At 66.0% G+C, this 56,328-nt stretch carries 53 protein-coding genes and 1 pseudogene (2 of these 54 only partly in view); 27 read left to right on the plus strand and 27 right to left on the minus strand.

Annotated features, from left to right (window positions below):
- Positions 1-435: the 3' portion of a DUF2786 domain-containing protein gene (locus WJU17_RS00560; protein WP_346325400.1), read on the plus strand. Its footprint begins 282 nt before the window's first position; the window shows 435 of its 717 coding nt (coding positions 283-717); its start codon lies off the left edge, out of view; its stop codon occupies positions 433-435.
- 60 nt (positions 436-495) lie between these two features.
- Here the strand turns inward: WJU17_RS00560 and WJU17_RS00565 are convergent, their stop codons facing one another.
- Positions 496-966: a MucR family transcriptional regulator gene (locus WJU17_RS00565; RefSeq protein ID WP_346325401.1), complete on the minus strand. Its 471-nt coding sequence runs from the start codon at positions 964-966 to the stop codon at positions 496-498.
- 324 nt (positions 967-1,290) lie between these two features.
- Here WJU17_RS00565 and WJU17_RS00570 point away from each other — a divergent pair, with 324 nt between their 5' ends.
- Entirely contained in the window at positions 1,291-1,674 is a 384-nt protein-coding gene (locus tag WJU17_RS00570; RefSeq protein WP_346325402.1) for a hypothetical protein, read from the plus strand.
- Positions 1,675-1,684: 10 nt separating this feature from the next.
- Here the strand turns inward: WJU17_RS00570 and WJU17_RS00575 are convergent, their stop codons facing one another.
- Positions 1,685-2,203 (minus strand): hypothetical protein, encoded by a 519-nt coding sequence (locus WJU17_RS00575; RefSeq protein WP_346325403.1) that lies wholly within the window; start codon positions 2,201-2,203, stop codon positions 1,685-1,687.
- A 1-nt stretch (position 2,204) separates the two neighbouring features.
- A complete protein-coding gene (locus tag WJU17_RS00580) occupies positions 2,205-2,963 on the minus strand; it encodes a hypothetical protein (protein ID WP_346325404.1) in 759 nt (252 codons plus the stop codon).
- A gap of 141 nt (positions 2,964-3,104) precedes the next feature.
- Between WJU17_RS00580 and WJU17_RS00585 the strand changes: the two genes are divergently transcribed.
- On the plus strand, positions 3,105-3,587 hold the full coding sequence (locus WJU17_RS00585) for a hypothetical protein (protein WP_346325405.1): 483 nt from the start codon (positions 3,105-3,107) through the stop codon (positions 3,585-3,587).
- Positions 3,588-3,598: 11 nt separating this feature from the next.
- Here WJU17_RS00585 and WJU17_RS00590 read toward each other — a convergent pair whose 3' ends face one another.
- On the minus strand, positions 3,599-4,729 hold the full coding sequence (locus tag WJU17_RS00590) for a hypothetical protein (protein WP_346325406.1): 1,131 nt from the start codon (positions 4,727-4,729) through the stop codon (positions 3,599-3,601).
- 110 nt (positions 4,730-4,839) lie between these two features.
- On the opposite strand from WJU17_RS00590, the gene WJU17_RS00595 reads away from it, so the two are divergent.
- The 10 genes and pseudogenes from WJU17_RS00595 (at position 4,840) to WJU17_RS00640 (ending at position 18,365) form a co-directional block, all read left to right on the plus strand.
- Complete coding sequence (locus WJU17_RS00595) at positions 4,840-5,403, plus strand: OmpA family protein (RefSeq protein ID WP_346325407.1); 564 nt, start codon at positions 4,840-4,842, stop codon at positions 5,401-5,403.
- A gap of 98 nt (positions 5,404-5,501) precedes the next feature.
- A complete protein-coding gene (locus WJU17_RS00600) occupies positions 5,502-6,434 on the plus strand; it encodes a DUF808 domain-containing protein (protein ID WP_346325408.1) in 933 nt (310 codons plus the stop codon).
- A 47-nt stretch (positions 6,435-6,481) separates the two neighbouring features.
- A complete protein-coding gene (locus WJU17_RS00605) occupies positions 6,482-6,826 on the plus strand; it encodes a hypothetical protein (protein WP_346325409.1) in 345 nt (114 codons plus the stop codon).
- A 65-nt stretch (positions 6,827-6,891) separates the two neighbouring features.
- Positions 6,892-8,139 (plus strand): TolC family protein, encoded by a 1,248-nt coding sequence (locus tag WJU17_RS00610; RefSeq protein WP_346325410.1) that lies wholly within the window; start codon positions 6,892-6,894, stop codon positions 8,137-8,139.
- Position 8,140: 1 nt separating this feature from the next.
- Positions 8,141-9,391: an efflux RND transporter periplasmic adaptor subunit gene (locus WJU17_RS00615; RefSeq protein ID WP_346325411.1), complete on the plus strand. Its 1,251-nt coding sequence runs from the start codon at positions 8,141-8,143 to the stop codon at positions 9,389-9,391.
- 22 nt (positions 9,392-9,413) lie between these two features.
- A complete protein-coding gene (locus tag WJU17_RS00620; RefSeq protein WP_346327364.1) occupies positions 9,414-12,548 on the plus strand; it encodes a CusA/CzcA family heavy metal efflux RND transporter in 3,135 nt (1,044 codons plus the stop codon).
- A 340-nt stretch (positions 12,549-12,888) separates the two neighbouring features.
- The gene (locus WJU17_RS00625; protein WP_346325412.1) at positions 12,889-14,538 is read left to right on the plus strand and encodes a ShlB/FhaC/HecB family hemolysin secretion/activation protein; all 1,650 of its coding nucleotides are present in this window, start codon (positions 12,889-12,891) and stop codon (positions 14,536-14,538) included.
- Positions 14,539-14,728: 190 nt separating this feature from the next.
- Positions 14,729-16,570, plus strand: a pseudogene (locus tag WJU17_RS00630) (filamentous hemagglutinin N-terminal domain-containing protein); the annotation flags it as partial.
- Between the two features lie 14 nt (positions 16,571-16,584).
- The gene (locus WJU17_RS00635; RefSeq protein WP_346327436.1) at positions 16,585-17,562 is read left to right on the plus strand and encodes a hypothetical protein; all 978 of its coding nucleotides are present in this window, start codon (positions 16,585-16,587) and stop codon (positions 17,560-17,562) included.
- 284 nt (positions 17,563-17,846) lie between these two features.
- The gene (locus WJU17_RS00640) at positions 17,847-18,365 is read left to right on the plus strand and encodes a hypothetical protein (protein ID WP_346325413.1); all 519 of its coding nucleotides are present in this window, start codon (positions 17,847-17,849) and stop codon (positions 18,363-18,365) included.
- A gap of 16 nt (positions 18,366-18,381) precedes the next feature.
- Here the strand turns inward: WJU17_RS00640 and WJU17_RS00645 are convergent, their stop codons facing one another.
- From WJU17_RS00645 to WJU17_RS00660, 4 genes are read right to left on the minus strand one after another with little or no spacing between them, the layout of a single operon-like run.
- The gene (locus WJU17_RS00645) at positions 18,382-20,031 is read right to left on the minus strand and encodes a DUF6065 family protein (RefSeq protein WP_346325414.1); all 1,650 of its coding nucleotides are present in this window, start codon (positions 20,029-20,031) and stop codon (positions 18,382-18,384) included.
- Between the two features lie 13 nt (positions 20,032-20,044).
- Entirely contained in the window at positions 20,045-20,647 is a 603-nt protein-coding gene (locus tag WJU17_RS00650) for a class I SAM-dependent methyltransferase (RefSeq protein WP_346325415.1), read from the minus strand.
- Positions 20,648-20,707: 60 nt separating this feature from the next.
- Positions 20,708-22,021 carry a copper oxidase gene (locus WJU17_RS00655; RefSeq protein ID WP_346325416.1) on the minus strand — a complete coding sequence of 438 codons (1,314 nt, stop codon included), beginning with the start codon at positions 22,019-22,021 and terminating at the stop codon, positions 20,708-20,710.
- A gap of 43 nt (positions 22,022-22,064) precedes the next feature.
- The gene (locus WJU17_RS00660; protein WP_346325417.1) at positions 22,065-23,396 is read right to left on the minus strand and encodes a TolC family protein; all 1,332 of its coding nucleotides are present in this window, start codon (positions 23,394-23,396) and stop codon (positions 22,065-22,067) included.
- Positions 23,397-24,160: 764 nt separating this feature from the next.
- Between WJU17_RS00660 and WJU17_RS00665 the strand changes: the two genes are divergently transcribed.
- Positions 24,161-25,114 (plus strand): metal-dependent hydrolase, encoded by a 954-nt coding sequence (locus WJU17_RS00665; protein ID WP_346325418.1) that lies wholly within the window; start codon positions 24,161-24,163, stop codon positions 25,112-25,114.
- Here WJU17_RS00665 and WJU17_RS00670 read toward each other — a convergent pair.
- Positions 25,086-25,451, minus strand: a complete 366-nt coding sequence (locus WJU17_RS00670; protein ID WP_346325419.1) for a hypothetical protein — start codon at positions 25,449-25,451, stop codon at positions 25,086-25,088. The two genes, WJU17_RS00665 and WJU17_RS00670, sit on opposite strands and share 29 nt — an antisense overlap.
- Before the next feature lie 33 nt (positions 25,452-25,484).
- Complete coding sequence (locus WJU17_RS00675; protein ID WP_346325420.1) at positions 25,485-26,423, minus strand: NAD(P)-binding protein; 939 nt, start codon at positions 26,421-26,423, stop codon at positions 25,485-25,487.
- A 195-nt stretch (positions 26,424-26,618) separates the two neighbouring features.
- Here WJU17_RS00675 and WJU17_RS00680 point away from each other — a divergent pair, with 195 nt between their 5' ends.
- A complete protein-coding gene (locus WJU17_RS00680; RefSeq protein WP_346325421.1) occupies positions 26,619-27,908 on the plus strand; it encodes an aromatic ring-hydroxylating dioxygenase subunit alpha in 1,290 nt (429 codons plus the stop codon).
- A gap of 12 nt (positions 27,909-27,920) precedes the next feature.
- Here the strand turns inward: WJU17_RS00680 and WJU17_RS00685 are convergent, their stop codons facing one another.
- Positions 27,921-28,553, minus strand: coding sequence for a hypothetical protein (locus WJU17_RS00685; RefSeq protein WP_346325422.1), 633 nt, complete (start codon positions 28,551-28,553; stop codon positions 27,921-27,923).
- Positions 28,554-28,696: 143 nt separating this feature from the next.
- Here WJU17_RS00685 and WJU17_RS00690 point away from each other — a divergent pair, with 143 nt between their 5' ends.
- A complete protein-coding gene (locus tag WJU17_RS00690) occupies positions 28,697-29,692 on the plus strand; it encodes a D-2-hydroxyacid dehydrogenase family protein (RefSeq protein ID WP_346325423.1) in 996 nt (331 codons plus the stop codon).
- Here WJU17_RS00690 and WJU17_RS00695 read toward each other — a convergent pair.
- Positions 29,689-30,915: a TIGR03862 family flavoprotein gene (locus WJU17_RS00695; protein WP_346325424.1), complete on the minus strand. Its 1,227-nt coding sequence runs from the start codon at positions 30,913-30,915 to the stop codon at positions 29,689-29,691. The genes WJU17_RS00690 and WJU17_RS00695 overlap by 4 nt on opposite strands.
- Before the next feature lie 169 nt (positions 30,916-31,084).
- On the opposite strand from WJU17_RS00695, the gene WJU17_RS00700 reads away from it, so the two are divergent.
- Positions 31,085-31,879, plus strand: a complete 795-nt coding sequence (locus WJU17_RS00700) for an SDR family oxidoreductase (protein ID WP_346325425.1) — start codon at positions 31,085-31,087, stop codon at positions 31,877-31,879.
- Between the two features lie 13 nt (positions 31,880-31,892).
- Positions 31,893-33,068, plus strand: coding sequence for an aromatic ring-hydroxylating dioxygenase subunit alpha (locus WJU17_RS00705; protein ID WP_346325426.1), 1,176 nt, complete (start codon positions 31,893-31,895; stop codon positions 33,066-33,068).
- Positions 33,069-33,126: 58 nt separating this feature from the next.
- On the opposite strand, the gene WJU17_RS00710 is transcribed toward WJU17_RS00705, so the two are convergent.
- The 4 genes from WJU17_RS00710 to WJU17_RS00725 all read right to left on the minus strand — a co-directional run bounded on the left by WJU17_RS00710 (position 33,127) and on the right by WJU17_RS00725 (position 37,026).
- Positions 33,127-33,723 (minus strand): pyridoxamine 5'-phosphate oxidase family protein, encoded by a 597-nt coding sequence (locus tag WJU17_RS00710; RefSeq protein WP_346325427.1) that lies wholly within the window; start codon positions 33,721-33,723, stop codon positions 33,127-33,129.
- Between the two features lie 122 nt (positions 33,724-33,845).
- Complete coding sequence (locus WJU17_RS00715) at positions 33,846-35,432, minus strand: AMP-binding protein (RefSeq protein ID WP_346325428.1); 1,587 nt, start codon at positions 35,430-35,432, stop codon at positions 33,846-33,848.
- 13 nt (positions 35,433-35,445) lie between these two features.
- Complete coding sequence (locus WJU17_RS00720) at positions 35,446-36,033, minus strand: VOC family protein (protein ID WP_346325429.1); 588 nt, start codon at positions 36,031-36,033, stop codon at positions 35,446-35,448.
- A 36-nt stretch (positions 36,034-36,069) separates the two neighbouring features.
- Positions 36,070-37,026 (minus strand): NAD(P)-dependent oxidoreductase, encoded by a 957-nt coding sequence (locus WJU17_RS00725; RefSeq protein ID WP_346325430.1) that lies wholly within the window; start codon positions 37,024-37,026, stop codon positions 36,070-36,072.
- A 130-nt stretch (positions 37,027-37,156) separates the two neighbouring features.
- On the opposite strand from WJU17_RS00725, the gene WJU17_RS00730 reads away from it, so the two are divergent.
- The 4 genes from WJU17_RS00730 (at position 37,157) to WJU17_RS00745 (ending at position 40,388) form a co-directional block, all read left to right on the plus strand.
- Entirely contained in the window at positions 37,157-38,356 is a 1,200-nt protein-coding gene (locus WJU17_RS00730) for an acyl-CoA dehydrogenase family protein (protein ID WP_346325431.1), read from the plus strand.
- 83 nt (positions 38,357-38,439) lie between these two features.
- Entirely contained in the window at positions 38,440-38,691 is a 252-nt protein-coding gene (locus WJU17_RS00735; RefSeq protein WP_346325432.1) for a type II toxin-antitoxin system ParD family antitoxin, read from the plus strand.
- Positions 38,672-38,995 (plus strand): type II toxin-antitoxin system RelE/ParE family toxin, encoded by a 324-nt coding sequence (locus WJU17_RS00740; protein ID WP_346325433.1) that lies wholly within the window; start codon positions 38,672-38,674, stop codon positions 38,993-38,995. Before WJU17_RS00735 ends, WJU17_RS00740 begins: the two co-directional genes overlap by 20 nt.
- Positions 38,996-39,071: 76 nt before the next feature.
- Positions 39,072-40,388, plus strand: coding sequence for an Hsp70 family protein (locus WJU17_RS00745; protein ID WP_346325434.1), 1,317 nt, complete (start codon positions 39,072-39,074; stop codon positions 40,386-40,388).
- 11 nt (positions 40,389-40,399) lie between these two features.
- Here WJU17_RS00745 and WJU17_RS00750 read toward each other — a convergent pair whose 3' ends face one another.
- From WJU17_RS00750 to WJU17_RS00795, 10 genes are read right to left on the minus strand one after another with little or no spacing between them, the layout of a single operon-like run.
- Positions 40,400-41,551, minus strand: a complete 1,152-nt coding sequence (locus WJU17_RS00750) for a SpoIIE family protein phosphatase (RefSeq protein WP_346325435.1) — start codon at positions 41,549-41,551, stop codon at positions 40,400-40,402.
- Positions 41,548-42,570, minus strand: coding sequence for a chemotaxis-specific protein-glutamate methyltransferase CheB (cheB, locus tag WJU17_RS00755; protein ID WP_346325436.1), 1,023 nt, complete (start codon positions 42,568-42,570; stop codon positions 41,548-41,550). Before cheB ends, WJU17_RS00750 begins: the two co-directional genes overlap by 4 nt.
- Before the next feature lie 8 nt (positions 42,571-42,578).
- Positions 42,579-44,897: a hybrid sensor histidine kinase/response regulator gene (locus WJU17_RS00760; RefSeq protein ID WP_346325437.1), complete on the minus strand. Its 2,319-nt coding sequence runs from the start codon at positions 44,895-44,897 to the stop codon at positions 42,579-42,581.
- Positions 44,894-45,541: a chemotaxis protein CheW gene (locus tag WJU17_RS00765; RefSeq protein WP_346325438.1), complete on the minus strand. Its 648-nt coding sequence runs from the start codon at positions 45,539-45,541 to the stop codon at positions 44,894-44,896. The genes WJU17_RS00760 and WJU17_RS00765 overlap by 4 nt, the downstream gene beginning before the upstream one ends.
- Entirely contained in the window at positions 45,538-46,704 is a 1,167-nt protein-coding gene (locus WJU17_RS00770) for a CheR family methyltransferase (protein WP_346325439.1), read from the minus strand. The genes WJU17_RS00765 and WJU17_RS00770 overlap by 4 nt, the downstream gene beginning before the upstream one ends.
- Complete coding sequence (locus WJU17_RS00775; RefSeq protein WP_346325440.1) at positions 46,701-47,156, minus strand: chemotaxis protein CheW; 456 nt, start codon at positions 47,154-47,156, stop codon at positions 46,701-46,703. The genes WJU17_RS00770 and WJU17_RS00775 overlap by 4 nt, the downstream gene beginning before the upstream one ends.
- 5 nt (positions 47,157-47,161) lie before the next feature.
- On the minus strand, positions 47,162-49,270 hold the full coding sequence (locus tag WJU17_RS00780; protein WP_346325441.1) for a methyl-accepting chemotaxis protein: 2,109 nt from the start codon (positions 49,268-49,270) through the stop codon (positions 47,162-47,164).
- A 7-nt stretch (positions 49,271-49,277) separates the two neighbouring features.
- Positions 49,278-49,721: an ATP-binding protein gene (locus tag WJU17_RS00785; protein ID WP_346325442.1), complete on the minus strand. Its 444-nt coding sequence runs from the start codon at positions 49,719-49,721 to the stop codon at positions 49,278-49,280.
- Positions 49,718-51,331, minus strand: a complete 1,614-nt coding sequence (locus WJU17_RS00790; protein ID WP_346325443.1) for a Na/Pi symporter — start codon at positions 51,329-51,331, stop codon at positions 49,718-49,720. Before WJU17_RS00790 ends, WJU17_RS00785 begins: the two co-directional genes overlap by 4 nt.
- Positions 51,328-52,032 carry a hypothetical protein gene (locus WJU17_RS00795; RefSeq protein ID WP_346325444.1) on the minus strand — a complete coding sequence of 235 codons (705 nt, stop codon included), beginning with the start codon at positions 52,030-52,032 and terminating at the stop codon, positions 51,328-51,330. The genes WJU17_RS00790 and WJU17_RS00795 overlap by 4 nt, the downstream gene beginning before the upstream one ends.
- Positions 52,033-52,386: 354 nt before the next feature.
- Between WJU17_RS00795 and WJU17_RS00800 the strand changes: the two genes are divergently transcribed.
- The 3 genes from WJU17_RS00800 (at position 52,387) to WJU17_RS00810 (ending at position 53,903) form a co-directional block, all read left to right on the plus strand.
- Positions 52,387-53,040: a GPP34 family phosphoprotein gene (locus WJU17_RS00800; protein WP_346325445.1), complete on the plus strand. Its 654-nt coding sequence runs from the start codon at positions 52,387-52,389 to the stop codon at positions 53,038-53,040.
- 38 nt (positions 53,041-53,078) lie between these two features.
- The gene (locus WJU17_RS00805) at positions 53,079-53,402 is read left to right on the plus strand and encodes an STAS domain-containing protein (protein ID WP_346325446.1); all 324 of its coding nucleotides are present in this window, start codon (positions 53,079-53,081) and stop codon (positions 53,400-53,402) included.
- Between the two features lie 120 nt (positions 53,403-53,522).
- Complete coding sequence (locus WJU17_RS00810; RefSeq protein ID WP_346325447.1) at positions 53,523-53,903, plus strand: DUF6481 family protein; 381 nt, start codon at positions 53,523-53,525, stop codon at positions 53,901-53,903.
- Positions 53,904-53,967: 64 nt separating this feature from the next.
- Here WJU17_RS00810 and WJU17_RS00815 read toward each other — a convergent pair whose 3' ends face one another.
- The gene (locus WJU17_RS00815; RefSeq protein ID WP_346325448.1) at positions 53,968-54,156 is read right to left on the minus strand and encodes a CsbD family protein; all 189 of its coding nucleotides are present in this window, start codon (positions 54,154-54,156) and stop codon (positions 53,968-53,970) included.
- A gap of 172 nt (positions 54,157-54,328) precedes the next feature.
- Here WJU17_RS00815 and WJU17_RS00820 point away from each other — a divergent pair, with 172 nt between their 5' ends.
- Both WJU17_RS00820 and WJU17_RS00825 read left to right on the plus strand, forming a co-directional pair.
- Positions 54,329-55,546, plus strand: coding sequence for a putative DNA modification/repair radical SAM protein (locus tag WJU17_RS00820; protein ID WP_346325449.1), 1,218 nt, complete (start codon positions 54,329-54,331; stop codon positions 55,544-55,546).
- A gap of 2 nt (positions 55,547-55,548) precedes the next feature.
- On the plus strand, positions 55,549-56,328 hold the 5' portion of the coding sequence (locus WJU17_RS00825; protein WP_346325450.1) for a UdgX family uracil-DNA binding protein. It continues 633 nt past the right edge of the window; only the first 780 of its 1,413 coding nucleotides appear in the window; it begins with the start codon at positions 55,549-55,551; the stop codon falls past the right edge of the window.

Genomic DNA, 56,328 nt, shown 5'->3' on the forward strand with positions numbered 1-56,328 from the left:
GAGAAGAACCACGCCGGCCAGGCACGCTACGTCTTCTTCGGCCTGCGCTCGGACATCGAAGTGGCGCACTATCTGGCGGATCTCATCGACACCGCCGTGCGCACCGAACTGGGCCGTTACAAGACCACGCGGGCCTATCAGGCCCTCCGGCATCAGGAACGGTCCATGGCCAATACGTCATTTGCCCTGGGGATGGTCTCGTCCATCGCCGGGAAACTCGTGGCGATGAAGGCGGATCGCGATGACGTCAACCGGGGCGCCGGGCGCGATCTCGTACCGGTGAAATTCTCGATCATCGACGAAGAACTCGCCAGGTTGAATCTGGGTTTGCGCCAGCGTCCCGCGAGGACGCGAATGGTCTCGCCGGCGGCCTACGAGGCTGGCAATCTCGCGGGTGCGTCGCTGACCATCAACCCCGGTCTTCGAAAGACGTGACGGACGGGTCCGGCGCTGCCGGACCCGTCGTCCTATATCTGCCGAGGTAGCGGACGTCGCTTATTCGGCGGTCACTTTGCGCGGACGGCCGGCGCGCTTCTTGGTCGTATCGGGTACCCGGGTCCGTCCGAGGCCGATCTTGAGCGCCAGTTCCTTGCGCTGTGCCGCATAGGCTGGCGCGACCATGGGATAATCGGCGGGAAGGTTCCAGCGCGCGCGGTACTGCTCGGGCGACATGTCGTAGGCGGTCCGCAGATGCCGCTTCAGCATCTTCAGCTTCTTTCCGTCCTCGAGGCAGATGATGTATTCGGGGGTGATGGATTTGCGAATGGACACCGCCGGCACCAGTTCAGCCACCGGCGCGGCCTCCGTTTCATTTCCCAGCCCGTCCAGCGTCGCGTAGACCTGCTGGATCAGGTTCGGCAGATCTGCCGTCGATACACTGTTCTTGCTCAGATGGGCGGAGACGATATCGGTTGTCAGGGCGAGCAGACCCAGGCGATCCACTGATGTATCGGCGTCGGAAGTCATACGGTTCTCGTTCTTTTTCAAATGATGGGCTAGATGGCAGGCTATATATGAAGAAGGATGAGCGGATATTCAATTATTTTCAGTAATATAGTTTGGATCTGGTCATATATCCCGTCGAAAGGGCAATATTCGACGAAATGGATAGAATCGCCCTCGGATTCTTCAGCGTCGTACAGCCGGACGAGTGGCGAGTGTTGCATCCCGCTGCGCTCGTTTCTTTCGGCACGGGTGCCTACATGAACAGGAGCGGCCGGTGCGGACCGGCAGCGGTTTCAGGCCGGACCGAATATCTCGGAGCGTGGCGATGGAAAGGGTCGGAGCGATATGATGACTGCGGTGGCTGGGTTTCTCGTTGGCATGCTTGCGCAGGCACCGGCTCCATTTGTCGCTGACTCGGCCGCCGGCGCGCCCGGCCGGCTGCATATCGGAGACACCGGCATTCGCTGTGTCCGGATGCCCTGTCCCAGCCGCGGTGTCTATCAACCGGGTGAGAACGGACATGCGGTACGCGGCCAACTTCTCTACGCCGACCCTGACGGCGTGAAGGGGCCGCCGCCGATGATGGGCGACGAAAAACTTCTTATCGCCATCCGGGAGGCCTGGGACGACCACAGGTGCCTCGCCGTCGATGGACGCCTGATCGGTGGGGAAGATGATCGTCCGGTATTGCGTGTGGACCGGATCGCCGGAGCTTGCGGGCCGGAATGATGCCGGCGCGTCACTGGCCGAACAGGGTGCGCCACCAGCCGCGTTTGCTCCGCGCCGCCACGTCCTTGCCCTCTGGCGCGGCGGATCGGGCGCCATCCACGCCCTGCCGCCATGCATCGAGATAATCGCTGAACCGCGTGTCGTTGAGCTTACCGCCAAGACGGTAGGGCGGCGCATAAGAGAACTCGAAATTGTAGCGCCCGTCCGCTTCGACCCTGACTTGAACTGCGGACCAGGATTGCCTCCCCGGAGTGTGCACGGCGTCGGCCAGATCGGCGAATGCCTGCTTCGTCTCTGGTGACAGGCGAAAGGCGATCTTTTCCAGGGAAGCGCCAGGCCTGCGCGCCAGGGCGAAGGAGATACTGCTGCTGCGACCGCTATCGTGATCCAGTTCAAAGTCGACGAACAGATGAACCCATTCTCTGTCGCCCCAGCCGCCATCCGTCGTCCCGCTCACATCGCCCGCCACGGCGCGGACAATGGATGCCTGAATATCCGCTTGTGACTGTTTGTCGTGCGGGGCGGTCATGTCAGCGATCCACGAAGCCTTCGGCGGTGACGATCTTGCTGCGGAGGTCGTTGTTCGAGATTTTCTTCATGTCACCATGCACGGCGTCGGACAATTCGCGCATCTGTTCGGGGAATGGTGCCCGGACATAGGCTTCCTCGAGCCAGAGACCGGCGGTAATCAGCCGCAACTCGGCGGCCTCCTGACGTTCTTTGTCACCCTGTCGTTCCAGCGGATTACCCCGTAGCAGGGTCGTCGCCTGGCGCAGGATCGCCGCGTTTTCGTCTGGTGAGAGTTTTTTGCCGTTGGCGATTTCCCATGCCACGCCGAACATCAGCGCCGTGGCCCCGGCAACCGTATCTCGGGGAAGGCCGCGCGCCTCCAGCTCCCGTTTATAAACCTCGCTCGCCTTGCCTGACCTGACGAACTCTGCAGGGTCGGCGATGGCGAAGCGGATGGAAAAGTTGGTCGCCAGATTGTCCGCGAGCGCGGCCTCGACGCGTCCTCTGCGGCTGCTTGATGAGGAGTATGGAATACCGGCCCGGGGATCTTCAGCGCCGGCCGCCGCTATCGGCGCGTTCGCGGTCTCGCCGAAGCCTTCGGCGAACAAGCGGTCGATGGAGCTCGTGTCTACCACGGTCTCGGCGCTTTCCTGCGCGGCGCCCTCGGGTTCGGAACACGCGGCGAACGCCACCAGCATGAGCGGCAGGAGCGCCAGGCGCCTCGTCCCGCATGTCCTCATCCTGTTACGCATCTTCATCCGTTGCAGCGCCCATGCCATCAAGGGACCAAAACCCCATCTTACGAGAAGAAAAGGATAAATTATGTTTCATTACAAACAGATTGTTTCATAGGCCGTTCTGGAAGTGGAGCCCGGCGGGCACCATGTCCAGCACTGGGGGCGAGAAAAAAGGAGCGCCATATGCGCACTGTGATCCTTGCCTGTACGGCAATCTTGCTGATGGGGGGTGCATCGCCTGTCAGCGCGCAGATGGTCGATCTGCCGATCTGGAGTAACGGTATTCTCGGCCAGCAGGCGCTGAGGAATACGTACGAGAACTATAACGAGACTCACGGCGTGGACGACGGGTCCAGCGCCGCTTCTGCGGCGTGCTCCGCCGATGCGTTGCCGGCGGCCGAGCGAAAGCGCATGGAGGCCGAGTACGTGAAACGGGCGCGGAACGACGGCAAGGCCAGTGCCGATGCCTGGGTTCGCGAGCAGGGCAAGCGCTTTCGCCTCAAGCTTGTCGCCGATGGCGCCTGTCCGGCGCCCTCCGACAAAGGGCAAACCGCATCCGCCACCGAGGCGCCGGAGGGCAAGGAGGGGTGCCGGATGGAAATGAGGCCGATCGCGAATGTGAGCGGTGGCGGCATGAGCATGGCGCAGGTGCCGGTCTGCGACTGATCCGCGAGGTGTCATGAGCCCTTGCGCCCGGGCAGCGGGGGCAGGGCGACGGAGCCCCGTTCATCGCGAATGCCGCGAACGACCGCCAGATCCGATGCGGTATCCCGGGTCATGTCATAGCGCATGCTCACGGCCATATCGGTCCCGCACGGGCCTTCTCCGGCCTTATGCTCGCTGCAGGCCAGAACATAGGTGTGGATGACGTCGAGCCGCCGGGGATCGAGCTGGAGACTCCATGTCAGCGGATATTCGGGGACATGTCCTCCATGGGGATCGTCGGCCAGCGCCCGTTGGGCAATCTCGGCGAGCCGCCGATCCAGGGCGCTGGCCGAAATGTAGTGGGGATAGAGGCGCAGGGCCGCGGAGTCGGCGCGGACGTCTTCGGCCTTCAGCCCCACCAGGTAACTTACATCCTTCTGGCGCTTGGCGGACAAGCGGGCCTCGAAGGTCAGCGGCGACGGCGCCTCCGCAGGAACATTTCCGGAAGGCAACAAGATCCTCAGCGCCACGGAGCGGAGTTGAGGCGACGCCTGTGCGGGAAGCGCCTGGCGAAATGCCGCGATGCAGGGCGTCAGCCTGTCGAGCCCAGTCTGCTGCGCCTCGGCGTCCAGATCGAGTTCGATGACCGCCGTGAAGGCGGTCGTGATCGCGTCACTGTGCAGGCCCAGGACCGGAACGCCGCATTGGCGAAACCCCTGATCGAGTGCCTTCAGCTTGATCCCGGCGGCCACGCCGTTGACATAGGCGCGCTTGAGCCTCTCCTCGCAGGCGCTCGCCGGAGTGCAGTCGGCCGGGTCCCTGTCGATGCCAAAACGAATGCGCGTGACCGGATCTCCCTTGATCGCCAGCACGATGTCGTAGTGGTCCTTTTGAAGATGAGCATCCTGCAACTCCAGCTGGCCGGGATAGTTGACCTCCGCCAGCGCGAGCGCGGCCTTGATCGAGCCGTCGCGGTCGCCGCATCCCGACAATGCGCCCAGCGCGAGGCAGCCCATGCTCCAGCCGGCGAACCGCATCCATGCCCGCATTCCCTGCGTCCCTTTGCCTGCGATGGTCATCGTGAACAGGTAAGGTCGGTCGGCGTCTGTTTCACGCAATGACAGATGCGACGGGCGCGGTAAGGAGTCGTTGCGGTAGCGCAAATATAACGGAAGCGCACCCAGCGAACATGCGGCAGGCCTCAAAGATGCCCTAGATAAGCCCAAAAGTCAGGCAATGTCCCTGGTCACTAATAGTGGAGGAAGGGACAGACATGTCTGGTATCAAAGTCTTGTGCGGTGTGCTTGGCAGCGTGGTTCTGCTCGGTGGTTGTGCCACCAAGGAATATGTCAACGAACAGGTTGGCGCCGTGCAGACCCAGGTCTCTGCGCAGCAGCAACAGATTTCCGCCCTCGACGCCCGCACTACGGCGGTCGAGCAGGCCGCGCGGGACGCCTTGCAGCGCGCCAACGCGGCCCATCAGCTCGCGGAAGGCAAGTTCGCCTATTCGGTCGTGATGTCGGCGGATATCGGCCCGTTCAAGCTGGGCGGCTCCAGGCTGACCGACGAGTTCAAGGCCCAGCTCGGCGAGCTGGCGGGAAAGCTGAAGGCTGAAAATCGCAACGCCTTCCTCGAGATTCAGGGCTACACCGACGAATCGGGTAGCAGGGCTGGTAACTACCGCCTCGGTCTGGATCGTGCCGAGGCGGTTCGCCGCTACCTGAGCCAGCAGGGCGTCGCGTTGAACCGCATGTCGAGCATCTCCTATGGACAGGATGTCCAGACCTCCGGTAGCGCGCGGGAAAACCGCCGCGTCGTCGTCGTCGTCCTGGAGTAAAGCTCCCGTCTGGCGCCGCGCCGTGGCCGTCCCTATGATGAGACGTCGCGCCGTCTCCGGGCGACGTCTCCGGTCATCATCAGGAAAAGCGGTCAATCATGGCTTCTGGGTTCGCGGCGCTGCTGGATGACATCGCCGCGATCGCCAAGCTGGCCGCCGCTTCCGTCGATGACGTCGCGGGCGCGGCGGGCAAGGCCGGCTCCAAGGCCGTCGGCGTCGTCGTCGACGATACGGCGGTGACGCCGGGCTACGCGGTCGGCTTCACGCCCGATCGCGAATTGCCCATCGTCTGGAAGATCGCTCTGGGCTCCCTGCGCAACAAGCTCTTCTTCCTGCTCCCTGGCGCCATGGCGCTCAGCGCGTTCGCGCCGTGGGCGGTCACGCCCGTCTTGATGCTGGGCGGCACCTATCTCTGCTTCGAGGCCACCGAAAAGATCGTCGAGGCCCTGTCTCATCACGAAGACGGCCCCGCCCTCGACACTCTGGCGCTCAGTTCCGCCGAGCTTGAAAAGCAGAAGGTCGCGGGCGCCATCCGGACCGACCTCATTCTCTCGGCCGAAATCATGGCCATCGCCCTCGCGACCGTGGCCGACCGGCCATTGGCCATCCAGGCGGCGGCCCTCGCGGTGGTCGGAGTCATGCTGACCGCCGTCGTCTATGGCGTGGTCGGCCTCATCGTGAAGATGGACGATATCGGACTGCACTTCGCCCGGCGGTCCCAGCCCCTGGTGAAACGGGTCGGCCACGTCCTGCTCAAGGCCATGCCGCCGCTGCTCGACGGACTGACCATCGTCGGCACCGCCGCCATGCTCTGGGTCGGCGGCGGCATCATCGTCCATGGCCTCGCGTCCTTCCATCTCGACACCATTCCGGCCCTTGTCGAAAGCGCCTCTCACTGGGCCGGCGCGGTGCCGGCCGTCGGCGTGGTTACCGGCTGGCTCGCCTTCGCCGTCGGCTCGGCCCTTGTCGGCCTCGTGATCGGCGGCGCGATCGTCGCCGCTCTGCACCTGTGGAAGCGTCTGCGCGCCTAGCCAAGCTTTCGTTGCGCGCCGCGCGGCCGTTATGGCATGGTGCCGCCATGGCCCGTTCCATCGTGTTCGCCGTGGTATTCTCGCTGCTCGCCCTCCGCTTCATGGATGTGGCGGCGCACGATCCCATGCTCAGTCACGGTCACGTCCATAACGTCGAACTGGCGCATGCGGTCGGTCACCTCGACCATGCCGAAAAGCCGGCGGACAAACCGGATGCGGCCGACGACCTGCACGCCTCCCTCCATCACGCCACCCATCTCGCCGATCACATGCAGCGCGTCCAGGGCCTGAGCCTCGACGTCTCCCGCCTCGCGGACGGCGTGCCCATCGGCCGCAGCGTCCTGGCCCAGGGCCAGACGCCTGTTCCGCCGCGCCGTCCGCCTCTCGCCTGATCCTTTCCTGACCCCGTGACGCGCCGTTCCGCGGCGCTGTGTTCCGTTATGGAAAAGGATCATCCATGCGCGCGATTGTCGCGACATTGCTCGCCGGCTTGGCCGCCGGGCTTGCCTCTCCGGCCTGTGCCCAGCCCGCCCCGCCGCTACTCACCCTCGAGGACGCGGTCTCCCGCGCCCTCTCGGCCTCGCCGTTGCTGAACGCCCGCGACGCCGCCATTGCCGGTTCGCTGGCGTCCGTGGATCAGGCCGGCGTCAGGCCCAACCCTGAACTGACCGTCGAGATCGAGAACGTCACCGGCACCGGCCCATACGCCGACCTGGGCGCGGCGGAGACCACCCTCACATACGCCCAGCCGCTCGAGCGCGGCAGCAAGCGCCGTGCCCGCGTGGCGCTGGCCCGAAGCGACCGCGAGATCGCCGAGCTCGAGCGTCTCCGCGCCACCGCCGACATCGGCTTCGAGGTCCAGTCGGCCTGGGTCGACATCATGGCCGCTCAGGCCAGTGTCGCCGATGCTGAAGCGGCGCTGCGCCTGGCCGAGGACATGGCGGCCATCGTCCAGCGCCGCGTCAGGGCGGCGCGCGATCCGCTGGTCGCCGGTCTCAAGGCGGACAACAAGGTCGCTGATGCGCGCGCCCGTCTCGATCAGGCACGCCGGTCGCTGGCTGCTGCCCAGGACGTCCTGGCGGCGTTGATCGGCGGCGACAGCCCCGTTGTCTTGATCGATCCTGCCGTCTTCCGCCAAATGCCCGTGCCGGTGCCTGACGACGCCTCGCCCGATCTTTCGGTGGCGAAGGCGCGGATCGACCGGGCCGAGCGCGCCTATCTGGTCGAGAAGACCAGAGCGAAGCAGGACCCGACCATCGGCATCGGCCTGCGCCGGTTCGAGGATAGCGGCGATGTCGCCGGCCTCGTCTCGTTCTCCATGCCGCTCGCCTTCTTCGACCGGAACCGGGGCAATATCGACCGCGCCATGGCCGAGCGCCAGGAAGCGGAATGGACGCTCGCCGAGGCGCGCCGCACGCATCAGGCGGCCCTGCGCCGCGCCCTTGCCGAACGGGACTCGGCACGCGCCGAAGTGACGGTCCTGCGCGACGAGCTGATCCCGCGCGCGCAAGCCGCCGTCCGCAGCGCACGCGACGGTTATGACCGGGGCGCCTTCGCCTACCTGGAGGTCGCCGACACCCAGCAATCTCTGGTCGATCTCTCGTCCCGCGAAACCGCCGCTCTCAGGAATTTTCATCAGTCCCAGGCCCGCATCGATCGGCTAGCCGGGCGTTGGACCGCGCTGGACGCGGCGAAGGTGTACTGACATGTCTTCACGTTCACCCAAAACCATCGGTCTGGGCCTCGCCCTCATGCTCGCGCTCGCCGCCTGCGGCGACGGTGAAGCCGGCAAGGACCATGCGCATGGCGCCGAGACCGGCCATGCCGATGAGGCCGAACGGGGCCCCCACAACGGACGCCTCCTGCGAGATGGCGACTTTGCCCTCGAGGTGACCATTTTCGAGACCGGTGCCGAGCCCCGGTTCAGACTCTACGCGTACAAGGACGGCAAGCCCGTCGCGCCGTCCGGCGTCGGCGCGCTCATCGCCGTGTCGCGGCTCGGCGGCGACGTTGACCGGTTCCGGTTCCGTCCCGAAGACGGCTATCTGGCGGCGGACGGCACCGTCAAGGAGCCTCACTCCTTCGATGTGACGGTGACCGCGACCTATGCGGGCGAGCAGCATGCGTGGCGCTACGAGTCCTACGAAGGCCGTACGGTGATCGATGATGACATGGCTCGGCAATCGGGCATCGTCACGGAGAAAGCCGGACCGGCGTCCATCGCGACCACGGTCGAGATTCTCGGCCGCGTCGCGTTCGCGCCGGGTGCCGAGGCCAGCGTCAAGGCGCGCTTTCCCGGCAAAATCCTGTCATTGACCCGGCAGGCCGGCGACAGCGTCAAGGCCGGCGAGGTTCTCGCGCGCGTCGAAAGCAATGAAAGCCTACAGACCTACTCGGTCACGGCACCCATCGGCGGGCTCATCGTCGAGCGCGCCGCCACCGTCGGTGACATGGCGGGCGGCGACGCGCTCTACCGCATCGGCGATCCCGGTAGATTGGTAGCCGATTTCCACGTCTTCGACCGCGACATGGCGCGCATCCGTCCCGGCATGGAGGTGGACATCTCTCCGGTCAGCGGCGGATCCGCCGTCCGGTCGACAATCGCCAGCTTCCTGCCCGTGACCGACATTTCCAGCCAGTCCGTGCTCGCCCGCGCGCCTATCTCAGGTGAAGGACGCTGGATCCCTGGCATGTCCGTGCGCGGCCGGGTTATCGTCGAGGAAAGTCCGGTGCCGCTGGCGGTCCGCACCGCCGCGATCCAGCGCTTTCGCGATTTCGAAGTCGTGTTCGCCAGGGTCGGGAACACCTACGAGGTGCGCATGCTGGAGCTCGGCCGGCGCACGCCCGAATGGACCGAGGTGCTCGGCGGTCTCGCGCCGGGTCAGGACTACGTCACCGGGAACAGCTACCTGATCAAGGCGGACATCGAGAAATCGGGGGCCTCCCATGACCATTGATGCCGCTACGCCGCCCGCCGGCATCCTCGGCCGGATCGTCTTTCTGTCCATCGCCCATCGCTGGCTCGTGCTCGCTCTCGTGCTGGCCACGGCCATCCTGGGTGCCTGGAATTTTTCCCGCCTGCCCATCGACGCCGTGCCGGACATCACCAACGTCCAGGTCCAGATCAATACGGAAGCGCCCGGATATTCGCCGCTCGAGGCCGAGCAGCGCATCACCTACCCGGTGGAAACCGCCATCGCGGGTTTGCCCGGCCTCGATTACACCCGTTCAATCTCCCGCTATGGCCTTTCCCAGGTCACCGTGGTGTTCAAGGACGGCACCGACATCTATTTCGCCCGCCAGCTCGTCAACGAGCGGCTTCAGGCGGTGAAGGGTCAGCTCCCCGAGGGCATTGAGCCTGTCCCCGGGCCGATCACGACGGGTCTGGGCGAGATCTACATGTACACGGTCGAGCCAAGGGAGGGCGCGCGCAAGCCCGATGGAACGGAATGGACGTCGACGGATCTGCGGACCATTCAGGACTGGGTCGTGCGGCCGCAGCTTCGGAATATTCCCGGCGTGACGGAGATCAACACCATCGGTGGCTACAAGAAGGAATATCACGTCACGCCCTGGCCGGACCGGCTGGCGGCCTACGATCTCGCCGTGTCGGACGTGGTCAGCGCTCTCGAGCGCAACAACGCCAATGTGGGGGCGGGCTATATCGAGCGCAACGGCCAGCAGATCCTGATCCGCGTACCGGGGCAGGCATCGACCGAGGCCGAGCTGGGGGCAATGGTCGTCGCGCGCCGCGAGGGATATCCCATCCGCGTCTCCGACGTGGCCGATGTCGGCCTCGGGCGGGAGCTTAGGACCGGCGCGGCGACGGAAGATGGCCGTGAAGTGGTCCTCGGCACGGTCTTCATGCTGGTGGGCGAGAACAGTCGGGAAGTTGCCCGCGCGGTCGCGGCCCGAATCGAGATCGTCAATGGCAGCCTGCCCGCCGGGTTGGTCGCAAAGCCGGTCTACGACCGCACGACCTTGGTCGACAGGACCATCGCGACCGTCCAGAAAAACCTCCTCGAAGGAGCGGTGCTGGTCATCGTCATCCTGTTCCTGATGTTGGGCAACATCCGCGCCGCGCTCATCACGGCTGCCATTATCCCGCTCTCCATGCTGCTCGCGGTGACCGGCATGGTGCAGCAGCGCGTCTCGGGCAATCTGATGAGCCTGGGGGCACTGGATTTCGGCCTGATCGTCGATGGCGCGGTCATCATCGTCGAGAACTGCCTGCGCCGTTTCGGCGAGGAACAGCGCCGTCTCGGCCGGTTGCTGAGCGATGCGGAACGGCATCGTCTCGCGGCGGAGGCGACGGCCGAGGTCGCCAGGCCCAGCCTGTTCGGCATCTTTATCATCACTGTCGTCTACATTCCCGTTTTCACCCTGACCGGCGTGGAGGGGAAGATGTTCCACCCCATGGCCTTCACCGTCGTCGCCGCGCTGCTCGCGGCCATGGTGCTGTCGCTGACCTTCGTGCCCGCGGCCATCGCCCTGTTCGTCCGGGGCCGTGTCGCCGAAACCGAAAGCCGGGTGATGCGCGGCGCGGGAAGGGGATATCGTCCGCTCCTCGACTTCGCCCTTGCTCGCCGCTCCGTCGTGGTGGGGGCGGCGGTGGTACTGGTTGCCGTCAGCGCCTTCGCCGCCTCGCGTCTCGGCTCGGAATTCCTGCCCAATCTGGACGAGGGTGATGTGGCCCTGCATGCCTTGCGCATTCCCGGCACGGGTCTCGATCAGGCGATCGGTATGCAGGCCACCCTCGAGCGGCGCCTGAAGGAGTTTCCCGAGGTCGCGTTCAGCTTCGCCAAGATCGGGACCGCCGAGGTGGCGACCGACCCCATGCCGCCCAGTGTGGCGGACACCTTTGTCATTCTGAAGGACCGGGCCGACTGGCCTGATCCGCGTAAACCTCGGGATGTGCTGGTGGCCGAGATGGAAAAGGCCGTGCTCGCCGTGCCGGGTAACAATTACGAGTTCACCCAGCCCATCCAGATGCGCTTCAACGAACTCATCGCGGGGGTTCGTTCCGATCTGGCCGTGAAGGTGTACGGCGACGATCTCGGCCAGCTCGTCGAGATCGGCGAGCGCATCGAGGCGCTCGTCTCGGCCGTGCCAGGGGCGCGTGACACCAGGACCGAACAGGTGACCGGCCTGCCCATGCTGCAGATCCTGCCGGACCGTGAGGCGCTCGCGCGATACGGCCTGGACATCCAGGATGTCCAGCGCGTGGTCGGCACGGCGCTCGGCGGCACGGTGACGGGACAGATGTTCGAGGGAGACAGGCGTTTCGATATCGTCGTCCGTCTGCCCGAAGCCATCAGGACGGACATGGACCGGATCGCACGGTTGCCCGTATCCCTGCCGGCCAGCCGGCCCGGCGGGGGACCAGGCTTCGTGCCTTTGTCCGAAGTGGCCACCATTGGCCTTATCGAGGGACCCAACCAGATCAGCCGCGAGAACGGCAAGCGGAGGATCGTCGTGACCGCCAATGTCCGCGACCGTGACCTCGGTTCCTTCGTCGAGGATGTTCGCGACAAGGTCGGGCAGGGCCTGACTCTGCCGCCCGGGTACTGGGTGGATTACGGCGGTACGTTCGAACAGTTGATCTCGGCCTCCCAGCGTCTGCAACTCGTGGTCCCACTCTCCCTGGCGCTGATCTTCGGGATGCTGTTCCTGCTGTTTGGTTCGGTGCGGGATGCGGCCGTGGTGTTTTCGGGCGTGCCGCTGGCACTGACGGGCGGTGTGGCGGCGCTCTGGCTTCGCGACCTGCCTTTGTCCATATCGGCGGGCGTTGGCTTCATCGCCCTGTCGGGCGTCGCCGTTCTCAACGGAGTCGTGATGATCTCGTTCATCCGCAAGTTGCGGGACGACGGGCTCGGGATCGACGACGCCATCAGGAAGGGCGCGCTCACGCGGCTGCGTCCGGTGCTGATGACCGCCCTGGTCGCCAGCCTCGGCTTCATCCCCATGGCATTCAATGTAGGGGCCGGCAGCGAGGTGCAGCGGCCGCTGGCAACCGTGGTGATCGGCGGCATCGTGTCGTCCACCATCCTCACCTTGCTGGTCCTGCCCGCTCTTTACAGCCTGACGTACCGGAGGCGGTTGCACACCCGTTGAACCAGCAGCCGGAGAGTCCTTGTCCAGCGGCGCTGCCCAGGGACTCTCCAGACCTGAGGTTATTCTTCACCCTCGCCTGAAGGCGGCATTCGGAAATATATATCTAATTTTAAGTAAACTTGAAATTATTAGAGGGATGTAATAATTCCTATGGTTTCCGCCATATTCCCCTAGATAAAGCATTTATTGAAGTTAATCCGAAATTATTCATAAAATAAAACGTATTTAAATACTTGGTTGTGGTATTGAGGAATACGGGTCGGCTTATGCTTTTTAAAAATAGAAAAAGGGCCGGCGGCGATAAATATTTTTGAGGATTTCCATGTTTGATAAGGCGTTAATGGCGGCCATCTTTGTGATGGCGAGCCAGTCGGCGGTCGCCCAGCAGCTTCCCAGCGCGGGCAGCCAGTTCCAGCAGATTCCGCAACCTCTCTCCCGCGAAAAACTGATCCCCGAACTTCGGATCGATCGCGACGAACTGACGCCGCCGGCGGACACCGGAGGCGCGGAAATCAGGGTGAACGCCCTTCGCGTCAGCGGCGCGACACGCTTTTCCGAAGCGGAGCTGATCGTGGCCACCGGCTTCACCGCCGCGCGGGATATGAGCCTGTCCGACTTACGGGTCCTCGCCGGCGCGATCACGGCCTACTACAATGAGCGCGGCTACTTCGTGGCCCAGGCCTACATCCCCGCCCAGGATATTGGATCGGGCACCGTCACCATCGCCGTGATCGAAGGTCAGTACGGCGCTATTACCCTCGACAATCAGAGCAACCTCTCCGACAGCACCGCCCGCAGTGCGATGCCATCGGTGAAAACCGGCGACATCGTCGCCGCGGCTCCGCTCGAGCGCGGCTTGCTGCTGCTCTCCGACATTCCCGGCGTGCGGGTCAAATCGACCCTGTCGCCCGGTTCCCTCGTTGGAACGTCCGACCTGACCGTCGGGCTGACCCCGGGCCGCCTCGTCACCGGCAGCATCGAGGCCGACAATGCCGGCAGCCGCTACACCGGTAACGAACGCATCGGCGGCTTGGTCAGCCTGAACAACCCGCTGGGTTGGGGCGATGTCGCAAGTTTCCGCGTCCTGACCTCCGGCGATGGGCTGCGCTTCTTTCGAGGCTCGTATCAGGGCCGCGTCGGGAACGTGACGGTCGGTGTTGCCTATGGCAACCTTCACTACGAACTGGGTAAGGAATTCAAGCCGCTGGACGCCCGCGGCTCCGCCGATGTGTTCAGCCTCTATGCCAGCTATCCGCTGATCCGATCCTACGATCACAATCTCCACATCGTCGGCAGCGCCGACGCCAAATCGTTCCGTGACAAGGTCGGTCCTTTGCCGCTTGTCTCGGACAAGCGAGTCCAAGTCGTAATGATCGGCCTCAACGGCGATCTCCAGGACGGCTTTCTCGGCGGCGGCGCGACCTATTATGCGGTGAACGTGTTCCTGGGCCATCTGGACATCAGGACGCCCGCCGTGCTGGCCATCGACCAGCTGACCGCCCGGGCCGATGGCCAGTATTACAAGCTGGCCTTCAACCTCGCGCGTTCCCAGAACGTCGCCGGTCCGCTGTCGCTCTACGCGTCGGTGCGGGGCCAGATCGCCTCGAAGAATCTGGACAGTTCGGAAAAGATGGAATTGGGCGGCGCCTACGCCGTGCGAGCCTATCCTGAAGGCGAGGGCTACGGAGACGAAGGTTTCGTTGCCACCATCGAGGCACGCGTGCTCCTGCCCCGGTTCTGGGACGGCATGCCGGGGCAGATGCAGCTTGCCCTCTTCGCCGATACGGGCCGGGTTACCATCGATCATACGCCCTGGTTCGTCGGCGACAATCACCGAAGCCTGAGCACGGCCGGTATCGGCTTCACCTGGGCAGCCGACGACAATTTCGTCCTGCGGGCATCCTATGCCCACCGGATCGGTGGCGAACCAGCCCTGTCGGCCCCGGATAAGTCCGACCGCGTGTGGATTCACCTCGCCAAGTTCTTCTGACGACCGCGCCCGGCCTCTTGGGCGCCCCGCTTCTATTTGCAGGACATTTTTGATGAATAGCCTCTTCGGAACGATCGACCCCGAACAGCCGGTGGCCTCCATCGCCGCGCCTGTCGGGCCGCACAGCAAACGATCGCTTTACCTCTCGACCGCACTGGTCGGATGCGCCGGTCTCGCCGGTTCGCTGGTCATGCTGCTCGGCTCCTCCGCCTTTGCCTTGCCGTCGGGCGGCAATGTGGCCGCTGGCGCCGCCACCATTGTCGGGGGGCCCGGCACCGTCACCGTGCAGCAGTCGAGCCAGAACGCGGTGATCAACTGGCAGAGTTTCAGCATCGCCCGGGGCGAAGCCGTGGTGTTCGCCCAGCCGGGCAGCACTTCGGTGGCGCTCAACCGTGTCACCGGCGCGGACCCGTCGACCATCATGGGGAACCTGTCAGCCAACGGCAAAGTCTTCCTCATCAACCCCAACGGCGTGCTGTTCGGCATCGGGGCGCAGGTCGATGTCGGCGGGCTGGTGGCCTCCACGCTCGATATCAGCGACGCCGATTTCATGGCCGGACGCCATGAGTTCTCCGGCAAGGGCGGCACCGTGCGCAATGAGGGCGTGATCAATGCCGATGGTGGCTACGTCGCGCTGCTGGGCTCCACCGTAACGAACGAAGGCCTGATCGTCGCGAAACTGGGCACCGTCGCGCTCGTCGCGGGTGAGGCGGTCACTCTCGACGTCGCCGCGAACGGGCTGCTCAACGTCACGGTGGACAAGGGCGCCGTCAACGCGCTGATCGAGAATGGCGGCATTATCCGCGCCGATGGCGGCAAGGTCATCATGACCGCGCAGGCCGCTGGCCAGTTGCTCAAGACGGTGGTCAACAACACCGGCATCGTCCAGGCGCGCAGCATCGGCACCCGCAACGGCACCATCCTGCTGCTTGGCGGCATGGACGATGGCGTCATGAACGTCAGCGGCACCCTCGATGCCAGCGCGCCGGACGGCGGCAATGGCGGCTTCATCGAGACCTCGGCGGCAAATGTCGTGATCGCCGATGATGTGACGGTGACGACCTTGGCGCCGGATGGCGTGACAGGCACCTGGCTGATCGACCCGCAGGATTTCACCGTTGGCCTTGGCGGCAACATCACGGGCGCCGTGCTGTCGACCCTCCTGAACACCAACAGCGTCGTCATCAGCACCGTGCCGGGTGGCGATGTTGTCGTTCCGGGAACGCCGGACACGACGAACCTCAACACCAACATTTCCGGCAATGGCGATATTCACATCAACCAGGCGATCGCATGGACGGGCGGCGCCAATACCACCACCCTGACCCTGAACGCCGAGCGCGACGTCAACGTCAATGCCGCGATCACGGCCACCAACGGCAATCTGGTGATCTGCTGCGGGCGTGACGTTAACGTGAACGCCGCCATCACCACGACCAATGGCAGCGTGCTCATCAATGCCGGGAACGACATCAACCTGAACGCCACGGCGGCGCTGACCACTACTGATGGCAACGTCATGCTGTGCGCGGGCGCCGATCTGAACATTGCGGGCGCCATCGTCCTGACGCGCGGCGCCGCCATAACGTCGCAAAGTCTCGGTCTTCCACAAGGTCTCGTGCTGACCGCGGGCTACAAGGCGGGCAAGCCTGGCGCGGAAGGCGGCACGGTGATTTTCGCGCCGCTCAGCCCGGCCGTTGTCGTCACCGGGCCCAACGCGCCCGTCACCATCAACTACAATCCGGCGTCCTACACCGCGCCGACGGTCTATTCCGGCAACTTCACGCTCAGCTCCGGCGCGACATTGACCCAGCGCATGCTTGTCTTCCCGGATGGCGACAAGATATTCGACGGCACGACCGCAACGACCCTGAGCTCGTTCAAGGGAACCGAGATCACCGGGTTGCCGACGGGCGTGACGCTGGTCGCTGGACCGGGCGCCACGGCAGTTTTCGATACAGCCGAGGCAGGGACCGATATCGGCATTACTTATAGTGGCTACACCCTGGCGGGCGACGGCGCCGACAACTACACGCTGGCCGCCGATTGCTGCACGCTGACGTTCCGGACCACGGGCACCATCGCGGCCCTGCCGACGCCGACGCCGACACCCACGCCGACACCGACACCGACACCGACGCCGACACCCACGCCGACGCCTACACCTACGCCGACGCCGACACCCACGCCGACACCGACACCCACGCCTACGCCCACGCCTACGCCCACGCCTACGCCGACACCGACACCGACACCTACGCCTACGCCTACGCCTACGCCTACGCCTACGCCTACGCCCACGCCGACGCCGACGCCGACGCCCACACCGACGCCGACGCCGACGCCGACACCTACGCCGACGCCGACACCTACGCCTACGCCTACGCCCACGCCGACGCCGACGCCGACACCTACGCCTACGCCTACGCCGACACCTACGCCTACGCCGACACCTACGCCTACGCCTACGCCGACGCCTACGCCGACGCCGACGCCGACGCCCACACCGACGCCTACGCCTACGCCGACGCCCACGCCGACACCGACACCGACACCGACACCGACGCCTACGCCGACGCCCACGCCGACACCGACACCGACGCCTACGCCGACGCCCACACCGACGCCTACGCCGACGCCGACGCCTACGCCTACGCCTACGCCTACGCCTACGCCGACGCCCACGCCCACGCCCACGCCCACGCCCACGCCCACGCCGACGCCCACGCCGACGCCGACACCGACACCGACACCGACACCGACGCCTACGCCTACGCCTACGCCTACGCCGACACCTACGCCGACACCTACGCCGACACCTACGCCGACACCTACGCCGACACCGACGCCTACACCGACACCGACGCCTACGCCTACGCCGACACCTACGCCGACGCCTACGCCCACGCCCACGCCGACACCGACACCGACACCGGTGCTGCCAATCGTCGTATTGCCGGTATCCGGGTTCCCGTTCTTCGTGTCGGAGACGCCCGAGGGCCCGTTGCTCGTGGTGCGCGATGAAGGCGTGAACATGCCGCCCGAGATGGTCGAGCCGAGGCCGGTCCCGCCCGCGCCCCAAGTGGTTCCGCCAGCGCCACCGATCGCGCCGACGCCCTACGTGCCGCCTGCGTATCCGCCCAAGCAGGATCGGAACTAGCTCCATGCCCGGTCGAGGGGGCGCCCAGCGGTTCGGGATGCGTGTTCCGCTGGTTGCAGGCGTGCTGCTATCCTTGTGGGGCTCCGGCCCCGCATGGTCGCAGGCAGCAGCGAAGGGGCCTGGCTCTCTGTCCAACGATGTTCGGACGATGACGGAATGGGTGCTGCGCGCCGGCGACAATGCCAGCTTGCCCTTTGTCATCATCGACAAGCGCGACGCCGTGGTGCTGGTCTATGATGGTACTGGCGGCCTGCTTGGGGTCACGCCCGCGCTGTTGGGGCTTGCGCCGGGTGACGACATCACGCCGGGCATCGGCGACAGGCCGCTCTCGAAAATCAAGCCAGAGGAGCGGATTACGCCCGCCGGCCGCTTCGTGGCGTCCATGGGTCGGAATATCAAGGGCAGCAATATTCTATGGGTGGACTACGACGCGGCCGTTTCGCTGCATGCGGTGGTTCCCGGCACGCCACAGGAAAAACGTCGCGAACGACTGACGAGCGACACGCCACTCGACAACCGGATTTCCTTTGGTTGCATCAATGTCCCGGCGACCTTCTTCCAGAAGGTGGTGTCGCCGACGTTCTCTGGCGCTGGCGGGATCGTCTACATCCTGCCGGAACACAGGCCACTCGCTTCCGTCTTCGCCATGGGCCAGCCCGCGCCCTGAACAGGGCGCTTGTGGCTCAGCCGCCGGGATAGGTCGTGTACCCGTCGTTCGCCCACCGGAAATTGGTGTAGGTGACGGTCACGCTGAAATCCACCGACTTGACCTGATGCCACCAGGCCAGCGGCACGAACAGGATCTCACCCGGCTCCAGCACCACGTCATAGACGCGCGATCCCGGCAGTCGCGGGTAGCGCTCGGCATCCAGCCCCGGGTCTTCCAGGTCGGCGATGTCGCTGAAAACGTGCCGGTCGTTGTAGAGCCTCCCGACCTCGGAGGCGGGCAGCACCTTCAGCTTTTTCCGGCCGACCACCTGGGCGATGAAGTTGTTGGTCAGGTCATGATGCAGCGGCGTCACCGTTCCGGCCGGCCCGATCCACATCATCCCGGCTGACGGATCCTCGGTGAGGAACTTGCCCAGCGTGCCCATGTCCTCGGCCAGCGGCGCCAGCGCCTGCCGGTTGCTCGCCGAGTTGTAGGCCGTGAGGTAGGAGTCGTTGCCGCCCTTTTCGATCCCGGCGATGAAGGCATCGAACGGACCCTGGCGCCGGTGCAGGTCCTTCTCCCGCTCGAAACCGGCGTTCCCGGTCCGGCCGCCCTGATATTCCACGGTCGCCGCGCCGATCTTTTCCTTCAGATACTCGGGCGTCCACCGGGTCAGCGCCGGCCAGTCCGCCATCTCGCCGACCAGAATGACCGGGCGGCCCACGGCGTAATAGTGCTCCAGAAATTCCTCGGCGCTCAGATTCTCGCGCCGATCCAGAACCGCCGCGGTCGGTGCCAGAGCACGCTGGCGCTCCAGTGTCTCCAACAGCCATTCCCGCTTGGCCAGCGCCAGCTTCAGGGCGGCGATCTCTTCCGCCGGTGCCGCCGAAACGGCGCTATCGGGGCGCGGCGCGTCTTCGGCGGGCGCCGCCGGGACCTGCGGCGCGGCGGACCGGTCGAACGGCTTCAGCCGGAGCTTGGTGCGGTGGTCGTCCACCAGCGAGTTACCGTTCACGTCGACGCCGCGATAGTAGTGCTTCTGCCAGCGGTCGGCCGGCGCCTGCGGCGGGTCGCGCTGGATCTTGGCATGGAACGCATCGCGCGCGGCGCTCCAGGCATGGAACCGCGCCGCCGTCTCCGGATCGGCGTCCAGCGGCGCGAAGGCCGGCTCGAAGCTCTCGATCGCGCCGCGCTCGACAGGAAACAGGAAGCAGATCGGCTCCAGGGCGTCGAAATGCACCCACTGGCCGGACCGGGTGAAGCGCCAGTTCATGGTGAAGGTGAAGGGCGACCAGTCGGTCTCGACGATGCCCGTGAGCGGCGCGATCCCGTCCTTGGCCCGGTTCGGCGACCCGCCCACCCACAGGCTCCAGCCCGGCGGGGTGCGGATGATCGCCTCGATATGGAAGGTGATGATGCCTTGCCCGAACAGGGCGACCGGCGCCCGCTGCGGATCGGCGCCCGGCTCCAGCCGGATCGTCACCGCGTCCGGCGCCGTCCCGCCATTCCAGACCGCGTCGAACCCGCACGGGCTCAGCACTTCCCAGCCATGGGCGTTGGCGATGTTCAGCGGCAGGCAGCGATAGGCGAAGGACTCAGGCGTCGCGTCCATCCAGGCCCGCGTCGCGGGCGCCGGACGGATCAGCGGCGCCCAGCCCGGATGCAGATAGGCGGTAAGCTCCATGGCTCGTTTCCCTCTACGGCCGCCTCAGCATCCAGATCCGGCGTTCGACCGTGAACGGAATTTCGTGTTCCTTGGCGAAGTCGTCAACCGTCCACAACACGTCGGGATGAGTCCGGGCGCAATCGTCGCCGCACAGGATGCCGCCGGGTTTCAGGCGTGGATACCAGTGCGTCACGTCGGCATGGAACATGGGGTTGTGATGCACCCCATCGAGGAACACCAGGTCGAGGCTTTCTTCCGGCCAGTCGAGGAAATCGGCCGGGCTGTGGCCTCGAATTGCGGTGATATTGTGGCAATCCTGTGTGTAAAAGTCGAAGTTCTCGCGCGTGCCCCAGCTTCCCTGGTGTCGCGTGGTCTTGCCAAAATCGTCGCCGGAGGTGTCGCCGTCACCGGTCCGGGTGGGCGGCGAGTAGGGATGCTCCACCGGGTCCCAGATGTCGATGCAGGTCACGGAAACCGTGGGTTCGACGGTCTTCGACCAGCACCAGGACGACCGGCCGCAGAACGGCCCGACCTCGACCATGGCGCCGCCCGCGGGAATGGTGCGGGCCAGCCGCTCGAGTATTTTCAACTCGGGTTCGGGCATCCACCCGGGAATATCCAGATTGTAAGGCATATGGCCGATGCTCGCACCGAAACCCCGCCGCGGCAAGGCGCCATTCGCCCCGGGGGCCGATCATCCCTGCATATCGTCGCCGCGCCGGACGGGGGCGCCGAAATCCGGGTCGTCGCTGACCCTGTGGGCGGTCGTGCCGGCGGGCGCGCGGTACCAGCCGGGATCGCCATAGTCGCCGGGCGCCAGGTCGTCGCGCACCTTGATCACCGTGAACATGCCGCCCATCTCCAGCGGGCCGTGCGGCCCGTCGCCGCTCATCATGGCCATGGTGTTGACGGGGCCCTTCATGCCCATGGCGACATGTGCGCCGTGCTCGGCCATGCCGTCCTTTCCCATGGCCATGTAGCCGGGCAGCACCTTGCGGATGTCCGCCTCCACGCCCGACTGGTCGACGCCCAGCGCGTTGGGGATGTCGTGTCCCATCGGGCCCATGGTGTGGTGCGACATGTGGCAGTGCAGCGCCCAGTCGCCGGGAATGGCGACGAATTCCAGATCCCGCATCTGGCCGACGCCGACGATCTCCGTGACTTCCGAGCGCCAAGCAGCACGCGGCCATCGCCCGCCATCGCCACCGGTGACCTGGAATTGGACCCCGTGCATGTGGACGGGATGGTTCCACATGGAGAGGTTGCCGACCCGGATGCGCACGCGCTCGCCGGTCCGCGCCACGATCGGATCGATGGCGGGAAACGCCTTGCTGTTGAAGGTCCACAGGTCGAATTCCTGCATGATCGACGGATCGGGCCGCCACGTGCCGGGGTGCAGTGCCCAGTTGTGCAGCAGGAAGGCATAGTCCCGGTCGATCCGCTCGCGCTCGCCGCCTCTGGGGTGGATGATGAACAGGCCCATCATGCCCAGGGCCAGCTGCACCATCTCGTCGGCATGCGGATGGTACATGTGAGTGCCGTGCTGTTTCAGCGTGAATTCGTAGGCGAAGGTTTCCCCGGGCTTGATATGGGGCTGCGACAGGCCGCCGACGCCGTCCATGCCGCTGGGCAGATAGAGCCCGTGCCAGTGCACGGAAGTGTGCTCGTTCAGCCGGTTGGTGACCAGGATGCGGACCCGGTCGCCTTCGACGGCCTCGATGGTCGGGCCGGGCGTGGAGCCGTTATAGCCCCAGCATTTCGCGCGGCTTCCGGGGCCGAACTCATGATCGACCTCCTCGGCGACGAGATGGAATTCCTTGACGCCCCCTACCATGCGATAGGGCAGGGTCCAGCCATTGAGAGTGCGGACCGGCGTGTAGGGCGCGCCGCGACCGGCGGTGGGCTGTTGGTCCTCGGCGGCGATGGCCTGCCGTCCGGCAAGCCCCGCCGTCATGGTGGCGAGGGAGCCGAGGCCAAGGGCGGAGAGAAGCGTGCGGCGCGTAACCATTCAAGGAGCCTTTCCGGAGACGGAGGGAACGGGCATTGGTGTCTCAGTGATGATGCGAGTGATCGGCCGCCGGCGTTTCGCCGGGGGCCCGAACGGGCGGGGCAACGGCCTCGCCGCCGATCAGGGCGGTGCTCGGAAGCTGGGTGCCGACGAGGCGGCCGAGCGCCGCGCGCGCGGTCCAGTAGTCCCGGACGGATTCGAGATATCCCTGATAGGCCCTGTACTCCTCCTGTTTCAGCCGGATCAGGTCGAAGATCCCGCTCAGCATGTAGTTCACGCGCTCCTGCATGCGGGCGACCGCGTTCTCGCGCAGCGGCACCATGCGGGTGCGGAACTCCTCGACCGTCGCGCGGGCGGCGGCGAGCCGGTGATGCGCCAGGTCGATCTGGTTGCTGGCCTCGATCTCCATGGCCCGCAGACGCACCTCCGCCGTTTCATGCCGTGCCTCGGCCCGCAGCACGCCGGCCTGGTTCTGATGGAACAGCGGGATCGCTAAGGACAGGGTCGGGCCGGTGAGGCGCGTGCCATCGGTCTCCCGTTCCCGCTCGATGCCCAGTTCAAGCTCGCCCAGATAGCGGAAACGCCGGGTCATGTCGGCGCCGGAGCGCGCCAGTTCCACGTCCTTGCGCGCCGCCGCGAGGTCCAGCCGGTGGGCGGCGGCCAGCGTCTGGAGGGCGGGCAGGGCGTCATCCTCCGGCGGCGGCAGGGGCAACCGGTCCGGCACCTGCCACTCGCCGTCGGCGGCGGTGACGCCGAGCAGCGTGGCGAGCGCGTTTCGTGCTTCGGCGACCTCGTGGCGGGCCGCGATCAGCTCGAGCTCGGCCTGCGAGGCCTCGGCGCGCTGCAGGCTTAGGGCGAGTTCGTCGATGTTTCCGGCATCGTAATAGCGCTGCGCCAGATCGGCGGACGCGCGGGCCGCCTGCAGGATCGCGCTCCGCATCTCGGCGATCTGCCGGGCGCCGACCAGGGCGTAATAAGCCGCCTCCACCTCGCTGGCGAGACTCAGGATTTCCGCCCCGACCAGCGCCTTGGCGCTCTCGAATTCGCCTTCCGCGATGCGGCTCCTGGCCGGCATCATCAGCATGTTGGTGAAGTTCTGTGCGAGGCCAATGGTGAGCTGATTGGCGGCGCCCGCCGTGCTCGGGTCGAGGACGGACAGCGACAATGTGGGATTGCTCAGACGGCCCGCCTCGTAGATGTCCGCGCCCGCGAACCCCAGCTGGGCATATCCAAGCCGAAGGCGCGGGTTGCGCGCCAGCGCCACCTGCACCGCCTCGCTGGCCGAGAGTGTCCGGCCCGCCACGGCGGGTATGTCGCCATGGGCCGGCAGCGCGGGACCCCCGCGCGCGCTGACGAGCGCCTGTACGTCGGGCATCCCCCGATCTTCGCGGACGGACGCGCAGGCGCCCAGGAGGCTGGCCGTGGCCAGCAACACCCAGAGTCTGTTGGAAGGCAATGCGATCTCCATCGAGTCCTGAACGGATGATGGGCCGTCGGATGAAGGTGAAAGCGGGAAATTGGACGGCTGTGATCAGCCGACGCCCCGCGTCGCCGTGAACGGCTCACGCATCCGGCTACCCGGTTCTGATCGGTCAGGCAGTACGGGGAGGTCGCAACGGCAGTGACGGCTCGCGCTGCATGATGGCCGTCATATCGCGGCCCGGCCGCGTGGAGCGCCGCAAGTTGGCTTCCGCCGAAGGCAGGGCGGCGCCGAGCACGGGACCGAAGACGCTGGTGCTGACGCAGGCGCCAGGGCAGGTGCCGCAATTGCAGCCGGCGTCGTCGGCATCGTCGGCGTGTCCGCCATGTTGGTCGGGGGCAACGTCATGATGCCCGTGCATCGCGTGAGCGTCGTGCTCCCGCGCCGCTTCTGATGAGGCTGCTCGTTCCGACTGGCAATGGGAGAGGCCGAGCGCCCATGCGGAAGAGGACACGGACAGGGCCAGTGCCACCAGCAGGAACAGGAACGTGCGGACGCCTCTCATGGCCTCAGTATCGACCCGGGCGGCAGGGCGGCACAAGGGCGTATCTTAGAGGATTCGGAACACCTTGGTAGTATACGGGCCGGCTGGAGAGAGTTCTTTGGCTCCTTCCAAGATTTCCCTGCTACGCTTCTCGCCAAGCAACTGACGGTGATTCATGGATAATCTGGCGCATACCCTGGCGGGCGCGGCTCTCGGTCAGGCCGGCCTCAAGAAAAAGACCGGACTGGGCATGGCCACCCTGATGATCGCCGCCAATCTGCCGGATCTCGACGTTCTGGGTTTGCTGGTCGGGGAGAATCTGGCCTGGCGGCGCGGCTGGACGCACGGTCCCATCGCTCTGCTGATCCTGCCGGTTCTTCTGGCGCTCGCCATGTTGGCGTTCGATCGCTGGCAGGCGCGGCGGGGACGCCGGCCCGAGGCGCGCCTGCCGGTCAGGTTCGGCTGGCTGCTGGCGCTGGCCTATATCGGCATCCTGTCGCATCCGTTGCTGGATTTTCTCAACACCTATGGCGTGCGCTGCCTGATGCCGTTCTCGGAACAATGGTTTTACGGTGATGCGCTGTTCATCATCGACATCTGGATGTGGAGCGCCTTTGCGCTCGGTATCTGGCTGTCGCGGCGCCGGGAACGCCGCAATCTGCCGCATCAATCACGTCCGGCGGTGGCCGCGCTGGGCATCGTCACCGTCTACTGCATCGCGATGGGAACGGCGAGCGTCGCCGCCGAACGGTTCGCCGCCCGCGATATCGCCGAGCGCGGGCTCGGCACGCCGACGGTCGTGGTCGCCAGCCCGGTGCCGGTCAATCCCTTCCGCCGCGACATCATTTTCGGAACCGGCACGGCATACGGCTTCGGCGCGCTGCGCTGGTCGCCGCAGCCGTCGTTGGAGCTGGAGCCGGGCCTGGTGCCGATGAACATGGACGATCCCGCCATCCCGCGCGCGGCGGCGCAGAGCAAGAAAGTCGCCGACTTCCTCTACTGGTCGCGCCTGCCTTTCGCCGAGGTGGAACGTCTTCCGGGCGAGACACGCGTGACCATTGGTGACGCGCGCTACAACAAACGGCCCGGGGACGGGCGCTTCACGGTGCGTGAGACGCTGACCGATTGAGGGAGAGAGCCGCCGCGAGTGCCCAGACTCCGCCCAGCAGGCCGATCCCGAGCGCCACCGAATAGAACACGGCGCTCTCCTTTGGCGGGCCGAACAGCAAATGATCGAGAGTCGGCACCAGCAGGGTGAGCATCATCCCGCAGAACAGACCCCACGCCGCGGCGAGCGGTGCCGTGCCGCGCCGGGGCGCGATCACAGCCGCCCACAGCAGGGCGGCCCCGATCAGCAGCTCGTCGAATGCCAGAGGAAGGAAACGGGCGTCGCCCCACCAGCGCGCGACTTCGCCGCCTGCCAGAAGCAGGGCGACGATGATAGTGGCGATGCGAAGCGGCTTCATGATGCTCTCTCGATGATTCCGGGGCGGGGCAGCTTAGGCGCTAACGGCCTCATGCGCCAGAATCCGCGCCGCCAGCGCGCGTCCGGACAGCCATGCGCCCTGCACGTCGCCGCCGCCCAGCCAGTCTCCGCAGGCGCCAATGCGGTCGGCGCCGTTCCACAGGAAATCACCGTCCGCGCTCAACGGCTGCGCGTAGCGCCAACGGTGCGCTTCCAGAATGACAGGCGCAGGAAGAGCGGCTGCCGCGATGACGCGAAAGGCCTCGAGCAAGGCGGTGGCGACCGACCCGGCCTCATCTTCGATGTGGAGACGTGACCACTCGGCGGACGCTTGGATTACCCAGCTTTCAGGACCCGAGCGTCCGGGCTTCGCACTGTTACGCACCGCTGTGGCGACGATACCGTCATGCCGGATCAGATCGGTGGCGACCTCGAGCGGCTCGGCGAACGCCGCCATGACGCTCCAGCATGGCGCCGACGGTGTCCGCGCCGCGCGCGTGGCGATGGCCGGTTCCGCCGTGGCCAGCAGAATGGCCGCCTGCTCCGCCGGCACGGCCACGACCACGCTATCGTAGACGCCCGCGCCGCCGATGTGCCAACCATCATCCCGGCGGGACAGGGTGTCGATCCGGGTTGCCCAGCGCACGTCCAGATCGCATGCCATGAGTTTCAGTGGCGCGTTCATCGACGGCGCGCCGATAAAGGCCGACTCGCCCGCCGCCGGCCAGGACGCGGCGCAACCCAGCGCGATCCAGTCATTCACCTGTGCGGCGAAGGCGGGATCGCTGGCCTCGAAGAACGGTGCGCCATGATCGAAGCCGGCTTCGCCGAGGGAGGCCGCGATACGGCGGGTCGACATCCGGCCGCCGGGGCCTCGCCCCTTGTCGAACAGGGAAACGGCGGCCCCTGTCGCCTGCAGCTGTACGCCGCAGGCCAGCCCGGCCATGCCCGCGCCGATGATGGCGATCCGCATTCTGGTCTCCTCGAGGAACGGCCGGGGGCCGGTGTGGACGTCGCGGCCTCTTTACGCGGTAGGTCCGGTGATGGATGCTGTTTTGGGCGGTAAGCATGATGACAAGTTTGCTTGCCAAAATTCTTACGCGTTCTAATATCGGTAAGAACATGGCGCGAGGGGCGGCGCCCGGCTGGCTCAACGGGGAGACGAGCGATGGATGATCCGAAGTCGATTGAGAACCTGAAGGCGCGCATGGCGTGGGAACAGGGCAGGGACGGACCGCCGAAAGGCTTCCCGGCACTGCCGCCGCTGCCGCCGGGTCGCTATACCAGCCAGGAATTCTTCGAACTCGAGAAACAGCATCTCTGGTCCAAGGTCTGGCTCTATGCGGCGCATGAAAGCCAGTTGCCGGACGTGGGCTCGTATCTGTTGCTCGATATTCCCGACGCGCCGATCTTCCTGATCCGCGACAAGGATCGCAAGATCCGCGCCTTCTACAATGTCTGCTCCCATCGCGGCGCGCCCTTGGTGCGCGAGAAGTGCGGCAAGCAGTCGCTGCTCCGCTGCATCTATCACCAGTGGACCTACGACACGAAGGGACGCCTGATCGCGGTCATGGACGAGCGCGACTTCCCCGAGCCCTTCGACAAGTCCACGCTCGGCCTGCAGGAAGTGCGCTGCGAAATGTGGGGGCCGTGGGTCTTCGTCAACGAAGACCAGCAGGCGCAGCCGCTGCTCGACTGGCTGGGCATGATCGCCGACGAGTTCCAGCAGTTCGAAATCGATCAGCTGCGTCCGGCCGAGATCAAATCCTATGAGCTCGAGTGCAACTGGAAGCTCACCATGGACGCGTTCCTCGAGGTCTATCACATCAAGGGAATCCATCCGCAGACGGTGGGCGAGGCGCTCGACCATCGCGGCGCGGTCATGGGGCTACTGCCCGGCGGCCACACGCGCATGACCTGTCCCACCAATGCCCCGCCCGAGGACCAGCGCAAGCTGCGCGGCTATGGCGACGGCAAGGTGGTGACCATGCCGTCGGTGCCAGCCGGCGAGATCGCCCGTAACTATCACGTCTCGCACAACATCTTCCCCAACATCATCACGCCCGTCGGTGAAACCGCGCGCCAATTCCTGATGTTCTGGCCGATCTCGAAGACCCGCACCCGTGTCGACGTGGTGCATTTCGGACGCGACTGGGGCGATGCACCGCGCCCGGCGGGCTGGGACCCGCTTCTGGCGTTCTGGGATATCGTCATGGCCGAGGATCTGCAGTTCCTCGAATGGCAGCAGAAGGCGGTGCTGTCACCCGGCTTCAAGGGCTATCGGCTGAGCTACATGGAGCGGCGCATCTATTACGCGCATGAATCCATCGACCGGGTGATCGGGATCGAGAACATCCCCGAGCATCTGCGCGTGGTGCCGTTGATGGAGCCGTACGAGGAAAAGCCCTGGCACCATTCGGCCGAGCCGCTCGACATGCAGGCAGACGCGGCCGAATAGACTCGGCCGCGCCTAATCGGGGAAGTTCTGGCGCCGCAGGGCGACAATCCGGCGCTGCGCGTCGGGGCGCGACTGCGCCTCGAACAGGGCATCGACACCTGGAGTCACAACCCGGTCCTGCTCTTCCGGCGCGTCCGTGCGCAGGAACTCGAGAAAGCTGGGCTGGCCGGCGTTGAAATCGACGAGCCGCCACCAGTGTCCCATGGCCTGGCAGCGCCGGGGATTGGCCTCGTCGACAAGGCTCAGCCGCCCGTCATCCGTCAGATCGTGCAGCAGATCGAGGATCACCGTGCGCTGGGCGCCGTCCTGGGCGCTGATCACCACCGTCTCCGGCGTCACCGACGCGACGGCGCCGGGCGCGGGTACACTGGTGGCTGTCGTGGACGTATCGAGCAACACCACGCCCATCGCGGCGAGCAGGCCGTCATCCGTCTCCTCGTCCAGAACGGCGACGGAAAGCAGGCGCCATTCCAGGGTCGAGCCGGGATGTTCCCCGCCGTGGCGACGGGACCGCTCCAGCAGCGCCGCCAAGGCAGCGTTCAGCGACTGGCGCGAAACGAACGCCACGCTGCGCTCCCTGACAGCGGCGGGCGCCGCGTCCGGCGCAGCATGGGAAAGGCGTTCGTTGACGGTGAGCAAAAGCATGGTTGCGTGTCCTCCTGCGCGGCAAGGCCGCGCGACGTTACACGCACGGCGGGGCCGATCAACGTGCCGCGAATGGATGTTCCTGATGGCCGGCGCGAAGGCTACATTGGCCGCGCGGACGGGTGCAATACAGGGAGTATGACATGTTGAAGGTCGCGATCCTCGATGATTACGCGCGCGTCGCGCTCACTTGCGCCGATTGGTCCGCGCTGGACGGTATCGCCGAGATCACCGTTTTCGACCGACACCTTTCCGAGGACGAAGCCGCCGTGCTGTTGCAGCCGTTCCATGTGCTGTGCACGGTCCGCGAGCGCATGGCCCTGCCGCGCAGCCTGTTCGAGCGGCTGCCCAACCTTCGGCTCGTCACCATCATCGGCATGAGCCTTGCCAATCTGGACATGCAGGCGGCGACCGATCAGGGCGTCGTCGTGGTGCATTCGGACTTTTCCAGCCCGGCATTCGCCAGCGCGCAGAACGCGACGCCCGAGCTGACCTGGGGGCTGATGATCGCCGTGGTACGGCGCATCGCCCATGAGGATCAGCGCATGCGCGCCGGCGGATGGCAGTCAACCGCCGGCATCATCCTGGCGGGACGCACGCTGGCGCTGCTGGGTCTGGGCCGGGTGGGCAAGCGCATGGCGGCCTATGGGCGCGCCTTCGACATGCGCGTCATTGCCTGGAGCCAGAACATGACGGCCGAGGCGGCGGACGACGCCGGCGCAGAACTTGTCTCGAAGGAAGAGCTGTTTCGCCAGGCGGATGTCCTGTCGGTCCATGTCCAGCTCAGCGAACGCACGCGCGGCCTGGTCGGGGCGGCTGACCTGGCGCGCATGAAGCCGGAGGCCTATCTGATCAACACCTCGCGCGGGCCCATCGTGGACGAGGCCGCGCTGATCGAGGTGCTGCGAAACAGGCGTATCGCCGGTGCCGGGCTCGACGTGTTCGACCAGGAGCCGCCGCCCGCCGAACATCCGCTGCGCTCGCTCGACAACGTGACGCTCACGCCGCATCTGGGCTACGTCACGACCGAGACGCTGCACGCCTTCTATGCCGACATGCCCGAGGCGATCGCCGCCTTTGCCCGCGGCGCGCCGATACGGGTGGTGAATCGGGACGTGCTGGCTCGAACGGGCGATTAACGCCCGAGGCGTCGCAGAACGCCATGGGCGGCGGCGATACCGGTCGCGAAACAGGCCTGGAGCAGATAGCCGCCGGTGGGCGCCTCCCAGTCGAGCATCTCGCCCGCGACGAAGACTCCGGGAATGTCGCGCAGCATCAGCGCTTCATCCAGCGCCGCGAGGGACACGCCGCCGGCCGTCGAGATAGCGCGGTCGATGGGCTGGGCAGCGGTCAGGGTGATCGGCGACGACTTGATCAGGCTTGCCAGGGCGCCGGGCGCTGTCGGCAGGTCGATGCCATGCGCCTCGCGCAGCAGATTGATGGCGACGGGCGGCAGGCTCAGCGTCTTGCGCAGCAGATTGGCCGTGGACTGGCCGCGCGGTGCCTTGTGCAGCCTGTCGGCGATGCTGGCCCGCGACATGTCAGGGCGCAAATCGATCTCCAGCACGGCCTTGCCATCCCGGTCGATGGCCTCGCGCGCGGCGGCGCCGATCGCATAGATCACGCCGCCTTCGATGCCGTAACTGGTCACCAGCGCTTCGCCGCGCGCTGTCCGGCCGTCGCAGGTCACGGCGATGTTCTTCAGCGGCGTCCCCGCGAACCGGTCGTCGAAGATGTCGCTCCAGGCGACGTCGAAGCCGCAATTGGCGGGCCGCAGCGGCGCGATATCGACGCCGCGCGACGACAGGATGTCAACCCACGCACCGTTCGAGCCCAGCCTGGGCCAGCTGGCCCCGCCCAGCGCCAGAATGGTCGCGTCGGCGGCGATGGCCACTTCACCGTCCTCGGTGCGGAAGGTCAGCCGGCCGTCCGTGGTCCAGCCTCCCCAGTCGTGGCGCGGCGCCAAGGTCACGCCGAGACCTGCCAGCCGCCCCAGCCAGGCGCGCAGCAGCGGCGATGCCTTGAGCGAACGGGGGAAGATTCGGCCGCTCGATCCGATGAAGGTGTCCTGTCCCAGTCCTTGCGCCCAGGCGACAAGCGAGGAAGGCGGGAAGGCTTCCAGCAGCGGCTGGAGCCACGGCGCCGCGCTGCCGTATCGAACGGCGAACGCCGCGAAGTCTTCCGAATGGGTCAGGTTTAGCCCGCCGCGCCCGGCCATCAGCAGCTTGCGGCCCGCCGATGGCATCCGGTCGTAGAGGGTGACCTTGATCCCCGCCGCCGCCAGCGTCTCCGCCGCGATCAGCCCGGCCGGGCCCGCGCCGATGATGGCGACGGATGGCTTTATCGCGGGCGTATTTTTCATGTCGGTTCCGTCTTGCATGGCGCTCTAATGCCATATTCCACGCTCAAGCGGGATGCTTTCTTGGGGGCTGGGATCGAGGTGCGCCTGTACGGCGGCGCGAAACGCCCTGCGGCTTGCCGCTCGCTTCGGCGCGTGCCAGTTTGGCCCCCTATCCAGCGGGAGAATCCACATGAGTCGTTTAGCGGGCAAGGCCGCCCTGATCCTGGGCGCGGCGGGCAAGGACAATCTGGGGCAGGTGATGGCGCGAGCCTTCGCGCGCGAGGGTGCGCGGGTCATGATCGCCGGCCGCAGCGAGGCGCCGCTCGCCGAGCTGGCCGAGGAAATGGGCTGCGACTACGCGCTGTGCGACATCACCAGCCGCCGGGACGTGGAAGCGCTGGTGGAGCGGACCAAGGAGCGTCTGGGCCGCATCGACGTGGCGGTGCAGGCGACCGGCTGGGGCCTGATCGCGCCCTTCCTCGAGACCTCCGAGGAGGATCTCGACCGGATCACGACGCTGCAGTTCAAGGGACCGTTCCAGTTCTTCCAGGCGCTGGTGCGGGCCATGGACCACGGCGGCTCGATCATCAACATCTCGTCGGCCACGGCCACCATCATGCTCGATGACCACGCCGCCTACATGGGCACCAAGGCCGGCATCGATCACGTCATCCGCTGTATCGCCAACGAGTTCGGGGCGCGCGGCATTCGCGCCAATTCCATCTCGCCCGGCCTGATGGTGACGCCCATGACGCAGCATGCGGCACACACGCCGGGGGTGATCGACGCCTTTACCAAGGAATATCCGCTGGGCCGCATCGGCACCTCCGAGGACATCGCCGAGGCGGCGATCTGGCTGGCGTCCGATGCCTGCTTCATGACCGGCGAGAACCTGCAGGTGAATGGCGGCTTGACGCTGCGGCGCAATCCGACCCGCGCCGAGATCGGCGCCCATGTGGTCAAGGCGACGAAGAGCGCGGCGTAGGAGGAGAGAGCTGATGGGAATCAAGGAGGAATACAGCCGCGCCGGCGCGCGCCTGCTCGCGCATGTGGACAATGGCACGACCGATTGGGCGCCGAGCGTGCGCCGCGTGCCGGTTGACGATTATCTCAACGCCGAACGCTGGGAAGCGGAAATGGAGGCCATCTTCCGCCGTCAGCCGCTTCTTCTCGCCCTCGGCATCGAGCTGCCGGAGAACGGCAGCTACAAGACCATGGAGATCGCCGGCCGTCCGGTGCTCTTGAGCCGCGGCAAGGACGGGCAGGTCCGCGCGTTCCTGAACGTATGTTCGCACCGGCAGGCCATCGTCATGCCCGAGGCCCGCGGCAAGGCGAGCCGATTCACCTGTCCGTACCATGGCTGGACATTCAATGCGGAAGGCAAGCTGATCGGCCTGGCCGACAGGCAGAAGTTCGGCGAGGTCGATACGGCCGAGCTGGGCCTCGTCGCGCTGCCCTGCACCGAGAAGGCGGGCATGATCTTCGCCAGCCTGTCGCCCGATGCCGAGTTCGATCTCGACACGTTCCTCGCGGGCTTTCTGGCCGATATGGAATGGCTCGGCCTGGAGAACTGGTATTATCACGCGACCAACGAGATCCGGGGCGCGTGCTGGAAGGTGGTCACGGACGGGTTTCTCGAAGGCTATCACTTCGCGACCGCGCATCCCGAGACGATCAACGCCAACACCAAGTCGAACATCATGACCTTCGACTTCTTCGGGCCGCATCAGCGGGTCGGCTTCGCGCGCCAGAACATTCAGGAGATGCGGGGCACGCCGGAAGACGAGATGTGGCGCAGCGAGGGCGTGCATTTCAGCTTCGTGCGGTTCGTGTTCCCGAACGTGGCGTTCTCGCTCAGCCGGAAGGGTGGCGGCACCTGGACGCAGATCATCCCGGGCACGACGTCCGGGGAAACCGTCGCGTATCAGCACATCATCTTCCCGAAGGCGCCGCAGACGGACGCCGAGCGCGAGGAATGCCAGCGCGTGACCGATTTCTACCGTGAGGTGGTCACGACCGAGGATTTCGAGCTGGGGTTCCGCATCCAGAAGGGGCTGGAATCCGGCGCTTACAAGGACATGGTGTTCGGCCGCAACGAATGGGGCAATCAGCATCATCACGCCAGCATCGACGGCTATGTGGTCGAGCCGGAACCGGTGAGGAAGCGCGCCTGAGACGCAAAAAAGGCCGGCGTTTCCGCCGGCCTTTCGCGGTCCGGGACAAGGATGCCCGTCAGACCTTGCTGGTCCGGGGCGGCAGGCCGCGGGCGGCGCGCTCCTTGTTCATGCGCTCGGCGTCGGCGCTCTTCATTTCGCCCAGTTCGGACTCGTCCAGCGTGCCCTGGCGGTGGCGGTGCGACTTGTCGCCGTCGAAGGTGATCCATTTCTCCGGGGTGACCTCGATGACGGTGCGCAGCGGCGAGTCCAGCAGGTTGTAGAAATCGTCCTCGCCGGCTTTGTCGTCGGGGCTGACCTTCTTGGCCAGCTTGCGATAGAAGGCCTTCTTGGTCTCCTCGTCATCGTGAAACACGGCGGTGCCCTTCATGGTCGCCGCGCCGCGCGGACAGTCGGGGTGGCGGCTCGAGGCGCCGCTGACGACGATGGACACGCGCGGGTCGCGGCGGATGGCGGCGGCGCGGTGGCGATGCGCGGCGAAGGTCAGCCAGGCATGCCCCTTGTCCCAGACGAAGGCATGCATGACGCCGACCGGCCAGCCATCCTTGGTCGACCAGTTCAGCACGCATTCGGGCGCGAGCGTCATCAGCTTGTCGATCTGCTCGTCGGTGTAGGGGTAGATCGAGACCACTTCGTGATCATGGGCCTTGGACATCCTGAAACTCCTCTCCGTTTTTTTCGCCGGTGGCAGTGCCCCGGCCACGCTTAAAAATCTTCATCCCCGCAGAATATGTTAGCGATCCTTTCCGGCCGGGCAAAGGGCTGTTTGCGGCGGGATCAGCGCCGCCTGACCTGATAGCCGGCGGCGTCGCGGTCCCATGTGTCGGCGGCGACGCCGTCGGCGCGCAGCTTGTACTTCTCGATACGCTCCGACGTGTTTCTTGGCAGGGCAGGGGCGAAGCGCACATAGCGCGGGACCGCGAACCAGGGCAGCTTTTCCTGGCACGCATCGAGCACCGTCTCGGGCGTCAGCCTGGCATCGGCCTTGGGAACGATCACGACCATGACCTCTTCCTCGGACAGGTCCGAGGGAACGCCGAAGACGGCGGATTCCTGAATGCCCTCGATGCCGTCGATGATCTTTTCGACCTCCCAGGACGAGATGTTCTCGCCGCGCCGCCGGATCGCGTCCTTCATCCGGTCCAGATAATAGAAATAGCCATCCTCATCCATGCGGCCGCGGTCGCCGGTGTGAAACCACAGGTCCCTGAACGCCTTTACCGTGGCCTCCGGCATCCGGTAGTACTCCTTGAACATCACGTCCGGCTCGCGCGGGCGGGCGACGATTTCCCCGGCGGTGCCGGGCGGGCAGGGATGGCCGTTCTCGTCCTGGATCTGCACGTCGTAGAGCGGCACCGGCCTGCCGCACGAGCCCAGCCGGAAGCCGTCGACGGTGTTCAGCGTCACGGTGCCCAGCTCGGTCGAGCCATACACCTCGATCAGCCGCAGCCCGAACCGTTCTTCGAACGCGCGGCAGATGGTGGCCGGCGCGGGGGCGCCATAGGCGCGCCGGACGCTGTTGAGGGCGTCGTCGGCCCGGGCTTGCTGCTTGTGCAGCATCATCAGCAGCGCGCCCATGTAGTTGAACGCGGTCACGCCCTCGCGGCGGCAGATGTCCCAGAACCCGGACGCCGAGAACCGGTCGTGCAGCACGGCCTGCGCATCGGCCAGCATGGCGGCCAGCACGGTCAGATAGCGGGCGTTGGCATGGAACAGCGGAAAGGCGCTGAACAGCACGTCGTCGGCTTGGTAGTCCATGGCAGCGACGCAGATTTTCGCCATCTCGAAATGGGAGTGATGGCTGAGCACGGCGCCTTTGGATGGTCCTGTCGTGCCCGAGGTAAACAGGATCACCGCCGGATCGTTGGGACCCTGCACGGCGGCCGGACGGATGTCGCGCCCGCCGGCTACCAGATCAGCCAGGCTGTGGGTTCCACCATCCGGCGGTGCGCGTTCCGGACCGGCGACGATGACGTGCCGAAGGAGCGGCAAGCCGTCTCTCAGCGGCGCCAGTCGCTCCGGCCATTCCGGCGCGATGATGATGGCGCGGCATTCGGCGAGGCGCAGCTGGTGCGCCAGCAGCTCGCCCTTCAGTCCCGTATGGATGGGCACCTCGACCAGCGCCGCGCGGGTGACGCCCATCCAGGCGCGCAGGAAATCGGCGCCGTTCGGCAGCATCACGGCGATCTTGTCGCCAGCCGCGAGGCCGAGGCTTGTCAGCGCGTCGGCCAGCCGGGTCGCCTCCCGGTCCAGCGCGCCATAGGTCAGCGCCGCGCCGTCCTGGAAGCGGATCAGCCGCCGGTCCGGCGAGCGTTCCGCCCGGGCCGAGAGGATGGCGCTGATGGTGGCCTCGCCCCGGTACATGAGAGGCGATGTCCTAGGACGCGCCGGGCAGGTCCGACTTGTCGCGCAGGCCGGCGAACTCGCCATTCTCTAGCACGTAGTACTTGCGGGTCGGCGGCGCGAACGCGCCTTCCGCGGCAATGCCCGGCAGGCCGCCCAGACCGGTGCGCGAGCCGGCGGGCATTTCCAGCAGCTCGATGATGTTGCCGAACGGATCGCGGCAGTAATGCAGCCTGGCGCCGCCCGGACGCGCCTTGGTCAGCGGCTTGATCACCGAGCCGCCGGCCGCCAGGAAGCGCGCCAGCACCGTCTCGAAATCCGTGACCTGGAACGCCAGATGGGTGTAGCCGTGATCGGACGCGCGCCGTTCGCTGGCATGGCCGTTGGACGCGGGCGTCCGGTAGGTCCAGATCTCCAGATAGGTGTTGGCGCCGCGCAGCATGTAGCTGTCCGCCGAGGACTCATCCATGCCGACATAGGCGTTCACGTCGGCGTTGCCCTCGTCCCATTTGTCGACACCGATGACCTCGAAGCCGAAGACGTCCTCGTAGAACTTGCGCCCGGCCTCGAGGTCCGGGACGTTGACGCCCACATGATGGATGCCGCAGATCAGCGATGTCATTGCCGTACTCCCCGTTTCAGCAAGTCTCCCCGCCGCTTAATACCATGTCTCGCGGTTGATGGGATTCAGCAGTTCCCGCCCGTCCATGAAACGCCGCGCATTTTCGATGATCAGCGCGCTGATCGGGTCGAACGGGTTCGAACCCTTGCCCCAGGACAGATGCGGCGACAGGCGCACCTTGGGATGGGTGTACAGCACGTGGCCTTCGGGCAGTGGCTCCGGCTCGGACACGTCGAGGGTGGCGAAGCGCAGATGGCCACTGTCGAGCGCCGCGACCAGCGCCTCCTGGTCCACCATGGCGCCGCGCGAGATGTTCACGAAATGCGCGCCCTGCTTCATCTTGGCGAGGCTTTCGGCATTGATGATGTTGCGGGTCTCGGGCGTCAGCGGGGCGGCGAGCACCAGATGGTCCGACTGGGCCAGCACCTCGTCGAGCGGCAGGAATTCGACGGGCCCCTCGATGGGCGCGCTGCTGCGGCGGGTCGCGATGACCCGCGCGCCGAAGGGCGCCGCGCGTTCGGCGATGGCCTTGCCGATGGTGCCGAAGCCGATCAGGCCGATGGTCTTGCCTTCGATGGTGCCGACCGGGTTGCCCTGTTCCTTGTACCAGCGGTCCGCGGCGTCGATCCAGATGTCGGGAAAGCGCTTCTCCAGCGCCAGCATGCTGGCCAGGGCGAACTCGCCGATGGCGTTCGCCTGCACGCCGCGCGCGCAGGTGGCGTCGGCCACGTCGAACGCCCAGCGCGGATAGTCGTCGATCCCGGTGGACACGGTCTGGACCCAGCGCAGGTTGAAGGGCCAGCCCTCGGGCGCGGTTTCGGGGAAGTGCACACCGGCGTGCGGCGGCAGGAAGATCATGGCGGCCGCGTCTTCGGGGACCTGCCAGTTGGCGTCCTTCGGCGTCCGCTTCAGCGTGACGCCGGCCGGCAGCTTGGCCGCGAGCTGCTGGGCGATGGCGTCGGGCAGATGATGGGCGATGACGAAGTCGGACACGGTGGTCTCCAGATGAACGCGGATGTGGCGGGCACTTTAGAAAATTCATGCGTGACTGCCCAGCCCCATGTACGCGCCCGATCCATTCCGTCTAGAATGGTGTCCGGGTGGTAACCAAGGGGAGACGATCATGGACCTGGCATTCGCCGACACGGACGAGGCCTTCCGGCTCGAGGTCCGGGCGTTCTTCGAGACGCGCTTTCCCAAGGATATCCTCGACAAGATCCGCCGGGGCCAGACCCTGGGCAAGGACGATCTGGTCCGCGCCGAGAAGGCGTATCACGCCGAAGGCTGGAGCGCGGCCAACTGGCCGGAGGAATATGGCGGCACCGGCTGGAGCGTGACCCAGAAGTATATTTTCGACGAGGAGCGCGAGAGGGTCGGCGCCCCGTCCGTCGTGCCCATGGGCCTGCTTTACGTGGCGCCGGTGATCTACACCTTCGGCAGCCCCGAGCAGAAGCAGCGTTTCCTGCCGGGCATCCTGTCCAGCGACGTGTTCTGGGCGCAGGGCTATTCCGAGCCGGGGGCCGGATCGGACCTCGCCTCTCTGCAGACCCGCGCCGTGCGGGACGGTGACGAATATGTGGTCAACGGCGTCAAGATCTGGACCTCGCAGGCCCACTATGCCGACTGGATTTTCTGCCTCGTGCGCACCTCCAGCGCCGGCAAGCCGCAGGAAGGCATCACCTTCCTGTGCATGGACATGAAGACGCCGGGCATCACCGTGCGGCCGATCATCGGCATCGACGGCAGCCACTATCTCAACCAGGTGTTCTTCGAGGACGTGCGGGTGCCGGTCGGGAACCGGATCGGCGAGGAGAACAAGGGCTGGGATTACGCCAAGTACCTGCTGACCCACGAGCGCACCTCCTATGCCCACGTGGCACGCAAGAAGATGGACATGGCGCGGCTCAAGCAGCTTGCCCGCACCGTCACCAGCGACGGCCGCAGCCTGGCCGAGGACCCGCTGTTCGTGCAGAAGATGGCCGAGGCCGACGTGGCGTTGGCCTCCCTCGAAATGACGGTGCTGCGCGCCATCGCCTCGCTGTCCTCGGGGCAGGCGCCGGGCAATGAATCCTCGATCCTGAAGATCATGGCGACCGAGCGGGCGCAGGAGATCACCGAACTTTTCGTGGAACTGGGCGGCCTCTACAGCGCCCATTTCATCACCGACCGCGCCCGCCCGGACTGGAACTCCAACTCCGGCATTCCCGACTGGGCGTCACCCTCCATGGCCAGTTACCTGTTCACCCGCGCCCAGACCATCTATGGCGGCGCGACCGAGGTGCAGAAGAACGTCATCGCCAAGCAGGTGTTGAGGCTGCCGTAACTTGTATCCAGCGCCCGGAATGGCAGGCTTTGACAAAGATTGCCATTCTTGAAATATTGGACAGGATAGAAAGGACGGTTTCGATGGCATCGATGAACGTATCGCTCCCTGAGCCACTGAAGGCTTGGGTCGAAGCGCAGGCGAAAACGGGCCGCTACGCGAATGCGAGTGACTATGTCCGCGATTTGATCCGTCGCGATCAGGATCGCGCCAGCAAGATCGACGCGCTCCAGACGCTGATCACGGAAGGTATCGAGAGCGGAGAAGCGCGAGAGCTCGATCTTCCTGCCCTTCTGGCCAAGGCGCGGGCATCTCATGATCGCGGGCAGAGATAAGCCGTATCGTTTTACGCCCGCGGCCCTCCGAGATCTGGAGGAAATCTGGGAATTCTCCGCGCAGCGCTGGTCACCGACGCAGGCGGACAAATATCTGACACGGATGGTGAGCTCGATCGAGCGCATCGCGGCCAATCCGCGCATGGTGCGTGAACGTCGTGAGTACACCCCGCCTGTCAGGATCTATCGGCACGAATCCCACGTTATCATCTTCACGGAACAGGCGGATCACATCGCGATCATCCGCGTGCGCCACGGCGGTGAGGATTGGGCGAACGATCCCGGCACCGTCGGAATTGACTAGAGGATTGTCGCAGGATTGTTTATCGGGAGCACCCGCGCCGCTCCCGGCGGCGGCTTCAGTAGAGTGTTAGCGTCACGTGCATTCCATCGGTCTCGATTTCGGCACCACCAATTCCGTCGCCTGCAGGGTGGGCGAGGGCGGCGACGTGGAGACGGTGTCGTTCGAGCGGCCCGAGGGTCCCGAGGGCATCTTTCCGTCGCTGCTGACCTTCTGGCAGGAGGAAAGCGGGCGCGGGCGGGCGCAAACGCTGGTCGAGGGCGGGCAGTGGGCCATCGACGCCTACCGCGAGACCGAGCCGGATTGCCGCTTCCTGAAATCGATCAAGACCTTCGCCGGCAACCCGCATTTCTCCAGCACGCTGGTCTATGGCGCGCAGTACGATTTCCAGGCCCTGATGCGCGCCTTCCTGTCGTCCATGCGCGCCCATGGCGCGGCGGACGGGGCGTGGGACACGAAACGCATCGTCATCGGCCGCCCGATCCGCTTCGCCGGGCTCAATGCCGATGACGACCTGGCGCTCAAGCGGTATGGCGCGGCGCTGAAGGCGCTCGGGTTCACCGAGATGCAGACGGTGTTCGAGCCGCTGGCGGCCGCCTATTACTTCGTCCGCGACCTGACCGAGGCGGCCAATGTGTTCGTCGCCGATCTGGGCGGCGGCACCAGCGATTTCTCGATCATTCGGCTGGAGCGGCGCGGCGGCAGGCTGGCGCTCGAGCCGCTGGCGTCGCGCGGCAACGATATCGCCGGCGACCGGTTCGACTACCGGATGATCGACAAGATCGTCGCGCCCGCGCTGGGCAAGGGCTCGGACTACGACAGCCTGGGCAAGCGGCTGCCGTTCCCGACGACCTATTACAACCGGCTGGCGCGCTGGAACGAGATCTACACGCTGCGGATCGGCAAGATCCACCGCGAGATCGCCGATCTGAAGCGCTACAGCTATGCCCCGGACCGGATCGAGAAGTTTCTTCGCTTCATCGATTCAGAAGCGGCGGTCGATCTCCATGCCGCCATCTCGCGGACCAAGCGGGATCTGTCGTTGCAGGACAGCGCGCGCTTCCATCTGGGTTTCGATGGCGAGGCCATCGACGCCGATGTCACGCGCGCCGAGTTCGATGGCTGGATCGAGCGCGACATGCTCAAGCTCGACGCGCTGGCGGACCAGACGCTGGCCGAGGCCGGGCTGGCGGCGAAGGACATCGACATCGTCTTCCTCACCGGCGGCACGTCCTTCGTGCCCGCGGTCCGCGCGCTGTTCGAGCATCGCTTCGGCGGCGCCGTGATCCAGAGCAGCGACCAGCTGGTCTCGATCGCCAAGGGCCTGGCGCTGATCGGCCAGGACGCGGAGTCGGCGGCGATGATGACCGACCGGGTCGTCTCCCTCGCGGACTGAGCAGGCCGCCGTTACAGCTCGCCGTCGAACACGAACTCGACCAGGGAACAGTCGTCGTCGAAGGCGGTCTTGCCCTGGATCTCCTGAACGCTTTCGATGATGCAGCTCAGCCGGGCTTCGGCATCGTCATGGGACAGGTCGGTCAGGATGCGCACGAAGTCGTCGAAGGGCAGCATGGAGCCGTCGAGGCATTCCACCTCGAAGACGCCGTCGCTGAAGACATAGAGGTGCGAACCGGGCGGGATGAAGGTCGAGAACATGTCGTATTCCAGCCCCTCGAAGGTACCGATCGGCAGGCCTTCGCCCTGCAGCAGCTGCGGCTTGCGGCCCGGCGGCAGCAGCACGGCGGGCGGGTGACCGGCGGCGGCATAGGTCAGCTCGCGGGTCGAGATGCGGTACACGCCGTACCAGATGGTGAAGTAGAGCTGGTTCTGCCGCTCCATGGGGAACGCGTTGTTCAGCGCCTCGAGTACCTTGGCCGGGTTGAGGAAATCCACATCCGGCAGGGCGCGGGCGCCCAGCGTGTTCAGGGCCGACACGCTGAGCAGCGCGGAGCCGACGCCGTGGCCGCAGACATCCAGCAGGTAGATGGCGAAATGGTCGTCGTCCAGCTGGTGATAGGAAAAGGCGTCGCCGCCCAGCGAACTGGAGGGATAGAATTTCCACGCCGTCGACATGGGCTGGGAAATCACCGGCGGCAGGATCGAGCGGACGTAGGCGGCGGCTTCGCCCAGTTCGGCATGCAGCCGTTCATAGGCGGCGTTCCGTTCCATCAGGGCGAGATAGCCCTTGGCATGGTGACGGATGCGGGCGATCAGCTCGACGGCGGCGGGCAGCTTGACCAGATAGTCGTTGGCGCCGCGCGCGAAGGCCTCGGCCTTGACCGCCGGCTCTTCCTTGCCGGACAGGACGACCAGCGGAATTTCGCGCAGGAACGGGTCCTCGCGCATGGCGGTGACGATGTCGAGGCCGTCGGCGTCGGGCAGCACCAGATCCTGCAGGATGACCTGCGGCTTGTACTCGCGGGCCACCTCCAGCGCCTTGCTGCCTTCGCCGCACCATCGCAGCTCCAGATCCTTTTCCGGGCGCAGCATGGTGGCGACCGCCGCGTTGACCAGACGCTGGTCGTCGACGAGAAGGACCCTGATCGGATCTGCGGTCATGGGTGAAGTTCCTTTATGGCTCTGAGGGCGCGGGCGCCGATGGCGGGAAGGGGCAGAACGTCGACGGCCGCGCCGATCTCGGCGGCCGCCTTGGGCATGCCCCAGACGACGGAGGTCTTCTGGTCCTGGGCGATGGTATGGAAACCGGCTTTGCGCAGCGTCAGCAGGCCGTCGGCGCCGTCGCGGCCCATGCCGGTCAGCAGGATGGCGCAGCCGCGCATGCCGCGCCGCCGCGCCGCGCTCATGAAGAAGGCATCGACCGATGGCTTGTAGGAGCTTTCCTTCGGCTCGGGCGTGTAGCCGAGGCGGCCATTGGACTCGATCACCAGATGGTCGGGGCCGGCGGCGATGAAGATCTTTCCCGCGCCCAGCCTGTCGCCTTGCCGTGCCGGCAGGACCCGCCGGGCGCAGCGGCGGCTTAGCCATTCGGCCAGACCGGTGGCGAAATGCTCGTCCACATGCTGGACGATGACCACCGAGGCGGGCAGGTCGGCGGGCAGCGCCTGAAGGATTTCGGAGACGGCCTGAGGACCGCCCGTCGAGGCGCCGATGGCGACCAGCGGTGCTTCCTCGGTCAGCGCGGTGACGGCGGCGGCCCCATTGACCCTCGGCGCGCGGCCGTTCCTGCCGATCAGCTTGGCGATGATCGCCAGCTTGTCCTGCAGCGCGGCGGCGCCGTCGATGTTGCCGGACAGGCCCAGCACCGGCGTCTGGATGGCATCCAGCGCGCCCAGGCTCATGGCCTCGTAGACCATGTCCAGATGGCCGGTGACCGTCGATGTGACCACCAGGATGGCGCAGGGCGACTGTTTCATGATGCGCCGGGTGGCTTCCACGCCGTCCATCTGCGGCATGATCAGATCCATCAGGATCAGGTCGACCGGGTCGGCTGCCGCGCGCTGGACGGCTTCCGCTCCGGTCGCCGCCGTCCAGGCGGTTTCATGGCCGGGCGTCGCGGCGACGACACGGCGCAGGGCCGCCGTCGCCAGCATCACATCGTTCACGATCCCGATCCGCATGCGTCTTCCTATTCGGACCAGGGGCCGCCGATGAGTTCCTCGACCGCCAGCAGGAGGCCGTCGTCGCGGAAGCTCGCCTTGGTGATGTAGCGATCGGCGCCGGCCTCGAACCCCAGCAGGCGGTCTTCCTCGCGTTCCTTGTAGGACACGATCATGACCGGCAGGTTGCGCAGGCGCGCGTCGTCGCGCACGGCGCGAACGAGGTCGATGCCGGTCATGCGCGGCATGTCCACGTCGGTCAGCAGCAGGTCGTAATTGCCCAGCCGCAGCGCGTTCCAGCCGGCGACGCCGTCCACGGCCACGTCGACGAGATAGCCGGCGCGCTCCAGCAGCTTGCGTTCGGTCTCGCGCACGGTCAGGGAATCGTCGACGACCAGCACGTGCCGGGCGCGGCGGCTGCTTTCGGCCCGCGCACGCCGGTTGCCGCGCAGCCGGCCTTCCGCGAGCAGGCTGTCGACCGAACGCACCAGATCCTCGATATCGAGGATCAGCACGGCGGCCCCGGTATCGAGCAGCGAGGCGGCGAGCACGTCGGGGACCTTGCCGAGGCGCGGATCGAGCGGCCGGACGACCAGTTCCTGTTCGCCGATGACGGCATCGACCTCCAGGCCGAAGCGCTGGCCCTGTTCGCGGATCATCACCAGGGTGAGGATGTCGCTGCCGGCGTCCTCGGCGCCCAGCTCCAGCACATCGGCCAGCGGGACGATGCCGATGTCGGCGCCATCGGCCTCGATCACCCGGCGTCCTTCGATCATCCGGACGTCGCTGGCGGGCACCTGCCGGATTTCGTCGATGCGCGCCAGCGGCAGCGCCCAGGGACCGCCGGCGATGGTAACCAGCAGGGCGCGCACGACCGACCGGGCGACCGGCATCTGTAGCTCGAAGGTCGTGCCCTGGCCCAGCACCGAGGTCATGTGGACCATGCCGCCAGCCCGCTGCACCGTCGACTGGACGACGTCGAGGCCGACGCCCCGCCCGGAAATGTCGGTGACCTCGCGCGCCGTGCTGAAGCCCGGCAGGAAGAGGAATTCCAGCGTCTCCGCCTCGCTCAGATTGCTGGCCAGTTCGGCGTCGACCAGCCCCTTCTCGACGATCCTGGTGCGCAGCTTCCCGATATCGACGCCCTTGCCGTCGTCGCGCACGGTGACGACGAGGGCGCCGCCGCGATGGCGTGCATCGATGGCGATGGTTCCGTCCTCGGGTTTGCCGAGCGCCCGGCGCACGCCGGTTTCCTCGATGCCATGGTCGATGGCGTTGCGCAGCAGGTGGCCCAGCGGCGCGTCGAGGACGGCGGCGATGTCCCGGTCCAGTTCCGTGTTGCGGCCTTCGATGACCAGATTGACCTTCTTGTCCAGTTGCCGGGCCACGTCGCGCACCAGCCGGGGAAAACTGCCGACCACGTCCGAGAAGGGACGCATGCGGCTGCGCAGCACCTCGCCATAGAGCAGGTCGGCATTGACCAGCGCCCGGCTCGCCTGGGTCTCGAATTCCTCGATCCTGGCGCCCAGATCCTCCCGCAGCGTCGCCAGTTCGTGGCGGGCCTCGTCGCTGGCCGTCATGCGGCCATTGCGGCCGTCCGCGTCGCTCAGCGTGCGCTCGAGCCGGGCCAGCCGCCGGCGGACCTGCTGCAAGGAGTCCACGGTTCCCTGCAATCGCTTGGCGTCGATCAGCACCTGCGCGGAGACGCCCATGAAGCGGGAGAGGGTTTCCGTGCTGATCTTGACGGATTGCATCTGCCTGGCTTCGGCATCGTTCACCGCCGGCATGGTGGGCGCCGGGGCTGGCGCGGGAACGGGCGCGGCGGGAACCGGGGCGGGCGAGGGTACGGGTTCCGGCGCCACCTCGGGCACAGGCGCCGGCGGTGGTTCCGGAGCGGCGGGCTCGGCGGGACTTGCCAGCGGCGCCGCCTTCCGCGGCTCGGCCGCGCCGCGCCCGATGTCCTGCAACGAGACGACCAGCGCCGAGATCGCGCCGGCCTCGGCGGCAAGCCACCGAGGCAGCTCCGCCATGTCGATCCGCCCCATATGCGCCAGATAGTCGCCCGCCGCGAGCAGGTGGTCGATATGATCCGCGCCCAGGGTGAGGCGGCCCTGGCGCGCGCCTTCAAAGGCGTCTTCCATGGCATGGGCCAGATCGACGCCGGGATCGATCCCGACGATCCGCGCGGCGCCCTTCAGCGAATGGGCGGCGCGCATGCAACAGGCGAGGTGATGCGCCGCATCGCCGCCCGCGTCCAGCGCCACGATGGATTCCTGCAGCACCGCGATGTGTTCTTCCACTTCGGCGCGGAACAGCTCCAGCAGTTCGGGATCGGCGTCCATGCTCATGCCAGGCTCGCCCTGAACCGACGCAGCAGCGGATCGGGGGCCAGCAGCGCCACGCGCACGCCGTCCGTCTCGAAGAGGCCGGAGGTCGCGGGGTCGGGCGCGCGCTCGACCGTCGACGGGATCGGCTGGATCCGCTTGCGGTCAAGGCGCACGACGCCCTTCATTTCGTCGACGGGCGCGACCCAGCGTTCGCCGCCCAGCTTCAGCAGCAGCCAGCGCCGGGCGCCCTTGGCGGCGCCGTCGGCCGGCTTGTCGATGCCGAGGACGGCGTGCAGCGACATGCAGAGCTCGATCTGGCCTTCGACCGACGCCAGGCCGAGAAACCCGGGGTTGATCCGGTGCGGGACCCTGCGGATGGCCGAGGCGTTGTGGATCTGGTCGATGACGCGGACCGGCAGGCCGTGCCACTCGTCACCCAGCCGGAACACCATGACGGGCACGCCGTCATCGCGTTCGCCGCCGCTCGACATGTTGGTGTTGAGCCCGGTCAGCTCGTCCACATAGTCGGCGTCCGGCACCCGGTTGAGAAAGCCCCGGGCGGCGTCGATGAAGGTCGGACAGTTCCGGCAATGGATGTGCTCGATCAGCTCGGGGCACGAACGGTCGCCCTGGATGCCGATCCGCTGCCAGCAGGGTTCGATCATCGCGGCGCGTCCAGCAGGTGCTGCAGCTGGACCTTGCTGGCCTCGTCGCGCGGGTTGAGGTACAGGGCCTTGCGCAGGTGCCGGATGCCTTCGGCCCGCTCGCCCCTGGCGGCGAGGATCATCCCGGCCAGCGCGTGTCCCTCGGGGCTCATGGGCACGGCGTCGAGAAACCGTCGCAGCGGCACCAGCGCTTCTTCGAGGGCGCCGCTGTCGGCCAGCTTGTGGGCGCGCATCAGCAGGTCGGCGGGAATTTCCGCCGGCGCCTTGCCCGGTTCCGGGGTCACCAGGGCGGGCTTGATGGCGACAGGCGGGCGGATGACGGGCGGCGGGAGCGCGGCCTCGGGCCTGCAGGGCTTCTCGGCGGGCCGCAGTCTCAGCGCGAAGGCGCGGCTGGGGCCCGACGGGTAAAGCCCATGGGACATCAGCATGGCCGCTTCGGCATGGCCGACGAACAAGGGCGCCTCGGGCGCCAGCGCGGTCTTGAGCCTGCCGACGATCTTCCGGCGCGCCGCCTCGTGCATGTACATCAGCGCGTTGCGGCAGAAGATCGCATCGAAGCCGCGCTCGTCGGGCAGGTGCAGCAGATTGACCTGCGAGAAGCTAACGCAGCCCCGCAGCAGGGCGCCGATCCTGAAGCCGCCGTCGGGCAGCGGCTCCACATAGGGACGGATCAGGTCGCCATGATGATTGCGCAGACTGCGCGCGCCGTAGACGCCGCACTGCGCCACCTTGACCATCACACCGCTGAGGTCGATGGCGGTGACCGAAATCGCCTCGGGCGCCAGCCCTGCCTGGACCAGCGTGGCGGCGATCGACCAGGCTTCCTCGCCGCTGGCGCAGGGAGCGCTCAGGATGCGCACCGGGTTCGCGGCGGTGCGCCGCAGCCAGCGATCCCGCGCCAGATCCATCAGGTGATCGAACGGGGCGACATCGCGGAAGAACCAGGTTTCATGGACCAGCGCGGTCTCGATGACCGCCTGCTGTTCAGCCCGGTCGGCGCGCAGACGCTCGAGCCATGTCGCGCAATCGCCGCCGTGATGGCGCAGCCGTGCTTCCACCAGGGATCTGAGCAGATTGTCGCTCATCGCGCCGGGATCGAGTCCCGCCTTGTCGCCCAGCAGGCGGCGGACGATCTCGATCGCGCTTGTCGCGGTCGCGCTCATGTGACCGCCTCGCGGAACAGGATGTCGCGGAACGACTCCCAGACCAGCGCCTGGGGATCGACCACACGGATCAACTGGCCTTCGGCGACAACCGATCCGACGATGCCCGGCCGCTGCGGATCGGACACGCTCGGGCGCTGCAGGTCGGCCGGCCTGTACTCGACCGTGTCGGTGATCCCCTCGGCGCGCAAGGCCACGTTGCCGCGCTGGTTCTTACCCTGCCAGCGGAACACCACCAGGCGCGTGGTCAGGGTCCATTCACAGGGCACGCCGAAGAACAGCTGCCGCAGGTCGATGACCGGCACCATCCGGCCGCGCCAGTTGAACTCGCCGCGGATCTCCGGCGGCGCGTGCGGGATCGGCTGGATGTGCGAGTTCGGCAGGATCGCGGTCAGTCCCGCCAGATCCAGCGCGAATCGTTCGCTTCCCAGTCGAAACAGCAACGCCAGCATGGGTTTCATTCCGTCTTGAAACGGCCCAGTTCTGATTCCAGCGCGGCGACGGCGGTGTTGAGCTGGTCCGTCGACTGATGGAAATCGTGAAGCGAATCCGCCGACCGGCGCGCGATCTCGACCAGCTGCAGCATGGCCTCGTTGATCTGCTGCTCGCCGACGTTCTGCGATTGCATGCCGTCATGCAAGGCGGCGAGACGCGGCGACAGGGTCTGGATCTGCTCCAGGATGGCGGCGAATTGCTGGCCGACGGCGGCGGCGTCGCCGACGCTCCGGCGCACTTCCTCGGTGAACCGGTCCATCTCCATCACGCCGCTCGACACCGCCGACTGCATCTCGCGCACCAGCGTGTCGATGTCGAGAGTGGCGACGGCGGTCTGGTCGGCCAAGCGGCGGATCTCCCGCGCGACGACTGCGAAGCCGCGGCCGGCTTCACCGGCCTTTTCCGCCTCGATGGCGGCGTTCAGGGACAGCAGATTGGTCTGATCGGCGACCTTGGTGATGGTGGTGACGACACTGCCGATATTGGTCGCCCGGTCGCTGATGACCGACAGTTTCTCGGAAATGGTCGAGGTCGCCTGGCCCAGGCCGCCCATCGCCCGTTCCATACTCGACAGCGAGGTCTGTCCGGTGGAGGCCATGTTGGCCGTCGCCTCGGTCGCGCTGGTAATCTCGCCCATGGTCTTGGACAGTTCGACGGAGGTGGCGCCGATTTCGCGCACCGCGGCGGCGATCTGGCTCGAGGAGGCGCCCAGATCGGTCACGTTGCCCTCCTGCTCGCGCGAGATCGCGGCGATGCCCGTCGCCGTCGAGACCAGCTGGACGCTGGCGAATTTGAGGCCCTGCACCAGGCTGGTCAGCGATTTCACCATGGTGCCGACCGCATCGAGCAGGCGGCCGGACTCGTCATTGCCGCCGGTGGGGACGGTGACGGTGAGGTCGCCATGAGCCACCCGTTCGGCCGCGCCCGCGGCCACGCCCATGCGTCCCGCGACGGCATTGATCAGGCTGGCGACCAGCAGGATCAGGGCAAGCGCGCCGACTCCGGCGATCAGCACCGAATAGCGGACGCCGCGCCATGCCGGCGCCAGAACTTCCGACTGCGGCACGATCATCACGAGGCGCCAGCCATTGGTCGGAATGCGCGAGCTGACGAAGTACGCCTCCTCGCCGGTCACCGGATCCTCGCTCACCTGGAAAAATGAGTCGCCGCCCTTGTAGACGGCTTCCAGGATGGCGGCGCGCGGCGTGTCTTCCAGCCGTTTGGTCCGCAGCGCCGCCGACGAGGTATCGGCGATGATCCGACCCCGCTCGCTGATCAGGATAAACTGGGCGCCGTCGTAGCGGCGATAGGACTTCAGCTGCTCGTCCAGCTGTTCCAGCGACAGGTCCGCCGAGGTAACGCCCACGAAGGTGCCGTCGATGACGATGGGGAAGACGTGCTCCACCATCAGCTTGCCTTCGTACATATAAGGCTCGGTGATCATCGGGCGGATCGGGCTGGAGCCGCTGGGCGACGGATCGCCCCACAGCTTGCTCAGGCCGCCGTCGACGGTGACGCCCGTCGATTCCGGCTCGCCATCGAACCGGTTCCGCACGCCGCGGTAGTAGTAGTTGTTCTCCAGACCCGTGAGGGGCGCGAGCCGGGTGGCCTTGCTTTGGGGGTCGCGGAACCAGTAGGCGATGAATCGCCCGGTTTCGCTCAGAGCCTCTCGCTGCTCGGCGGTAGCGGACGCCAGGAACGCGGCGTCCTGGCCGTCAATATTGGGTTCATAGGCGATGGCGCTGCCGGTGAATTGCGGAAACGCCTCCACCGCTGCCCGATGCAGCGCCAGGCTTTCGGCCCGTTTGCCGAACAGGCCATGCTGCTGCGCGAGCGCCAGGGTCTGGGGCACCGCATTGGCGACGCGCGCGGTGCCTTCGTGGATCAGGGCCGCCTCGTGAACCTCGGTGCGCAACAGCGCCTCGCCGCCCTCGCGATGGGCCGAGAACAGCATCCATCCCTGCACCGCGACCAGCAGACCCAGCAACAGCGCCATGGGCAACAGTCCCATCAGCGCCAGCTTGCCGCGCAAGCCGAGCCGGCCAAGCCATCGCCAGTGAAGCGGATTCATGGAGCGTTCAATTGTTGTTTGCATGGGGCTGGCCTGCCGTTGAAAGGCGCTTGAGAAGGGTGATCCGGTTGAGGGCGCCGACACGCTCATAGGCGACTGCGTCCATCATGGTCCTTACGAAGTGTACGCCAAGCCCCCCGATCGGCCTGTCGTCCAGATCGGATTCCAGGTCCGGCGGCGGCAAGGACAGCGGATCGAAGGCGTCGCCATCATCTTCGATGACGATGGTGACGTCATCGGCCACGTCCATGCGCAGGTCGATCACACCGGGCCGTCCATCCGGATAACCATAGCTTATGGTGTTGACCAGGAGTTCATCGAGGACGATGTCGATATGCATGGCCGCGTCCATGGGCAGACTGGCCTCCTCGGCGAAGGCTTCTAGCCTGGGAGGCAGCGCGGCGAGATCGGCGAGATCGTTCTTCAGCGTTGCATGAAAGCGATGGGTCATGACACCGCCTTTTCTGGAAAGTCCGACGCGAGGCCCGGCAGGGTGAGGTCGCGGATCAGCCAGACCGCGCGATCGAACAACATGGTTCCGACCAGCAGGGATTCCCGCACGGCGGCGGTGCTCGCCTGTCCCAGCAACTGTTTCCTGATGCCATCCATCATGTCCGACCGGTCCGAGGTAAGGTGTACGAGCAGCGCCCCATCGTCACTATCGCCCGTTTGGGTGACATCGGCCACCATCGTCAGCAACAGGTGTAACGATTCCACCAAGTTGGCGCCAAGGGAATGGGTCTCGCGATCCGGCATGGCCCTCGCATGGAGGGCGAAATCGTGCAGGCATGTCTGCAATGCCCGAAGGACATGCAGCTGCGCCCGGGCCTCGAACAGCCGCTCGACTCCATCGAACCCCGGATTGGAACTGGCCACTTCCGACAGGAAGATGTCCGTCTCGGCCGCGACCGCCGAACTCGCCGCATGGCGCAGGGCGAGCGGCATGGCCTCTTCGTGCCGTTCTTCGACGGGTCTTGCCATGTCGAGATAGGATGGCAGCGCGGCGATCAGACGCGCCTGTTCGCGGCGCACAAGCTCGAGCGCGGTGTCCGGGTCGCCGATCGCCTCGTCAAACAGGAAACGCGGACGCATGAGCGTTTCGCGTTCCGTGGGGGGCGACAGCGCCGCCAGCGCCCGCGCGAACGGTACGCGGCATACATATCCCAATACGGCGGCGCCGATCTGGAAAAGCAGGTAGATCAGCGCGACCCGCATGACGGGGGAGTCGGCTAGAGCATCGGCCGCGGCCTGTACCAGCGGGATACCCCAGATTTGCTCGAGATAGTAAAGCGGCACGAACACAGCGGCGGCCAGCAGCTTGAGGCCTGATTGATAAAGGCCGAGTTGCCGGGCCGTTCCGTCAAGGTTCGAGGACAGCAGCATCACGCCGAGGCCCGAACCGACGCTCGCCCCGTAGACGATCAGGACCATCTGCGCTTCACCCAGAATACCGGCCTCGACCAGGGGCAGGGTGAGGATGGTCACCGTGGCGGAAGATTGAGCGGCGACCGCGACGACGAGACCGACCAGAAAGGCGATCAGGCCACTCTCGCCGGAGAATGCGGCGAACTCCTCCACCCACGGATTCCCGCGCAGTTCGGCGACGCTCTCCTTCACCAGCGTCAGACCCAGAAAGACGAGGGCGACTCCAAGCAGCGCGGGAATGGCGTGGTTCAGGCCGGACGCGCGGTCCAGGCCCTGGAAATACGCCAGTCCGATCAGTCCCAAGAGATAGAAGACCATGGTGTGCAGGTCGAAAGTCGACATCAGCACCAGGGCAGAGGTGCCGACATTGGCCCACCCCAGCAGAGACAGCGCAGGACCCAGCGCCAGCAGTCCCGACGTGACCAGGCTCATGGCGATGAAGGTGACGCCGTTGGTGCTCTGAACCAGGGCGCCTAGTCCAAGGCCAGCCAGCGGGGCGACCCCCGGGCGGACCATGGCGCGCCCCAGATACTGGCGTACCCGCCGGGTCGCCAACTGCTGCATATTGTCGCCGATCAGGCGAATGCCGATAAAGAACAGGCCGAACCCGGCCGCGATCTGTGGAGCCAGACTCATCGCCGGTCGTGGCGGTTGCGCAGGGCGGACCACAGGACGAGGCCCACGAGACCCACGGACAAGGTGACGCACCACCCCATGAAGCCCCTCAGGGATTGGTAGCGGTCCGCTTCCTCGCGCATGATCGCAATGCGCCGGCGCTCGGTTTCCTTCAGAAGGTCGGCGGCGATCTCATCAAGCGCCGTGTTCAGCGCCCGATCGATGCCGCGGACGCTGCGGTCCAGTTGCGTGGGCCGCCAATCCTCCTCTCGTGCGGCCGCCAGCGCGGCCCGGTAGGAGCGCCCGAGGTCTGCGTGCGCGTCGAGGGCCTGTGTGGCGGCGTCGCGAATCGATGTCATGTTCAGCGTCCCGGCGCGTTCGCCGAGGCTGGCGAGACGCTCGCGAACACGCGTCTCCTCGGCTTCGAAGGCGGCATGGTAGCGCGCGTAGTCCGTTCGGTCGCTGCCGCGCAGCAGCAGGTTCTTCCACTCCTGGACCTGGATCTTGAACAGGGTCTGCGCCGAGCGTCCGTCATCCAGCGCGAAAAGAGCCTCGGTCATGACCTTCTGGTTGGCGACGTGATCCCGATTGATCGACCATACGGAAAACAGGGCCAGCAGACCCACAATGACCAGGGACATCGCCAGCAGGCTGCCCAGCTGGATCAGGCTTCGTCGATCGCGCGCGCGGACAGCGGGTGACGGCGTCGATGAGGACTTCAAGGCCAGAGTCTCCGATCGTGCGGGCAGGGCGCGGACCGCCGCCACGTCCGCGCGGGATGGGCGGTTTGCGGGTCAGGCCACGGGTGCGGCGGATTTTAGTGCGGCGGTTTGGGTTCTCAAAATGAATTGGCCGCTTAGTCATTGGAGTTCTTCGCGGACTTCCATCGACTCGCGTCGATGTCGACATCCGAAGGAGCAGTGGGATAGGGAAAAACGCCGTTCTCTTTGCGAATAAAAGCGGCTACCTTCGGCGTGCATCCGGCCAGGGCAAGGGGTTCGTCGAGGCTGGATGCGGATCAGCACAGGCTTCGGCACGCGAGCGGCCGGACGCATTTCCGACACATGAGGCGCGCGATGTCCATCACGGTCTGCGAAGAGATCATTCTTCTCACGGTGAACGACGAGGGCAAGCTGCTGCGATGGAGCGAGGAACTCGCCGTTCGCGCCGCTGTCGCTGGCGCCAGCCTGATCGATCTGGCGTTCCGCGGTCGAATCGACAATGACGTGACCGAGCTGTTCATCGTCAATCCCGAGCCGACCGGCGAGCCGCATCTCGACCTGGCGCTGAAATACCTGGCGGGGAAGGGCGAGCGCATGCCCATCCAGACGGCGGTCTATGACGTGATGGAAGTGGCGCGCGAAATTCACGCGCTCGCGCTCCAGCGGCTGGTCGACCGGCAGATTCTGGCGAAGAAGGATGAATCATTCCTGTGGGTGCTCAAGAGCCGGCGCTATCCGCCGCTCAGCAGCGTCATTCAGCAGGAAGCCAAGCTGCGTATCCTGTCGACGCTGATGAGCGATGATATTCCCTCGTCCGAGGACGTGGCGCTGATCAGCCTTGCCTATGAGACGCGGATTCTGGAATTGTTCATGTCGCCCGCCGAGATCGAACGGCTGTCGGCGCGGATACAGGAAGTCGGCAATCTGGAACTGATCGCCCAGGCGGTTTCCGCGGTCATATCGGACATTCGCACGGCGTCGCCGATCCTGTTCATGGCGCCGCTGTGACAGCCATCGGTCACGAATAACAGAACGTTGAGGACAACATGGAAGTGAAAAGCGAAACAGTCGGCGATGCGCTGGTCGTCCGTCCCGAGGGCAGGGTCGACAGCATCACCTCGCCTGCGCTGGAAGCCGCGCTCGTGCCACTCGCCGACCGGGCCGGAAAGGTGGTCATCGACTGTGCCGGTGTCACCTACGTTTCCAGCGCGGGACTGCGCGTCTTTCTGACCGCCGCCAAGACCGCCAAGTCCAAGGGCGGCAAGATCGTGCTGGCCGCGCTGACGCCCGGTGTGCAGGAAGTGTTCACGGTCAGTGGATTTTCCAAGATTATCGAGATGTATCCCACCGTCGATGCCGCGGTCGCCTGACGCCATCTTTCGGAAGTGAATCTCATCGCCTTGTGGACTTTACCGCTGTTTAGGTCTTAAACAGCGGTTCACGTCGCCATTGGCGACCCGCGATGACATTGATCTGAAGGTTTATACGACATGAAGGGTAAGGAAACCGGGAGCTTCTCCGACCGGTTGAAGGATTCGGCGGCGGCGAAGCAGGCGCTGCTGGAGCGAGCGAAGGCAAAATCGCCGCTGAATGATCCTGAGTTCGCCAAACGCCAGGAAGCCAAGAAGGCGGTCGCCGAAGCCCGTGAGCAACGGCTTGCCGAACGCAAGGCCGCCAAGGCTGAAGAAAAGGCGCGGCGCGAAGCGGAACTGGCCGCCACCGCCGCCGAGCGGGAACAGGCTGCGCGCGAAGAAGCGCTGCGTCTGGAGGCCGAGAAGATCAACCAGGCCGAGCGCGAACTCGAACTGGAAGCCGAGCGTAAAGCGAAACGCGATGCGCGCTATGCCGCGCGCAAGGCGCGTAAGCGCTAGACGGAAAAAGGGCGGCTCACCGAGAGCCGCCCTCCTATCGGGTCGGAAGAAGCAAGCGCCTCGATTAGAGGTCCGCGGCTTTCTTGACCTTCTCCTTGGCTTCGCCAAGAGCCTGCTGGCCCTTGCCCTTCAACTCCTGCGCCTTGCCTTCGCCCTGCAGCTTCGGCGAATCGACGGCCTTGCCGACGCCCTGCTTGGCCTTGCCGGCGGCTTCGTTGGCGGCGCCCTTAACCTTGTCAGCGGTGCTACCCATGGAACTATCCTTTCACATCGGTGGGGGAGTAGTCCTCATTCAACGACGCGTGATTGGTTAGGTTCCCGGGCTCCTTCTTTTGTCGGAAGCGATAGAGCTTCGATGTCAATCAATGCCTTGGCATTCATCCAGGAGTTGTATAGAACAAAAGAAGAACATAGAGGAGGTGCCGTTGGACATCCGGCGCAAGCTGGCCATTCTGGCCGATGCCGCGAAATATGATGCGTCCTGTGCCTCGAGCGGAACGGACCGACGCGACTCGCGCGACGGCAAGGGACTCGGATCCACCGAGGGGATGGGCATCTGCCACTCCTATGCGCCGGACGGACGCTGCATATCGCTGCTGAAAATCCTGCTGACCAATGCCTGCGCGTTCGACTGTCTCTATTGTATCAATCGTTCATCCAGCAACGTCCCCCGGGCGAGGTTCACGGTCGAGGAAGCCGTGGGCCTGACTCTCGATTTCTACCGGCGCAACTATATCGAAGGCCTGTTTCTGTCATCCGGCATCATCCGCAATCCCGACTACACGATGGAGCAGGTGGTGCGTGTCGCGCGCAGCCTGCGGGTGGACCATGGCTTCAGGGGATACATTCATCTGAAGACGATCCCCGATGCCGATCAGGCCCTCATCGCCGAGGCAGGTCTTTATGCCGACAGGCTCAGCATCAATGTGGAACTGCCCACCGAGGACAGCCTGGCATCGCTGGCGCCGGAAAAGGATAGCCGCGCCATACGGCGGACCATGGGCAACCTGCGCCTCAGGCTTGAGGAAGCCCGTGCCGAGAAGCACGCGCCGCGCTTCGCGCCGGCCGGCCAGAGCACCCAGATGATCGTCGGCGCCGACGCAGCGACAGATCGGGACGTGCTCGACACCAGCGCCAACCTTTACGGCGCCTATCGTCTGAAGCGCGTCTACTATTCGGCTTTCAGCCCGATTCCCGACGCCAGCAGTGCGCTGCCCCTAGTCGCACCGCCGCTGGTGCGCGAACACCGACTCTATCAGGCCGATTGGCTGATGCGTTTCTATGGCTTCGATGTCGTTGAAATCGCCGGTGCGGATGATGGCATGCTGCCGCTGGACATGGACCCCAAGCTTGCGTGGGCGCTGCGGCACCGGGGCGAGTTTCCGGTCGATGTGAACCGCGCGCCGCGCGAGCGGCTTTTGCGCGTGCCCGGTCTCGGGCGCAAGGCGGTCGAGAGGATCATCGCCTCGCGCAGGCACCGTTTCATCCGTGTCGAGGACCTTGGCCGCTTGCGCGTTCCCGTCGCGCGCGTGCTCCCCTTCGTCATTCTCAGCGATCACCGGCCATCCACCGCATTGCTCGACGGGGCCGCCTTGAAGGCAAGACTGGTTCCGCCACCGAAGCAGTTGAGCCTGGCGTTCTGAGCATGTCGACCATCCGGTTGGCCGGAGAAACGGACTTCGACGGGTGGCGTCGCATGGCGCGTCGCTACGCCGCGGCGGGCGTCGTTCCGGACGCGTTGATATGGTGTGTTGACGAGGATGATCTATTTGCCGGGGAGGCAGCGCCGCCGCCGCCAAAGACAGGCGAATTGACGGTCCCTGCCGCATTCCTTCCTTTGGCGCGTACGGCCATCCTGCACAAGGAGCCAGCCCGGTTCGCGCTGCTGTACACCCTGCTATGGCGGCTACGGGAGGAGAAGGGGCTGCTCGATGTCAGCGTCGATCCGCTGGTTGCACGGATCGAAGGCATGGCGAAGTCGGTGCGGCGGGACATTCACAAGATGCATGCCTTCGTCCGGTTCCGGGAGCACCCGGACGAGAGGGGCATTCATTACGTGTCCTGGTTCGAGCCGGAGCATCACATCGTCGAAGCTGCGGCGCCGTTCTTCCAGCGCCGTTTCGCCGCGATGCGGTGGTCGATCCTGACGCCGGAACAAAGTGCCCATTGGAACGGTATAGACCTGACGATCGGCCCCGGTGTTCCGAAGCCTCCGGCGGAGGTCGACGACGCGGAGGACCTATGGCGAACCTATTACGCATCAATCTTCAATCCGGCCCGCCTCAAAGTGTCGGCCATGCGCTCGGAGATGCCGCGCAAATACTGGAAGAATCTCCCCGAGGCACCGTTGATCGCCCCCCTGATCAGGGAGGCGGCGTCCCGGTCCGCGCAGATGGTGGACGCCGGACCCCAGCAACCGAACGCC

This window comes from Iodidimonas sp. SYSU 1G8 (assembly GCF_039655775.1).
Lineage (GTDB): Bacteria > Pseudomonadota > Alphaproteobacteria > SMXS01 > SMXS01 > RI-34.

What these genes read in the sequence shown, in the direction of transcription:
- WJU17_RS00565 (WP_346325401.1), bottom strand. Translation starts at nt 966, where the DNA reads ATGACTTCCGACGCCGATACATCAGTGGATCGCCTGGGTCTGCTCGCC.
- WJU17_RS00570 (WP_346325402.1), top strand. Translation starts at nt 1,291, where the DNA reads ATGATGACTGCGGTGGCTGGGTTTCTCGTTGGCATGCTTGCGCAGGCA.
- WJU17_RS00575 (WP_346325403.1), bottom strand. Translation starts at nt 2,203, where the DNA reads ATGACCGCCCCGCACGACAAACAGTCACAAGCGGATATTCAGGCATCC.
- WJU17_RS00580 (WP_346325404.1), bottom strand. Translation starts at nt 2,963, where the DNA reads ATGGCATGGGCGCTGCAACGGATGAAGATGCGTAACAGGATGAGGACA.
- WJU17_RS00585 (WP_346325405.1), top strand. Translation starts at nt 3,105, where the DNA reads ATGCGCACTGTGATCCTTGCCTGTACGGCAATCTTGCTGATGGGGGGT.
- WJU17_RS00595 (WP_346325407.1), top strand. Translation starts at nt 4,840, where the DNA reads ATGTCTGGTATCAAAGTCTTGTGCGGTGTGCTTGGCAGCGTGGTTCTG.
- WJU17_RS00600 (WP_346325408.1), top strand. Translation starts at nt 5,502, where the DNA reads ATGGCTTCTGGGTTCGCGGCGCTGCTGGATGACATCGCCGCGATCGCC.
- WJU17_RS00605 (WP_346325409.1), top strand. Translation starts at nt 6,482, where the DNA reads ATGGCCCGTTCCATCGTGTTCGCCGTGGTATTCTCGCTGCTCGCCCTC.
- WJU17_RS00610 (WP_346325410.1), top strand. Translation starts at nt 6,892, where the DNA reads ATGCGCGCGATTGTCGCGACATTGCTCGCCGGCTTGGCCGCCGGGCTT.
- WJU17_RS00615 (WP_346325411.1), top strand. Translation starts at nt 8,141, where the DNA reads ATGTCTTCACGTTCACCCAAAACCATCGGTCTGGGCCTCGCCCTCATG.
- WJU17_RS00625 (WP_346325412.1), top strand. Translation starts at nt 12,889, where the DNA reads ATGGCGGCCATCTTTGTGATGGCGAGCCAGTCGGCGGTCGCCCAGCAG.
- WJU17_RS00640 (WP_346325413.1), top strand. Translation starts at nt 17,847, where the DNA reads ATGACGGAATGGGTGCTGCGCGCCGGCGACAATGCCAGCTTGCCCTTT.
- WJU17_RS00645 (WP_346325414.1), bottom strand. Translation starts at nt 20,031, where the DNA reads ATGGAGCTTACCGCCTATCTGCATCCGGGCTGGGCGCCGCTGATCCGT.
- WJU17_RS00650 (WP_346325415.1), bottom strand. Translation starts at nt 20,647, where the DNA reads ATGCCTTACAATCTGGATATTCCCGGGTGGATGCCCGAACCCGAGTTG.
- WJU17_RS00655 (WP_346325416.1), bottom strand. Translation starts at nt 22,021, where the DNA reads ATGGTTACGCGCCGCACGCTTCTCTCCGCCCTTGGCCTCGGCTCCCTC.
- WJU17_RS00660 (WP_346325417.1), bottom strand. Translation starts at nt 23,396, where the DNA reads ATGCCCGACGTACAGGCGCTCGTCAGCGCGCGCGGGGGTCCCGCGCTG.
- WJU17_RS00665 (WP_346325418.1), top strand. Translation starts at nt 24,161, where the DNA reads ATGGATAATCTGGCGCATACCCTGGCGGGCGCGGCTCTCGGTCAGGCC.
- WJU17_RS00670 (WP_346325419.1), bottom strand. Translation starts at nt 25,451, where the DNA reads ATGAAGCCGCTTCGCATCGCCACTATCATCGTCGCCCTGCTTCTGGCA.
- WJU17_RS00675 (WP_346325420.1), bottom strand. Translation starts at nt 26,423, where the DNA reads ATGCGGATCGCCATCATCGGCGCGGGCATGGCCGGGCTGGCCTGCGGC.
- WJU17_RS00680 (WP_346325421.1), top strand. Translation starts at nt 26,619, where the DNA reads ATGGATGATCCGAAGTCGATTGAGAACCTGAAGGCGCGCATGGCGTGG.
- WJU17_RS00685 (WP_346325422.1), bottom strand. Translation starts at nt 28,553, where the DNA reads ATGCTTTTGCTCACCGTCAACGAACGCCTTTCCCATGCTGCGCCGGAC.
- WJU17_RS00690 (WP_346325423.1), top strand. Translation starts at nt 28,697, where the DNA reads ATGTTGAAGGTCGCGATCCTCGATGATTACGCGCGCGTCGCGCTCACT.
- WJU17_RS00695 (WP_346325424.1), bottom strand. Translation starts at nt 30,915, where the DNA reads ATGAAAAATACGCCCGCGATAAAGCCATCCGTCGCCATCATCGGCGCG.
- WJU17_RS00700 (WP_346325425.1), top strand. Translation starts at nt 31,085, where the DNA reads ATGAGTCGTTTAGCGGGCAAGGCCGCCCTGATCCTGGGCGCGGCGGGC.
- WJU17_RS00705 (WP_346325426.1), top strand. Translation starts at nt 31,893, where the DNA reads ATGGGAATCAAGGAGGAATACAGCCGCGCCGGCGCGCGCCTGCTCGCG.
- WJU17_RS00710 (WP_346325427.1), bottom strand. Translation starts at nt 33,723, where the DNA reads ATGTCCAAGGCCCATGATCACGAAGTGGTCTCGATCTACCCCTACACC.
- WJU17_RS00715 (WP_346325428.1), bottom strand. Translation starts at nt 35,432, where the DNA reads ATGTACCGGGGCGAGGCCACCATCAGCGCCATCCTCTCGGCCCGGGCG.
- WJU17_RS00720 (WP_346325429.1), bottom strand. Translation starts at nt 36,033, where the DNA reads ATGACATCGCTGATCTGCGGCATCCATCATGTGGGCGTCAACGTCCCG.
- WJU17_RS00730 (WP_346325431.1), top strand. Translation starts at nt 37,157, where the DNA reads ATGGACCTGGCATTCGCCGACACGGACGAGGCCTTCCGGCTCGAGGTC.
- WJU17_RS00735 (WP_346325432.1), top strand. Translation starts at nt 38,440, where the DNA reads ATGGCATCGATGAACGTATCGCTCCCTGAGCCACTGAAGGCTTGGGTC.
- WJU17_RS00740 (WP_346325433.1), top strand. Translation starts at nt 38,672, where the DNA reads ATGATCGCGGGCAGAGATAAGCCGTATCGTTTTACGCCCGCGGCCCTC.
- WJU17_RS00750 (WP_346325435.1), bottom strand. Translation starts at nt 41,551, where the DNA reads ATGACCGCAGATCCGATCAGGGTCCTTCTCGTCGACGACCAGCGTCTG.
- cheB (WP_346325436.1), bottom strand. Translation starts at nt 42,570, where the DNA reads ATGCGGATCGGGATCGTGAACGATGTGATGCTGGCGACGGCGGCCCTG.
- WJU17_RS00760 (WP_346325437.1), bottom strand. Translation starts at nt 44,897, where the DNA reads ATGAGCATGGACGCCGATCCCGAACTGCTGGAGCTGTTCCGCGCCGAA.
- WJU17_RS00765 (WP_346325438.1), bottom strand. Translation starts at nt 45,541, where the DNA reads ATGATCGAACCCTGCTGGCAGCGGATCGGCATCCAGGGCGACCGTTCG.
- WJU17_RS00770 (WP_346325439.1), bottom strand. Translation starts at nt 46,704, where the DNA reads ATGAGCGCGACCGCGACAAGCGCGATCGAGATCGTCCGCCGCCTGCTG.
- WJU17_RS00775 (WP_346325440.1), bottom strand. Translation starts at nt 47,156, where the DNA reads ATGCTGGCGTTGCTGTTTCGACTGGGAAGCGAACGATTCGCGCTGGAT.
- WJU17_RS00780 (WP_346325441.1), bottom strand. Translation starts at nt 49,270, where the DNA reads ATGAATCCGCTTCACTGGCGATGGCTTGGCCGGCTCGGCTTGCGCGGC.
- WJU17_RS00785 (WP_346325442.1), bottom strand. Translation starts at nt 49,721, where the DNA reads ATGACCCATCGCTTTCATGCAACGCTGAAGAACGATCTCGCCGATCTC.
- WJU17_RS00790 (WP_346325443.1), bottom strand. Translation starts at nt 51,331, where the DNA reads ATGAGTCTGGCTCCACAGATCGCGGCCGGGTTCGGCCTGTTCTTTATC.
- WJU17_RS00800 (WP_346325445.1), top strand. Translation starts at nt 52,387, where the DNA reads ATGTCCATCACGGTCTGCGAAGAGATCATTCTTCTCACGGTGAACGAC.
- WJU17_RS00805 (WP_346325446.1), top strand. Translation starts at nt 53,079, where the DNA reads ATGGAAGTGAAAAGCGAAACAGTCGGCGATGCGCTGGTCGTCCGTCCC.
- WJU17_RS00810 (WP_346325447.1), top strand. Translation starts at nt 53,523, where the DNA reads ATGAAGGGTAAGGAAACCGGGAGCTTCTCCGACCGGTTGAAGGATTCG.
- WJU17_RS00815 (WP_346325448.1), bottom strand. Translation starts at nt 54,156, where the DNA reads ATGGGTAGCACCGCTGACAAGGTTAAGGGCGCCGCCAACGAAGCCGCC.